At 68.1% G+C, this 57,006-nt stretch carries 55 protein-coding genes (1 of these 55 only partly in view); 32 read left to right on the top strand and 23 right to left on the bottom strand.

The features are described 5' to 3' along the window. The 3 genes from C5E41_RS18100 to C5E41_RS33935 form a co-directional block, all read right to left on the bottom strand. A protein-coding gene (locus C5E41_RS18100; protein ID WP_104376989.1) for a Fic family protein crosses the window boundary here: on the bottom strand, window positions 1-763 show its 5' portion. The gene continues 428 nt to the left of window position 1, outside the view; 763 of the gene's 1,191 nt are visible here — the first part of the coding sequence; its start codon is at window positions 761-763; its stop codon lies beyond the left edge, outside the window. Window positions 764-1,047: 284 nt separating this feature from the next. Continuing rightward, window positions 1,048-1,254 (bottom strand): DUF397 domain-containing protein, encoded by a 207-nt coding sequence (locus C5E41_RS18095; RefSeq protein ID WP_104376988.1) that lies wholly within the window; start codon window positions 1,252-1,254, stop codon window positions 1,048-1,050. Then, entirely contained in the window at window positions 1,251-2,141 is an 891-nt protein-coding gene (locus tag C5E41_RS33935) for a helix-turn-helix domain-containing protein (RefSeq protein ID WP_030518219.1), read from the bottom strand. Before C5E41_RS33935 ends, C5E41_RS18095 begins: the two co-directional genes overlap by 4 nt. Before the next feature lie 726 nt (window positions 2,142-2,867). Here C5E41_RS33935 and C5E41_RS18085 point away from each other — a divergent pair. After that, window positions 2,868-4,604 (top strand): pyruvate dehydrogenase, encoded by a 1,737-nt coding sequence (locus tag C5E41_RS18085; protein WP_104376987.1) that lies wholly within the window; start codon window positions 2,868-2,870, stop codon window positions 4,602-4,604. A 60-nt stretch (window positions 4,605-4,664) separates the two neighbouring features. Here C5E41_RS18085 and C5E41_RS18080 read toward each other — a convergent pair whose 3' ends face one another. Then, window positions 4,665-6,197, bottom strand: coding sequence for an acyl-CoA synthetase (locus C5E41_RS18080; RefSeq protein WP_104376986.1), 1,533 nt, complete (start codon window positions 6,195-6,197; stop codon window positions 4,665-4,667). Between the two features lie 272 nt (window positions 6,198-6,469). Here C5E41_RS18080 and C5E41_RS18075 point away from each other — a divergent pair, with 272 nt between their 5' ends. Continuing rightward, window positions 6,470-6,874, top strand: coding sequence for a hypothetical protein (locus C5E41_RS18075; protein WP_104376985.1), 405 nt, complete (start codon window positions 6,470-6,472; stop codon window positions 6,872-6,874). Between the two features lie 300 nt (window positions 6,875-7,174). Then, entirely contained in the window at window positions 7,175-8,170 is a 996-nt protein-coding gene (locus tag C5E41_RS33345; protein WP_104379835.1) for a hypothetical protein, read from the top strand. A 196-nt stretch (window positions 8,171-8,366) separates the two neighbouring features. Here C5E41_RS33345 and C5E41_RS18070 read toward each other — a convergent pair whose 3' ends face one another. Beyond that, window positions 8,367-9,119, bottom strand: a complete 753-nt coding sequence (locus C5E41_RS18070) for a GNAT family N-acetyltransferase (protein WP_104376984.1) — start codon at window positions 9,117-9,119, stop codon at window positions 8,367-8,369. 441 nt (window positions 9,120-9,560) lie between these two features. Between C5E41_RS18070 and fdxA the strand changes: the two genes are divergently transcribed. The 3 genes from fdxA (at window position 9,561) to C5E41_RS18055 (ending at window position 11,033) form a co-directional block, all read left to right on the top strand. Then, window positions 9,561-9,911: a ferredoxin gene (gene fdxA, locus C5E41_RS18065; protein ID WP_104376983.1), complete on the top strand. Its 351-nt coding sequence runs from the start codon at window positions 9,561-9,563 to the stop codon at window positions 9,909-9,911. Beyond that, window positions 9,908-10,588 carry a helix-turn-helix transcriptional regulator gene (locus C5E41_RS18060; protein ID WP_104376982.1) on the top strand — a complete coding sequence of 227 codons (681 nt, stop codon included), beginning with the start codon at window positions 9,908-9,910 and terminating at the stop codon, window positions 10,586-10,588. The genes fdxA and C5E41_RS18060 overlap by 4 nt, the downstream gene beginning before the upstream one ends. A gap of 139 nt (window positions 10,589-10,727) precedes the next feature. Then, window positions 10,728-11,033, top strand: a complete 306-nt coding sequence (locus C5E41_RS18055) for a hypothetical protein (protein WP_104376981.1) — start codon at window positions 10,728-10,730, stop codon at window positions 11,031-11,033. A 113-nt stretch (window positions 11,034-11,146) separates the two neighbouring features. Here C5E41_RS18055 and C5E41_RS18050 read toward each other — a convergent pair whose 3' ends face one another. The 3 genes from C5E41_RS18050 to C5E41_RS18040 form a co-directional block, all read right to left on the bottom strand. Continuing rightward, on the bottom strand, window positions 11,147-11,512 hold the full coding sequence (locus C5E41_RS18050) for a flavodoxin domain-containing protein (protein ID WP_104376980.1): 366 nt from the start codon (window positions 11,510-11,512) through the stop codon (window positions 11,147-11,149). A gap of 170 nt (window positions 11,513-11,682) precedes the next feature. Continuing rightward, window positions 11,683-14,031, bottom strand: coding sequence for an ABC transporter permease (locus C5E41_RS18045; protein WP_104376979.1), 2,349 nt, complete (start codon window positions 14,029-14,031; stop codon window positions 11,683-11,685). Beyond that, window positions 14,025-14,792 (bottom strand): ABC transporter ATP-binding protein, encoded by a 768-nt coding sequence (locus tag C5E41_RS18040; protein WP_104376978.1) that lies wholly within the window; start codon window positions 14,790-14,792, stop codon window positions 14,025-14,027. Before C5E41_RS18040 ends, C5E41_RS18045 begins: the two co-directional genes overlap by 7 nt. Before the next feature lie 151 nt (window positions 14,793-14,943). Here C5E41_RS18040 and argC point away from each other — a divergent pair, with 151 nt between their 5' ends. From argC to C5E41_RS18010, 6 genes are read left to right on the top strand one after another with little or no spacing between them, the layout of a single operon-like run. Beyond that, window positions 14,944-16,041: an N-acetyl-gamma-glutamyl-phosphate reductase gene (gene argC / locus C5E41_RS18035; RefSeq protein WP_104377063.1), complete on the top strand. Its 1,098-nt coding sequence runs from the start codon at window positions 14,944-14,946 to the stop codon at window positions 16,039-16,041. Further along, window positions 16,038-17,255, top strand: a complete 1,218-nt coding sequence (gene argJ, locus C5E41_RS18030) for a bifunctional glutamate N-acetyltransferase/amino-acid acetyltransferase ArgJ (protein WP_104376977.1) — start codon at window positions 16,038-16,040, stop codon at window positions 17,253-17,255. The genes argC and argJ overlap by 4 nt, the downstream gene beginning before the upstream one ends. Further along, entirely contained in the window at window positions 17,252-18,187 is a 936-nt protein-coding gene (gene argB, locus C5E41_RS18025; protein ID WP_104376976.1) for an acetylglutamate kinase, read from the top strand. The genes argJ and argB overlap by 4 nt, the downstream gene beginning before the upstream one ends. Beyond that, the gene (locus tag C5E41_RS18020) at window positions 18,184-19,461 is read left to right on the top strand and encodes an acetylornithine transaminase (RefSeq protein WP_258081049.1); all 1,278 of its coding nucleotides are present in this window, start codon (window positions 18,184-18,186) and stop codon (window positions 19,459-19,461) included. The genes argB and C5E41_RS18020 overlap by 4 nt, the downstream gene beginning before the upstream one ends. 2 nt (window positions 19,462-19,463) lie before the next feature. Next, window positions 19,464-20,402, top strand: a complete 939-nt coding sequence (argF, locus tag C5E41_RS18015) for an ornithine carbamoyltransferase (RefSeq protein ID WP_104376975.1) — start codon at window positions 19,464-19,466, stop codon at window positions 20,400-20,402. Window positions 20,403-20,461: 59 nt separating this feature from the next. Then, entirely contained in the window at window positions 20,462-20,935 is a 474-nt protein-coding gene (locus tag C5E41_RS18010) for an arginine repressor (protein WP_030518235.1), read from the top strand. Window positions 20,936-21,195: 260 nt separating this feature from the next. Here the strand turns inward: C5E41_RS18010 and C5E41_RS18005 are convergent, their stop codons facing one another. Beyond that, on the bottom strand, window positions 21,196-21,747 hold the full coding sequence (locus C5E41_RS18005; protein ID WP_308706129.1) for a TetR family transcriptional regulator C-terminal domain-containing protein: 552 nt from the start codon (window positions 21,745-21,747) through the stop codon (window positions 21,196-21,198). A 173-nt stretch (window positions 21,748-21,920) separates the two neighbouring features. Between C5E41_RS18005 and C5E41_RS18000 the strand changes: the two genes are divergently transcribed. Next, complete coding sequence (locus C5E41_RS18000; RefSeq protein WP_104376973.1) at window positions 21,921-22,475, top strand: TIGR03086 family metal-binding protein; 555 nt, start codon at window positions 21,921-21,923, stop codon at window positions 22,473-22,475. A 10-nt stretch (window positions 22,476-22,485) separates the two neighbouring features. On the opposite strand, the gene C5E41_RS17995 is transcribed toward C5E41_RS18000, so the two are convergent. Next, on the bottom strand, window positions 22,486-23,292 hold the full coding sequence (locus C5E41_RS17995) for an SAM-dependent methyltransferase (RefSeq protein WP_104376972.1): 807 nt from the start codon (window positions 23,290-23,292) through the stop codon (window positions 22,486-22,488). A gap of 176 nt (window positions 23,293-23,468) precedes the next feature. After that, window positions 23,469-24,287 carry an NAD(P)H-binding protein gene (locus tag C5E41_RS17990; protein ID WP_258081057.1) on the bottom strand — a complete coding sequence of 273 codons (819 nt, stop codon included), beginning with the start codon at window positions 24,285-24,287 and terminating at the stop codon, window positions 23,469-23,471. A gap of 20 nt (window positions 24,288-24,307) precedes the next feature. Between C5E41_RS17990 and C5E41_RS33930 the strand changes: the two genes are divergently transcribed. Together C5E41_RS33930 and C5E41_RS17985 are read left to right on the top strand one after the other, a co-directional pair. Further along, window positions 24,308-24,622 carry a hypothetical protein gene (locus C5E41_RS33930; RefSeq protein WP_181063302.1) on the top strand — a complete coding sequence of 105 codons (315 nt, stop codon included), beginning with the start codon at window positions 24,308-24,310 and terminating at the stop codon, window positions 24,620-24,622. A gap of 47 nt (window positions 24,623-24,669) precedes the next feature. Next, window positions 24,670-25,467, top strand: a complete 798-nt coding sequence (locus C5E41_RS17985) for a maleylpyruvate isomerase family mycothiol-dependent enzyme (RefSeq protein WP_104376971.1) — start codon at window positions 24,670-24,672, stop codon at window positions 25,465-25,467. 37 nt (window positions 25,468-25,504) lie between these two features. Here C5E41_RS17985 and C5E41_RS33925 read toward each other — a convergent pair whose 3' ends face one another. After that, the gene (locus C5E41_RS33925) at window positions 25,505-25,669 is read right to left on the bottom strand and encodes a hypothetical protein (RefSeq protein ID WP_181063291.1); all 165 of its coding nucleotides are present in this window, start codon (window positions 25,667-25,669) and stop codon (window positions 25,505-25,507) included. 318 nt (window positions 25,670-25,987) lie between these two features. Between C5E41_RS33925 and C5E41_RS17980 the strand changes: the two genes are divergently transcribed. The 4 genes from C5E41_RS17980 (at window position 25,988) to C5E41_RS17965 (ending at window position 30,185) form a co-directional block, all read left to right on the top strand. Then, the gene (locus tag C5E41_RS17980; RefSeq protein ID WP_030518242.1) at window positions 25,988-27,190 is read left to right on the top strand and encodes an argininosuccinate synthase; all 1,203 of its coding nucleotides are present in this window, start codon (window positions 25,988-25,990) and stop codon (window positions 27,188-27,190) included. A 150-nt stretch (window positions 27,191-27,340) separates the two neighbouring features. Continuing rightward, the gene (locus C5E41_RS17975) at window positions 27,341-28,324 is read left to right on the top strand and encodes an SAM-dependent methyltransferase (RefSeq protein WP_439956375.1); all 984 of its coding nucleotides are present in this window, start codon (window positions 27,341-27,343) and stop codon (window positions 28,322-28,324) included. Then, window positions 28,321-29,736: an argininosuccinate lyase gene (argH, locus tag C5E41_RS17970; protein ID WP_104376969.1), complete on the top strand. Its 1,416-nt coding sequence runs from the start codon at window positions 28,321-28,323 to the stop codon at window positions 29,734-29,736. The genes C5E41_RS17975 and argH overlap by 4 nt, the downstream gene beginning before the upstream one ends. Before the next feature lie 125 nt (window positions 29,737-29,861). Further along, window positions 29,862-30,185, top strand: coding sequence for a DMT family transporter (locus C5E41_RS17965; protein WP_104376968.1), 324 nt, complete (start codon window positions 29,862-29,864; stop codon window positions 30,183-30,185). 8 nt (window positions 30,186-30,193) lie between these two features. Here C5E41_RS17965 and ilvA read toward each other — a convergent pair whose 3' ends face one another. Then, window positions 30,194-31,423 (bottom strand): threonine ammonia-lyase, encoded by a 1,230-nt coding sequence (ilvA, locus tag C5E41_RS17960; RefSeq protein WP_104376967.1) that lies wholly within the window; start codon window positions 31,421-31,423, stop codon window positions 30,194-30,196. 144 nt (window positions 31,424-31,567) lie between these two features. Between ilvA and C5E41_RS17955 the strand changes: the two genes are divergently transcribed. Together C5E41_RS17955 and C5E41_RS17950 are read left to right on the top strand one after the other, a co-directional pair. Continuing rightward, window positions 31,568-32,050, top strand: coding sequence for an RrF2 family transcriptional regulator (locus tag C5E41_RS17955; protein ID WP_104376966.1), 483 nt, complete (start codon window positions 31,568-31,570; stop codon window positions 32,048-32,050). A gap of 216 nt (window positions 32,051-32,266) precedes the next feature. After that, window positions 32,267-33,502, top strand: a complete 1,236-nt coding sequence (locus C5E41_RS17950) for a globin domain-containing protein (RefSeq protein ID WP_104376965.1) — start codon at window positions 32,267-32,269, stop codon at window positions 33,500-33,502. Between the two features lie 6 nt (window positions 33,503-33,508). Here C5E41_RS17950 and idi read toward each other — a convergent pair whose 3' ends face one another. Next, on the bottom strand, window positions 33,509-34,072 hold the full coding sequence (gene idi / locus C5E41_RS17945; protein WP_258081048.1) for an isopentenyl-diphosphate Delta-isomerase: 564 nt from the start codon (window positions 34,070-34,072) through the stop codon (window positions 33,509-33,511). 445 nt (window positions 34,073-34,517) lie between these two features. Between idi and C5E41_RS17940 the strand changes: the two genes are divergently transcribed. Next, a complete protein-coding gene (locus C5E41_RS17940) occupies window positions 34,518-37,469 on the top strand; it encodes an AMP-binding protein (protein WP_104376964.1) in 2,952 nt (983 codons plus the stop codon). 99 nt (window positions 37,470-37,568) lie between these two features. Here C5E41_RS17940 and rffA read toward each other — a convergent pair whose 3' ends face one another. Both rffA and C5E41_RS17930 read right to left on the bottom strand, forming a co-directional pair. Further along, window positions 37,569-38,705, bottom strand: coding sequence for a dTDP-4-amino-4,6-dideoxygalactose transaminase (rffA, locus tag C5E41_RS17935; protein ID WP_104376963.1), 1,137 nt, complete (start codon window positions 38,703-38,705; stop codon window positions 37,569-37,571). Further along, the gene (locus C5E41_RS17930; RefSeq protein ID WP_104377059.1) at window positions 38,695-39,717 is read right to left on the bottom strand and encodes a glycosyltransferase; all 1,023 of its coding nucleotides are present in this window, start codon (window positions 39,715-39,717) and stop codon (window positions 38,695-38,697) included. Before C5E41_RS17930 ends, rffA begins: the two co-directional genes overlap by 11 nt. A 396-nt stretch (window positions 39,718-40,113) precedes the next feature. On the opposite strand from C5E41_RS17930, the gene C5E41_RS17925 reads away from it, so the two are divergent. Genes C5E41_RS17925 through C5E41_RS17915 form a run of 3 tightly spaced genes read left to right on the top strand, consistent with a single transcriptional unit; the run spans window position 40,114 to window position 43,053 of the window. Next, window positions 40,114-42,333, top strand: a complete 2,220-nt coding sequence (locus C5E41_RS17925; protein WP_104377058.1) for a hypothetical protein — start codon at window positions 40,114-40,116, stop codon at window positions 42,331-42,333. Then, window positions 42,330-42,821, top strand: coding sequence for a GtrA family protein (locus C5E41_RS17920; RefSeq protein ID WP_308706035.1), 492 nt, complete (start codon window positions 42,330-42,332; stop codon window positions 42,819-42,821). Before C5E41_RS17925 ends, C5E41_RS17920 begins: the two co-directional genes overlap by 4 nt. 10 nt (window positions 42,822-42,831) lie before the next feature. Beyond that, window positions 42,832-43,053, top strand: coding sequence for a Trm112 family protein (locus tag C5E41_RS17915; RefSeq protein ID WP_104377056.1), 222 nt, complete (start codon window positions 42,832-42,834; stop codon window positions 43,051-43,053). Window positions 43,054-43,084: 31 nt separating this feature from the next. Here the strand turns inward: C5E41_RS17915 and C5E41_RS17910 are convergent, their stop codons facing one another. From C5E41_RS17910 to C5E41_RS17895, 4 genes are all read right to left on the bottom strand, one after another. Then, entirely contained in the window at window positions 43,085-43,708 is a 624-nt protein-coding gene (locus C5E41_RS17910) for a TetR/AcrR family transcriptional regulator (RefSeq protein WP_104376962.1), read from the bottom strand. A 145-nt stretch (window positions 43,709-43,853) separates the two neighbouring features. After that, the gene (locus C5E41_RS17905; RefSeq protein ID WP_104376961.1) at window positions 43,854-44,639 is read right to left on the bottom strand and encodes an ABC transporter permease; all 786 of its coding nucleotides are present in this window, start codon (window positions 44,637-44,639) and stop codon (window positions 43,854-43,856) included. Continuing rightward, window positions 44,636-45,367: an ABC transporter ATP-binding protein gene (locus C5E41_RS17900; protein WP_104376960.1), complete on the bottom strand. Its 732-nt coding sequence runs from the start codon at window positions 45,365-45,367 to the stop codon at window positions 44,636-44,638. The genes C5E41_RS17905 and C5E41_RS17900 overlap by 4 nt, the downstream gene beginning before the upstream one ends. A 222-nt stretch (window positions 45,368-45,589) precedes the next feature. Continuing rightward, a complete protein-coding gene (locus C5E41_RS17895) occupies window positions 45,590-46,318 on the bottom strand; it encodes a DsbA family oxidoreductase (RefSeq protein ID WP_104377055.1) in 729 nt (242 codons plus the stop codon). Between the two features lie 167 nt (window positions 46,319-46,485). On the opposite strand from C5E41_RS17895, the gene C5E41_RS17890 reads away from it, so the two are divergent. The 4 genes from C5E41_RS17890 to C5E41_RS17875 all read left to right on the top strand — a co-directional run bounded on the left by C5E41_RS17890 (window position 46,486) and on the right by C5E41_RS17875 (window position 49,829). Then, window positions 46,486-47,766: an NAD(P)/FAD-dependent oxidoreductase gene (locus C5E41_RS17890; protein ID WP_104376959.1), complete on the top strand. Its 1,281-nt coding sequence runs from the start codon at window positions 46,486-46,488 to the stop codon at window positions 47,764-47,766. Window positions 47,767-47,819: 53 nt separating this feature from the next. Beyond that, window positions 47,820-48,743: an RNA polymerase sigma factor SigJ gene (gene sigJ, locus C5E41_RS17885; RefSeq protein WP_104376958.1), complete on the top strand. Its 924-nt coding sequence runs from the start codon at window positions 47,820-47,822 to the stop codon at window positions 48,741-48,743. A gap of 109 nt (window positions 48,744-48,852) precedes the next feature. Continuing rightward, window positions 48,853-49,140, top strand: coding sequence for a DUF3761 domain-containing protein (locus C5E41_RS17880; RefSeq protein ID WP_258081047.1), 288 nt, complete (start codon window positions 48,853-48,855; stop codon window positions 49,138-49,140). Between the two features lie 65 nt (window positions 49,141-49,205). Then, window positions 49,206-49,829 carry a DNA-3-methyladenine glycosylase gene (locus C5E41_RS17875; RefSeq protein ID WP_104376956.1) on the top strand — a complete coding sequence of 208 codons (624 nt, stop codon included), beginning with the start codon at window positions 49,206-49,208 and terminating at the stop codon, window positions 49,827-49,829. Between the two features lie 4 nt (window positions 49,830-49,833). Here the strand turns inward: C5E41_RS17875 and C5E41_RS17870 are convergent, their stop codons facing one another. Beyond that, window positions 49,834-51,531 carry a 2-isopropylmalate synthase gene (locus C5E41_RS17870; protein ID WP_104376955.1) on the bottom strand — a complete coding sequence of 566 codons (1,698 nt, stop codon included), beginning with the start codon at window positions 51,529-51,531 and terminating at the stop codon, window positions 49,834-49,836. A gap of 215 nt (window positions 51,532-51,746) precedes the next feature. Here C5E41_RS17870 and C5E41_RS17865 point away from each other — a divergent pair, with 215 nt between their 5' ends. Beyond that, window positions 51,747-52,415, top strand: a complete 669-nt coding sequence (locus tag C5E41_RS17865; protein ID WP_104376954.1) for a FadR/GntR family transcriptional regulator — start codon at window positions 51,747-51,749, stop codon at window positions 52,413-52,415. A gap of 81 nt (window positions 52,416-52,496) precedes the next feature. After that, a complete protein-coding gene (locus C5E41_RS17860; RefSeq protein ID WP_063016125.1) occupies window positions 52,497-52,895 on the top strand; it encodes a DoxX family protein in 399 nt (132 codons plus the stop codon). A gap of 73 nt (window positions 52,896-52,968) precedes the next feature. Here C5E41_RS17860 and C5E41_RS17855 read toward each other — a convergent pair whose 3' ends face one another. Further along, a complete protein-coding gene (locus tag C5E41_RS17855) occupies window positions 52,969-53,937 on the bottom strand; it encodes an AraC family transcriptional regulator (protein ID WP_104377054.1) in 969 nt (322 codons plus the stop codon). Between the two features lie 102 nt (window positions 53,938-54,039). Continuing rightward, window positions 54,040-55,005, bottom strand: coding sequence for an NAD(P)H-binding protein (locus C5E41_RS17850; RefSeq protein WP_104376953.1), 966 nt, complete (start codon window positions 55,003-55,005; stop codon window positions 54,040-54,042). 225 nt (window positions 55,006-55,230) lie between these two features. Between C5E41_RS17850 and tyrS the strand changes: the two genes are divergently transcribed. Further along, window positions 55,231-56,514, top strand: coding sequence for a tyrosine--tRNA ligase (tyrS, locus tag C5E41_RS17845; RefSeq protein WP_104376952.1), 1,284 nt, complete (start codon window positions 55,231-55,233; stop codon window positions 56,512-56,514). The last annotated feature ends 492 nt before the right edge of the window (window positions 56,515-57,006 follow it).

Raw genomic sequence — 57,006 nt, 5'->3', positions numbered from 1 at the left:
TGACCGACGCCAACGGAACAGTCACGCGGTGGGTGAGCCGGCGACGCCGGAAAATCGCGCTGATCAACGCCCTTCCGATATGTCCGTTGCCGTCGGTGAACGGGTGAATCGACTCGAATTGGGCATGGGCGATCGCTGCCTGCGCAACGATCGGTACGTCGGTTCGATTGGCGAAGCGCAGCAGATCGGCCATCAAAACCGGAACCAGGTCCGGCGGCGGTGGCACATACAGTGCGTCGAGGGGGGTGTAATCGCTGCCGCCGATCCAGTTCTGGACGTCGCGCAACTGCCCCGAATCGCGGGCGGTGTAGTAATCCGGCGACATCAGCATGCGATGGGCGTCGAGCAGCATCTCGAGTGTGATGTCCTCGTGTGCCGCTCGATCGACCATGGCCGCCAGGGCCCGAACCGCCGCCAGTTGCGACAGGGCCTCGTCGCTTGCCTTGGCTCCCGCGACGGCCTTGCCGAATGCTCGCCAGCCCGCGTCGATGTGCTCGATCTTCGACGACGCTACCGATTCGCTACGCAGCAGAAAGCCTGCCAGGGGTGCGAGGTAGGCCCCGAATCCGGCTTCCAGCCGCGTCACCGCGATGACGGCGTCCTCCTGTGCGCGAGCGACCGAGCCGACAGCGTCGAAGTCGAGTTCGGCGATGCTCGGGGGAATGGAGACCTCGATGCGGTCGAGTAGGCGATCGGCGCGAGAACCCTGCCGTATACGCGCCTGCCAGTCCCGCTTCTCCTTGCGGTGAGACGGCCAAGTCATATCGGGCTCCTCGAAGCGGGAAAGTATAGTAAGCGCAGCGTTACTATACTTTATAGTGGTTAACCTATAGTAACTACCCTCTTGCTGTACTTTAGGCGCTCGACTTCTCCTCGGGGCGGTCGACAGCAGCGCTTGGCGCGTCGGATGGGCCGTGCGGTGGGGCCGTTTGTACCCCCTGGCTTCGTGCAAAAAACGACGAGCGTCCGGTCCAAAGATTCGTGAAGATGACGACACGACAAGGGCGTCCGAGCTCATTGGCCCGAACGCCCTTGTGGCACAGAAGGTTAGGTGAGGTCGAAGCCGCCGCACTCGAGGCGGGCGGTGAACGCATCCCATTCGGCGGGGGCGAAGACGAGGGCGGGGCCGGTGGGGTTCTTGGAGTCGCGGACGCCGACCATGCCTTCGGAAAGGTGGGCTACCTCGACGCATTCCTTGCCTGACGAACTGCGGCTGGACTTGAACCACTGGGCGCCGGATAGATCAATACTCACGCGAACTCCTCAGCTAGTGCCAGGATCATGTTCCTGCTGTCGTGTTCGTCCAACGCTACCTGCTGAATCGCGCTCAACGCAGCGCGATAGCGAGTGACTTCCTCGGGCCGCTCCAAGTACAGATCGCCCGCATACGCTTCGATGTACACCACCGGCGGTTCCGACAATTTCGACTGCGGCAGGTCGGGGAATTCGAGGAGAATGAACGACCCGGCCAGCGGTCCGGTGTGGCGGCGAGCGTTGAACGGGACGATCCGTATGGAGACGTTCGGCCTTTCGCACATCTTCGCTAGGTGAACCAGCTGCTCTGCCAACACGTTTCGGCCACCGACTTGGTCACGCACAGCGGCTTCGGACAGTAGAACATCCAGCATGAAAGTGGGGTCTTCGAGGCGCTTTTGCCGGTGAGCAGTCACTTCCAGACGCCCTTCGACTGCTTCGGGGGCCAGTTCGGGAATCTCCGACCAGGCCAGTGCGCGCCGATATGCAGCTGTCTGCAACAACCCGGGCACGATCTCGGTTTTCCATGCCGTCAGACGACTGGTGGCCTCTTCCAGGGCGAGGTAGTGGTCGAACCCGCTGGGGATCTTGGCGTCCGCATATGCCCGCCACCACCCGCCTCCGCGCTCCCGCGATGCCCGCACCTCCGACACCAATCCCAGCAGTGTCCGGCGCTCCTCGTCCGACGCCTCGTAGAAGTCGCACAGCGCATTCACCTGCAGCCCAGTGGTTCTCGTCGACAACCCCTCCTCGATGCGGCCGATGGACTGGGGTGAGGTTTCGGCGGCGCGGGCGGCGGCGGCCTGTTTCAGTCCTTTGGCCTCGCGGAGGCGGCGCAGTTCGCGCCCCAGGGCGCGGCGGGCGAGGGTGCTGCCGGTGACGGACATATCTTTAGCCTCCCTAATGGTCGAGCCTGTTTCTGGAAGCCACCCTGTGGTGGCGTTCGAAGTTCTGTCCCCGTAGTGAATGTCCGGGATCCGTGAGAAACATTCGGGCACTTGCCTATTCCGGATGCGGGACGTTTCGAGTGTACTGGCATCAGCCCGGTAGCCGGGAAGAACCAACCGCCGAATTCCGATCGTTCTCGGAATCGGCGGTCTTCGGCCCCGGCTATCGGGCATGCCATTGATGAAACCCGCAGGAGCGCACCGATGCACGGACGTCCGATCACCGATCACATCGAGATCACGGCGGTGGTTGCTCGAAGTCGCGTGCGCGTTATCGGTCGTATCCGCAGGCCGGTGGCACAGTTTGTTGTGCGACCGAAATATGCTGTCCGACAACCACTTTTCATCCTCAAGACAGTGCCGGACGATGGCTCGGCCGGCCGGCCGACCGGCATGCGCTGCGAATATGCAGAGTGCAATTTCGCCGACGCTGGCGAACCTGGCTGTGAATCGCCTACGGGATCGAATCAAGGGGCGAGTCTCGGTGCTCTTTCCGAAATCGGCTCTGCTGCGGCAAGCGGTCCGCGTGCGGTACGACGCCATTTCCGCTCCTCGCCGCCCGGTAGTATTCGTGGCGATCGCGAATCTGTTCATCCGGCAAGGGAGCTTCGGCTCCGGGGCGAAGGCGAATACGCCGGCGCCGATCACAGCGGTGGAGGAGAGCGCATGGCGAAAACGACTGTGGCCGACCAATTCGTGCACGTTCTCGCGCAGGCCGGAGTGCGGCGGATCTACGGCGTGGTGGGGGACAGCCTCAATCCGATCGTCGACGCGGTGCGCCGCACCCCGCAGATCGAATGGGTGCATGTGCGCAACGAGGAAGCCGCCGCCTTCGCCGCGGCGGCGGAGGCGCAATTGACCGGCCGCCTGGCCGTCTGCGCGGGAAGTTGCGGCCCGGGCAACACCCACCTCATCCAGGGCCTCTACGACGCGCACCGCACCGGGGCGCCGGTACTGGCGCTGGCCTCTCACATCCCCTCCGATCAGATCGGCACGCAGTTCTTCCAGGAAACGCATCCGGAACGCCTCTTCGTCGAATGCAGCGGATACTGCGAAATGATCAGCCGGGCCGAACAGATGCCGCGCATGCTGCGGATCGCGATCCAGCATGCGCTGGCGCGCCACGAGGTGTCGGTGGTGGTGCTCCCGGGCGATGTCGCCCAGTTGGACACCGCGCATCCGACCGGCGAAACGAGCCTCGTCTCCGAACTCGGTCGCGTCATGCCCGCCGCCGAACAGGTACGGGCGCTCGCCGACGCCCTGAACGCGGCACGAACCGTCACCCTGTTCTGCGGTGCGGGCGTCCGCGACGCGCACGACGAGGTACTGCGGCTCGCCGAAATGCTGCACGCCCCCATCGGGCACAGCCTGCGCGGTAAGGAATGGATTCAATTCGACAATCCCTACGACGTGGGGATGAGCGGCCTGCTCGGCTACGGCGCCTGCTACACGGCGATGCACGAGGCCGATCTGGTCCTGCTGCTGGGCACCGACTTCCCCTACGACGAATTCCTGCCGGGAACCAATACCGTGCAGATCGACCACGATGCCTCCCACCTCGGCCGGCGCACGCTACTACAACTGGCCGTGCACGGCGATGTCCGTGAAACCCTGCGCGCGGTCCATCCCCTACTGACGCAGAAATCCGACCGGGAATTCCTGGACCGCATGCTCGCCGAGCACTACCGGCTGCTCGAGCAGGTCGTCGACGCCTACACTCGAAATGTCGCCGACCACAAGCCGATTCACCCCGAATACGCCGCCGACATTCTCGACGAACTCGCCTCCGACGATGCGATCTTCACCGTCGACACCGGCATGTGCAATGTGTGGGCGGCCCGCTATCTGACCCCGAACGGCCGCCGCCGGGTGATCGGGTCGTTCCTGCACGGCACCATGGCCAATGCCCTGCCGCACGCCATCGGCGCGCAATTCGCCTATCCGGACCGGCAGGTCATCTCGATGTCTGGCGACGGCGGATTGGGCATGCTGATGGGTGAACTGCTCACCGTGGCGCTGCATCGGCTGCCGGTGAAGATCATCGTCTTCAACAATTCGTCGCTGGGTATGGTCCGGCTGGAAATGCTGGTGGACGGCATGCCGAATTTCGAAACCGACCATGCCCCGGTCGATTTCGCCGCCGTGGCCCGCGCCGCCGGCATACACGCGGCGCGGATCACCGATCCGTTCGCGATCCGGAATGCCATCGCCGAAGCGCTGGAACATCCGGGTCCCGCACTGGTCGACCTCGTCACCGACCCCAACGCCCTGTCTCTCCCGCCGCACATCACCGCCGCGCAGGTGCGCGGCTTCGCGCTTGCGGCCAGCAAGATCGTGCTCACCGGCGGCGTGGGCCGCATGATCGATATGGCCCGATCCAACCTGCGCAACGTGCCGCGCTGAAACGGCGAGTTCCCCAGCGGAATTCGCGGAAGCGGGCAGGACGTACCCGTCCGGCAACGGTCACACGTACTGCTCGCGCAGCTTGCCCTTGACCAGTTTTCCCGTCGGCGTACGAGGCAATTCGTCGGCGAAGTCGACGCTGCGCGGCACCTTGTAGTGGGCGATGCGCTCGCGCAGGAAGTCGCGGAGTCGTTGTGCCAGTTCGGGTCCGGGTTCGGCGCCGGGTGCGGGCTGGACGACCGCCTTCACCGATTCGCCCATCTCCTCGTCGGGTATGCCGATCACCGCCACATCGAGCACGTCGGGATGCAGGGCCAAGGCGTCCTCGATTTCCTGCGGGTAGATGTTCACCCCGCCGGAAATGATCATGAATGCCTTGCGGTCGGTCAGGAACAGGAAGCCGTCGGCGTCGACATAGCCGATATCGCCGGTGGTGGTCCAGGTCGGATGGTCGGGGTGGATCGCCTTCGCCGTCTTCTCCGGATCGTTGTGGTAGCCGAACGGGAGTTCCTCGCGTTCGAAATAGATGGTGCCGATCTCGCCGACGGGCAACTCATGGCCGTCGTCGTCGCAGATGCGAACCTCACCCAGGCCCGCCGGCCCGACCGAGCCGGGTTTGCGCAACCACTGCTCGCTGTCGATGAAGGTGGCGCCGTTGCTTTCGGTGGAGGCGTAGTACTCGTGCAGCACCGGCCCCCACCAGTCGATCATCGCTTGCTTCACCTGCACCGGACACGGCGCGGCGGCGTGGACGGCGACTCGCGTACTCGAGACGTCGTAGCGGGCACGCACGCTCTCGTCCAGTTTCAGCATGCGCACGAACATCGTCGGCACCCACTGGCTGTGGGTGACGCGATAACGCTCGATCGCGGCGAGGGCTTGTTCGGCGTCGAACCGCTCCATCACCACCACGGTTCCGCCGAAGGCATGAACCACGCCGCCGAACCGCAAGGGCGCGGCGTGATACAGCGGGGCCGGCGACAGGTACACGGTGTCGGTGTCGAATCCGTAGAGCGGGCCGAAGATGGCGGTGTAGGTGTCACCCAGCGGATCGCCGACCTGAAGGTCCGACAGCGGATGCTTGATCCCCTTCGGTCGTCCCGTAGTGCCCGACGAATACAGCATGTCCGCGCCGCGCGGCTGATCCGGCAGCGGTTCGGGAGACTGTGCGGCCACAGCCTTTTCATAGGATTGGTATCCCGGCACGTCACCGCCGAAGGCGATCCGGAGTCCGACCTCGGGCGTCTGCTCGGCCACCCGCTGAGCCACATCCGCCAGCTCCGCCGACACGATGAGCGCCCGCGCGCCGCAATCGTTGACGATGTAGCTGATCTCGGCTGCGGACAGATGCCGGTTGACGGCCGTGATGTAAAGGCCGGATCGTAATGCCGCCCAGTAGACCTCGTACACCTCGAGCGTATTACCGGACAGCAGCGCGATGTGATCGCCCTTGCGCAAGCCCGCGTCGTACAGGTGGCGGGCGAGGCGAACCGAGTTGTCCTCGAGTTCGCGGTAGGTCAGCGTCTCACCGCTCTCGGCCAGCACGACCGCCGGTTTGTCAGGGAAACGATCGACATGCGCACCCGGGTACATCCTGCTCCTCCGCAACACCGCCGACGGCTCTGACGCGACCGCCGGTCGAGAGGGGCCTGCCTCGCCGCCGCGACACCGGCCCGCCGAGACACCGTCCCGACGTGCGCGACGATAGCGGAAAGTGAACCACGATTCGTGGGTTATCGCCAAACTTGTGAACCGCTCGAGAGCGCACGAAGGCTCGCATGCCCGGCGCCCACCTTTTTCGGGGCATAACAGGTTTGCCGACGTGTCGATATTCCGTACGAGAGTTCGTCGAACGGGAGGTTCCTATGAAGGTCGGGCGTATCGGCGTGTTGGCGGCCGGGGTGGCGACGGCGGCCACGACCGCGGTGGGTTTCGGCGTTGCGGCGCAGGCCGAACCGACCGGTGCCGATGTGGAGGTCTACACCTACTGCGGCGGGGCGCTGCCGGGCTTCCCACCGCCGTTGCAGGTGATCGTCCGCAATATCGGCACCGCGACCGCGGAGAATGTGGCGGTGACCTACTGGACGCCGTTCGGCCCGTCCGGATCCATCATCGAACCCAGTCTGGCGCCGAGAGAAATCGCCAACTACACGGTCGGCACCGCGCGCACGCTGGAACTGATCACCGCCACGGTGACGAGCACGACGCCGGATGCGAACCCCGGCAACAATTTCGTGGTCCAGCCGATGTTTTGCACGGGGTCGATGTAGCCCTGCCCATGCCGCGGTGACGGCGGTGTCGACCGTACGGCCACATGGCGCAGGCCGCGACCTGGTGGGCGGGCGGAGCTGCGGTAGCCGGGTACGGCTGGTGTGCGTCGTTCGGCAGCCGGGTCGGCGGTTCCGCGGCTGACCGACTGTCGCCCTGTCGCGCTATCGGCCTGTCGGCTGTCGCCCTGTCGGTTGTCGCCGCGTCGCTCCGATGCTCCGACGGTATGCCGGTGAACCCACGCGGACGTCGGCATTCGCTTAGCCTGAGCCACAAGCGATGTCGACAAGGAGCTCCGACCGATGGCGAACCCGTACCAGCCCGGATATCCCGCACCGCAACCACCGGGCTGGGGTATGCCACCGAATTATCCTCAGGCTCAGCCGTTCTCGCCGCCCAAGCCGCCGACGAATCGCGCTGTCGCCGACGTCGTCGCGGGAATCGCTTTGGCGCTGGCGGCGATTCTCGCTGCCGCGCAATCCGTATGGGGACTCGTCGTCTCCGGCGGTGGCTATTCGGTCTTCGAGTACGGCTTGGGCGGCGCCCTGATCCCCTTTTGGGTGTGCTCACTCGTCGCGTTGGTCGGCGGCATCCTGTTGTCCATCGCCGGTTCGAGATCCGTTCGAATTCGTGCCATTGCCGCGCTGGGCGGTGGCGCGTTGTTCGTCACGGTCGCCCAGAACATTGTGGTTCTCTGCTTGGACTCCTACGTTCGGTTGGCAGACAGAGGTAATTGGCTGGCGATACCCGCCGCCATCGCGATCCTCGTGGCGGTGGGAAGCCTGATCGCGGCAAAGCCGGCCTCCTCGGCGACACCCGTTTCTCCGTCGGCGATCCCCGGTTACCCCGGCGCCACGTTTTACCCGGGGCCGGCGGTCTACCCCGGAGCCCCCGCCGTTCAGCCCGGCTATTCGGCGCCCGCGGTCCCTGAGTCTCCGTCACCCATCCCCGCGCCTCATGGCTGGCCGTCGTATCCGGGCGCCGCTGTTCCCGCCTATCCGGGTGCGCCCACACCGGCTTACCCGGGGGCGCCGGGCTACCCGCCCGCTCCGTCGGGCGCGCTGGGAGATCCGAACGCCGCCGCCGGTCAGCACCCGGTCGCCGGTCCGTACGCTGCTGGCGCGCCGTCAGCCCAAGTCCGTCAACCTGTCGCGCCGGCCCCGGATGCGGCCCGTCCGCAACCGGGTTACCGATCCTCACCGGAGCAGCCCAGTGGCCCGGAATCATCCTCGGCTCCCACCGTCCATGCGGGTCCGGGTGGCGCGCCGCCTTCGGAACCGCAGCTGCCCCCACAGTGAAGCGGGGCTGTGGATTCGGGGAGATGGGCTGACCAATATGCGCACTGATCGGCTGAACCCGATAGTGGGCACGGGGCAGACCGAATTCCGCTGCAGCAAAGCGACGCCGCACGTCGACGATCTGCGAGCTCGACCGTGAATGTGGCGTTGCGCAGGCATTCCACCACGTGCCACTGAACTTCGATCGCTCCCTTCTTCATCGCCACATCAACTCCAACGTGCTGTTCGACCGTTCGGCGCCGATGCCTTCGAACAGGGCAGTGGCCGCCGCGTTGGATTCATCTATTTCGGCTGTGGCCCATGCCTTTCCGGTACGGTTCAGCGAGCTCAGCGCCCGGCCCAGCAGGGCACGGGCGATGCCGCGCCGGTGCACGTGGGCGCGGACCGCGATCAATCCGATCCGCGGTAGCCGAGTCGGCTGCGCCACCCGGCACAACCCGACATAATGGCCGGCCTGGGCCGCCGCTACGTAGTTCGCGGGATCGATCGGCGGGGCGATCACCTCGGCAGGCATGGTCTGCCACCCGGCGGCGGCCTCGATCTCCGCGCGGACGGTGCGATCCAGTTCGCGCAGCGAATCGATCTCGGCCGCACCGAAATTCACGATCTCGATCCCCGGTGGAGAGGTCGAGTCGAGCCCGGTGACCACCGGATCGGTGGGCACCCGGTACTCCCATTCGCGTCGCCGTGGCGTGGAACCGGCTCGCCGCCATCGCGACATCAGCTCGAGGTCGGTCTCGTCGACCACCGTGTACAGCGGCTTCGGCAGAGCGCTCAGCATGGCGGTGGCGAGGCGATCGAAGGCGTCGTCCTGCCAGGAGTCGATGCTGAGAAACAGTCGCCCATCGGGCCGCGGCGATGCCTCACCGCGACCGACCAGCAGGTCGCCGATCAGCGCATGCCACCGCCGGTCCGCGATGCGCGTCACCATGAGTTCGGAAGAACGCATTGTCGTCCCCTTTCGGGATTGCTCGGACGAGCGCTCCCGATGACGACGTGCGTCAATCGTCCGATCGTGAGAACGGGGAGCGCCCAAAGAATGCCGTGAAAATGGGACTCACCCCCTCGCGTGATCAGGTCGGACCGCAGAAGGTTAGCAACTCCGAGGTCCGGCGCCCACCCATTTTCCGAACACCGCGCCCGAGGTCCGGAACGCGCTTCCCGGCTCGTACGGACGAACCAGCTCGTCAGACGTGCCGCGCCGCCGGACTTGCGATCTACGCGTGAGCCGAGCGGCGCACCTTCGGGCACGCTGGTCTCGATCGCATCGGCGGTCAGGGGGTGGGCGGCCCCGATCCTGCACGGCGTCGTCGCTGTCGGCGAGTCTGTCGAGAAGATGGCCGACGCCGCCGTACTTAATTTGTACAAGCTGGAGATGTATAAAAGGAGGATGGCCTATGTGATCGGTGAGCCCTGTGTGGACGTCATGGACCGGGCGTGTGTGGAGGAGTGTCCGGTCGACTGCATCTACGAGGGGGGACGTTCCTTGTATATCCATCCCGACGAGTGTGTGGACTGCGGGGCGTGTGAGCCGGTGTGTCCGGTGGAGGCGATATATTTCGAGGACGATCTGCCCGCCGAACTCGAGGTCTACCGCGACGACAACGCCGCCTTCTTCACCGACACCCTGCCGGGTCGTGATCGGTCGCTCGGATTCCCCGGCGGCGCAGCGAAACTCGGTCCGGTCGGGGTCGACACTCCGCTGGTGGCCCGGCTGCCGAAACGGAGTGTTCAGCCATGACGCATCCGACGGCTGCCGCCGCCGCGCCGACCGGAGGGAGTGGCGGGCGTCGCGGCGAGGTGCTCGCGGTTCTGCGCGGCTCGCGCGATGCGTTGAGCATCATCGATATCGCCACGCACCTGCGGTTGCACCCGAATACGGTGCGTTTCCATCTCGAGGCCCTGGTCGAGAACGGGCAGGCCGAACGGGTCGAACTCCCGCGCACCGGACCCGGCCGCCCGCCGCAGATGTTTCGCGCTCGTGCGGTGATGAATCCGGCGGGGCCGCGCAACTACCGGCTGCTCGCCGACATCCTCACCGCCCAGTTGGCCGGCGATCCGGACCCGGCGGCTCGTGCGACCGAGGCCGGACGCGCCTGGGGCCGTCGCGTCGCCGAAGGCATGGATGCCACGGCGCGGACTGCCGAACACGCCGTGGGCGAACTGATACGGGTGCTCGACGAGGTCGGATTCGACCCGGAATCCCGCGCCGCTGCACCGATCCGATTGCGTCACTGTCCCTTCCTGGACCTGGCTGAACGCCGCCCGTCGGTGGTGTGCCGCATCCATCTGGGCCTCATGCAGGGTGTGCTGGAGGGGCGTGCGGCGCCCATCGAGGTCGACCGGCTCGAGCCGTTCGCCGCGCCCGATCTCTGCTTGGTCCACCTCACCGCCGGTGCGGCCGACGGTGATCTGTGACCCAGGTCCTATTTTTACAATAACGCATTGTATAAACTAACCCCGCGAGGCTCACGCGCCGAGCCGCACCGGGAGTGGCATTCATCATCGGGCGACGAACTCGCACCCCATCCGTATCGGAGAAGCCAAGGAGAGTGCGATGACTGCCCCGCCCCTGCTTCCGTCCACCATCGATCGCCCGAGGGAGGCCGCGCAGCATGCGGTCAGTGTGATCCGGCGGGTGCGCGACGCGGTGTCTGCGCTCCCCGCCCCGACGCTGCCGCGGGACACGGTTGTTGCGAGCACTGTCGGCGATCTGGCTTCCGTCCACGTCATCGACCGGCGCACTATCGCCGTGATTGCTCGTAAAGATCGCCACATCCAGCCGATCACCGCGATGATCACGTACCTACCCGGCCTTGCTGTGGCCGTCATCGGCAGCGCGATCATCGTCACCGTCGTCTGATCGGCAGCGCCGGCTCGCGGATGTCGAATGCTCATGTAGCACAGCACATTCAGCGGTCCACTGGAATCGTGCGCCGACGGGATCCGTGCGGCTCGGGCTGGGCCCGATTCCTGCTACCGGCCGAAGTCCGGCATTCGGTGACGACGGGGTGTGAGGCGTTTGAAAAACGCTCCCACCGGGCCGCGGAGGGCCGGCCCCATACCGACGCTGAACAGCCAGTTCGGGCGTTGTTTCAACGTCTTCGCATAGCGCTCGATGCAGTCCGCGAACCCGGGTAGGAAGCCTCCGTTGTGGATCGCGCTGCCCAGCACGACCGCCTCGAAGCCGCCGGGGTCCGGTGCCCGATCCACCGGCTCCACTCGGACGTGCAATCCCGCGTCCCGCATCCGGCGCGCCATGAACTCGCCGATCTGGGCGGTCGAACCCGCCGCGGACGCGTAGACGATGAGTACCGTGTGCTCGCTCTGATCGGAGGCCATAGGCCCACTCTCCCGTCGAGGTCGATCGTCCGGGCAGGGTCCTCGGTCCCATCGGCGCAGCGACCTTCGTCGCCGGGTTCCGCGGCAACCGATGCGATCGGGCGCGGGACAGCCCGATGACTCCGGTGATGGTCGGGACGGTGTGCTACGCGGGCCCGAGTGCCCCCTTGTCAGAGTGAGCGCTCGCGGACGATGCGGGCGATGTCCATGTCGCGGACGCGGCGCAGTGCGGGAAGTTGGACGGCGATCGCGGCGGCCAGAATGGCGATCGCGACAAGTATCGGTGTCGGCGGACTCATCGCCAATTCGAGACGGGCGCCCTGATTTTCGTAGGTGGCCAGCAGCCTACGGGCGAGCAGGATGCCACATCCGATGCCGAGCGGAATGCCGACCACGACGAGGACGAGATTCTCGGCGGCGATCAGGCGCGACAGCATTCCGGTACCCATGCCCGCCGCCCGCAGGGCGCCGAGTTCTCCCAGCCGCTCACCGATGTTGGCCGACATCGCGTTGAAAAGCAGCGCCGCGGCCATGGCGGCGGCGAAAATCAGCATGATTCCCACCAGCGTGTCGTACATCGCGAATGCCTGCCGCATGGCCGAGGCCACGGTGGCCGTGGAAAGGTATGCGACCGCACCGGGGATCGCGGTGAGCCGATCGGAGACGGCACGCTGATCGGTCACGCCGGGCCGCAGCTTCACCAGCACGCCGGTATCCGGTACGGGACCTATAGCCTGCCGCAGGTAGTCGGCCGAAACGTAGACAACCGGGGACAGCGGCTCGTCGACGAATCCGGCGATCGGTGCCGATATGTGTTGCCCGGTGGCGGTATCGGCGACATCGATCGCGTCCCCGACTGAGACGCCCAGGGTGTCATGCAGCCCCGAGCCGAGCAGTAACCCCTTGCCGGACAACTGGTTCGAACCGGACTTTGCGATGAACCGGTGCATCTGCGTCGTGGGCGGCAAGCTGATCACGAGGGTGTCGTAGTGACGATCTCCGGCCGAGAGTGCCACGTCGTAGCGGCCCATCGGCTCGGCCGCGGCGACGTCGGGGTCCTGCCGGACGCGGTTCAGCACCGAATCGGTGGTGCCGGGGGCGGTCGCGATCTCGGCGTCCTGCAGCATGATGCGGCCGTACTGCCGGTCGATGAGTGTCGCGACGGTGTCGCGCAATCCGGCGAACACCATCACCAGGCTTACCGAGACGGCCACACCGACTATGGTCAACACCGTGCGGCGACGGTTCCGCAATACGGCCCGCAGCATCATCCGCCAGCGTGCCGGCGCGCGTTCGAGCGGTGGAACGAGGCGTTCGAGGACGCTGCGTCCGCCGCGCCGGGACGGCGGCGCGACTCGCATGGCTTCGGCGGGCGACATTCGCGCTGCGGCTCGCGCGGGCGCCCATGCGGCAACGGTCGCGGCGGTCAGGGTCGCGGCGGAAGCGATGATCAGGATGCCCGGATGCAATGCGGTCACATGCAAGGGCAATCCGAGAGCCTGGGTATAGCGGGTGGTGATCCAGCCGCCGAGCAGATAGCCCCCGGCCAGACCGGGAACGATGCCGAGCACCGCGCACGCCACGCCGTATCCGAGGTAATGCCGGCGCAGTAGCGCGGGGGAGAAGCCGTTGGCGGCAAGGGTTCCGATGACCGCCCGCTGCGCTGCCACCACGCGGGACAGCAGCACGTAGGTCCCGAGCACCGCTGCGGCCAGGAACAACCACGGCAACAGATTCGCGAAGGTCCCGAATGCGGCGACGTCGTCCTGCAGGGCTCGATACGACGGCTGCTCATCGCGCGGGACAAGCTGCAGTCCATGTGCTCGCGTGTAGTGCCCGGCTGCCCTGACCAGATCACCCGCCGCAGCACGATCGGTCGCGTACAACGCGACCTGTTCCACCGGATCGGGCAGATTCCGGACCAGATCGCGGTCGGGAAGGAACACGACGCCGAAGTGCTCGGGGGTGGTCATGATCTCCTGCGTGGAGCGGGCGGGCCAGAAGTACTCCGTCGACAACGCCGAACCGGCGACCGGAATCGCTTGCCAGCCGCCGGGATTCAGAAGTTCGACGCTGTCGCCGGGGTGCATGTCGTAGTGATCGGCGAGGTGCTGTTCGACCACGAGCCGGCCCGCCGACGGCAACCTTCCCGACCGCATCGAGAGCCGGGAAACCTCGGGCTGCGACCCGTCCGGGACACCGATCGCGCGGCCGAGGAAGGTCCGTCCCCCGATGCGAATGCCGACCTCGCTCTGATGCCTGACCTCGGCCACCGGCGCGCCCGGTAGCGCCTCGAATGCCGGAACGGATTGTCCGGCGCCCGGGCCGGAGACGACCGCGTCGGGCAGTCGTTGCGCACTGTAGGCCCGGGAGAACGATTGATCGAGATTGCGGTAGGCGCTCGAGGCCGCGACGAACGCCGCGACGCCGATCGCCAGCACCGTGGCGACCGCCAGGAATTGCCAGCGCTGCCGCCATAGATCCCGGCGCAGTTTGCGCAGTAGCGCCCGGCCTACCACTGCAACTCCGACGCCTCAACCGGATGGTCCACCCACTCGGAACGGCTGATCTCACCCGACTGTAGCCACACCACGCGGTCGGCCATCCGGGCGATCTCGGAGTTGTGCGTCACGATCAGGACGGTGTGATGGCCCTCCCGCGCGAGACCGCGCAATACGGCCAGCACCTGTCGGCCGGTGATGAGGTCGAGACTGCCGGTGGGTTCATCGCACAGCAGCAGGGGCGGTTCCTTCACGATCGCCCGGGCGATGGCCACGCGCTGCTGCTGTCCGCCCGACAGCTGTCCCGGAAATCGGTCGGCGACATCTGCGAGACCGACGAGGTTCAGCGCGGCGCGACTGCGGGCGGCGGCATCCGGCCCCGTCAGCTCCGCCAGGATCTCCACGTTCTCCAGCGCGGTCAGGGTCGGGACCAGATTGAAGAATTGGAAGACGAACCCGACGCGGTCCCGACGGAACGCGGTGCGCTGCTTGTTGTTCAGCGCGCCGATATCCATGCCCGCCACTTCGATGACACCACCCGAGGGCTCCTCGATCCCGCCCACCAGGTTCAGCAGCGTGGTTTTACCCGACCCCGACGGACCCAGCAGGACCACGAACTGCCCCGGCCGGATCTCCAGATCCACGTCGCGCAGCGCGACCACCTGTCCCGCACCGGAACCGTAGGTCTTACCGACCCCTGTCATTCGTAGCGCGGGCGCACCCGATGCCGCGGCGGCCTCGGCCGCGAGCAACGGATCCGCGTGGGTGCGGCGATTCATGATCTCAGCGTCGCGACCGGCTGTGACGGCGGGAAGGGCCGGTTGTCACATATCGTTGCCGAACTGGGTCTTCACCGACCGGAGCGATCCTGTGCCCACGGATCCGCGACCCGCCCGTGAATGAGCTTGCATGATCGTGCATAATCATCACATGGCGGATACCTCGAGTGGGCCTGTGGTGCGGGTCGCGGTAGCTGGTGCGAGCGGATATGCGGGCGGTGAGGTCCTGCGTGTGCTGCTGGGACATCCGGAGTATCGAGCCGGGCGCCTCGAGATCGGGGCGCTGACCGCGGGATCCAATGCCGGTACCACGCTGGCGCAGCTGCAGCCGCATCTGCTGCCGCTGGCCGATCGGGTGCTCGCGGCGACGACGGCGGAGGTGCTGGCCGGGCACGACGTGGTGTTTCTCGCGCTGCCGCACGGGCAGTCCGCGGCCATCGCCGAGCAGTTGCCGGAATCCACGGTGATCATCGATTGCGGGGCCGATTTCCGGCTCATCGACCCGCAGGACTGGGAGACCTATTACGGATCCCCGCATGCCGGAACCTGGCCCTACGGTCTGCCGGAGCTGCCCGGCGCCCGGGAACAGCTGCGCGGGGCCACCCGGATCGCGGTGCCGGGCTGCTATCCGACGGTGTCGAGTCTGGCGCTGGCGCCGGCGGTCGGGGCGGGCATCGTCGAACCGGATGTGACCGTGGTCGCGGTCAGCGGCACCTCGGGTGCGGGCCGCAAACTCGACGTGGGACTGCTCGGTTCGGAGGTGATGGGCTCGGTCCGCGCCTACAACATCGCCGGCGCGCACCGCCACACCCCGGAGATCGCGCAGAACCTGAAGGCCGCGGCCGCGGCCACCGGTGCCGACATCGGCGATGTCACAGTCTCGTTCACGCCGGTGCTGGCTCCGATGCCGCGCGGCATCCTGGCCACCTGTACCGCTCGGCTGCGCCCCGATGCCGCGGGCGCGGTGGCCGACCTGGCCGCCGCCCGCGCGGTCTACGACAAGGCCTACGGCGACGAACCGTTCGTTCACCTGCTGCCCGAAGGCGTGCTGCCGCAGACCGGTTCGGTAGTCGGCTCCAACGCCATCACCCTGCAGGTGGCCGTCGACACCGCCGCCCGCACGCTGGTGGTGATCGGCGCGATCGACAATCTGACCAAGGGCACCGCGGGCGCCGCGGTGCAATCGATGAATCTCGCTCTCGGTCTCGACGAGACCGCCGGACTTTCCACCGTAGGAGTGGCACCGTGACCGACACCGATATCGCCGGCGGCAGACTGGTCCGCACCCAGGGTGTGACCGCACCGCTCGGATACCGGGCCGCCGGTATCGCAGCCGGTATCAAGGCCAACGGAAAGCTCGATCTGGCATTGGTTTTCAACGAGGGGCCCGACTACGCCGCGGCGGGCGTGTTCACCCGCAACAAGGTGAAGGCCGCGCCGGTGCTGTGGTCGCAGCAGGTGCTCACCAGCGGGCGCCTGCGCGCGGTGATCCTCAATTCCGGCGGCGCCAACGCCTGCACCGGCCCGGGCGGATTCCAGGACACTCACGCCACCGCCGAGGAACTGGCGAAAGCGTTGAGCAACTGGGGAACCGAGACCGGTGCGGGTGAGATCGCGGTCTGCTCAACGGGTTTGATCGGTGACCGGCTGCCGATGGACAAACTGCTGCCCGGCGTGACCGAGATCGTGCACGAGATGGCGGGCGGGCTGTCCGGTGGCGCCGATGCCGCGCACGCCATCATGACCACCGACACCGTGCCCAAGCAGGCCGCGTTCCACCACGCCGACAAATGGAATGTCGGCGCGATGGCCAAGGGCGCGGGCATGCTCGCCCCGTCGCTGGCGACCATGCTCGTGGTGGTCACCACCGACGCCGCCGCCACGCCGCAACAGCTGGATACCGCCCTGCGCAACGCGACTCGGCTCACCTTCGACCGCCTCGACGTCGACGGCTCCTGCTCGACCAACGACACCGTACTGCTGCTGGCCAACGGCGCCAGCGGCGTCACGCCGAGCCAGGACGAGCTCGACGCCGCGGTGCTGGCGGTGTGCGACGATCTCGCCGCGCAGCTGATGGCCGATGCCGAAGGCGTCACCAAGCGGGTCGAGATCACCGTCACCGGGGCGGTGAGCGAGGACGAGGCCTTGATCGCCGCTCGCGCGGTCGCCCGCGACTCGCTGGTCAAGACCGCGTTCTTCGGTTCCGATCCGAACTGGGGCCGGGTGCTGGCCGCGGTGGGCATCGCTCCCATCGAACTGGATCCGGATCGAGTCACCGTGTCGTTCAACGGAAATCCGGTGTGTGTCAACGGAACCGGCGCTCCCGGTGCGCGTGAGGTGGATCTGTCCGGACCCGACATCGCCGTGCTGGTGGAACTCGGTCTCGGCGACGGCACCGCCACCGTGCGCACCACCGACCTCTCGCACGGATACGTCGAAGAGAATTCGGCCTACAGCTCATGACCACGGAAGCGACGCCGGAGGTTCCGGTGACCACCCAGGACCTGTCCGCGCTGGACAAAGCGCATGTGCTGGCGGGCGCACTGCCGTGGTTGCAGAAGTTCCGCGACAAGATCGTGGTCGTCAAATACGGCGGCAACGCCATGATCGACGACACCCTCAAACACGCCTTCGCCGCCGATATGGCGTTCCTGCGCACCGTCGGCGTGCACCCGGTCGTGGTGCACGGTGGTGGCCCGCAGATCAGCGCCATGCTGAAAAAGCTTGGGCTGCAGGGCGAATTCCGCGGCGGCTTCCGCGTCACCACGCCCGAGGTGATGGATGTGGTGCGGATGGTGCTGTTCGGTCAGGTCGGCCGGGAACTGGTCGGGCTGATCAACGCGCACGGCCCGTACGCGGTCGGCATCTCCGGTGAGGACGCGCGGCTGTTCACCGCCACCCGCCGCACCGTCACCGTCGACGGCGAGCCGACCGATATCGGCCTGGTCGGCGACGTCACCGCCGTCAATCCGGACGCGGTGCTGGATCTCGTTCGCGCCGGGCGCATTCCGGTGGTCTCGACCATCGCGCCCGATGCCGACGGCGTGGTGCACAACATCAACGCCGATACCGCCGCCGCCGCGCTGGCCCAGGGCATCGGCGCGGAGAAGCTGGTGGTGCTCACCGATGTCGAAGGCCTGTACACGAATTGGCCCGACCGCTCGTCGCTGACCACCCATATCGATACCGACGCCTTGGCCGCCCTGCTGCCCAGCCTGGACGCCGGCATGGTGCCGAAGATGGAGGCCTGCCTGCGCGCCGTGCGGGCCGGTGTCCCGACCGCACACGTGATCGACGGCCGGGTGCCGCATGCGGTACTGCTGGAACTGTTCACCGGGGAAGGCATCGGAACGATGGTGACCCCACCCGAGACGGCAGGAACGACAACGTCATGAGCGACAACGTCATGAGCACAGAGCAATTGCAGCAGCGGTGGTCGTCCGCGCTGATGAACAACTACGGCACCCCGAAGGTGGCGCTGGTGCGCGGCTCGGGCGCGGTCGTATACGACGCCGAGGGCAAACGCTACGTCGACTTCCTGGGCGGTATCGCGGTCAACAGCCTGGGCCACGCCCATCCGGCGATTCTGGAGGCCGTCGCCCAGCAGCTCGCCACCCTCGGCCACGTCTCGAATCTGTATGTCAGCGAGCCGGTGCTCGAACTGGCCGAGCGACTGCTCGCGCACTTCGGTGACGGCACCGGCCCGATCGGTCAGGGCTCGGAGGAGGCAGCCGGCGTAACCACGGAGGGCCCCCGCTCGGGCCGCATCGGCACAGCCCGGGCGTTCTTCTGCAATTCGGGCACCGAGGCCAACGAGGCGGCGTTCAAGATCGCACGCCTCACCGGACGGCACACGATCGTCGCCTGCGAGGAGGCATTCCACGGCCGCACCATGGGAGCGCTGGCGCTCACCGGACAGCCGTCGAAGCGGGCGCCGTTCGAACCGATGCCGCCCGGTGTCGTGCACGTGCCTTACGGTGACGCCGCCGCGCTGGCCGCCGCGGTGGATTCCGATACCGCCGCGGTCTTCCTCGAGCCGATCATGGGGGAGAGCGGCGTGATCGTGCCGCCGCCGGACTATCTGGCCGAGGCCCGCCGGATCACCTCCGAGCGCGGCGCGCTGTTGATCCTCGACGAGGTGCAGACCGGAATCTGCCGCACCGGACCGTTTTTCGCGCACCAGGCCGCGGGCATCGTGCCCGATGTGATGACGCTGGCCAAGGGGCTCGGTGGCGGTCTGCCCATCGGCGCGGTGCTGGCGCAGGGTCCGGCGGCGGAACTGCTCACCCCCGGACTGCACGGCACCACCTTCGGCGGTAATCCGGTCAGCGCCGCGGCGGCGCTGGCGGTGCTGCGGACCATCGACGAGCAGGGGCTGGCCGCGCATGTGGAATCGGTCGGTAAGACGCTGATCGACGGTATCGAGGAACTCGGACATCCGCTGATCGATCATGTTCGCGGGGCCGGGCTGCTCATCGGAATCCAACTCACCCAGGATGTTTCGGCGAAGGTCGAGGAAGCCGCACGCGCCGCCGGCTATCTGATCAACCCGCCGAAGCCGAATGTGATCCGGTTGGCCCCGCCGCTGATCCTGACCGAGGCACAGGCCCAGGGATTCCTCGTCGACCTGCCCGGCATCCTCGACGCGGCTTTCCAGGAGAGTGAGTGACCATGGTGCGGCATTTCCTGCGTGACGACGACGTCACGCCCGCCGAACAGGCCGAAATCCTCGCGCTGGCAGCGGAATTGAAGGCGGCGCCGATCTCTCGTCGGCCGCTGGAGGGGCCGCGCGGGGTGGGCGTGATCTTCGAGAAGAACTCCACCCGCACCCGGTTCTCCTTCGAGATGGGCATCGCGCAACTCGGCGGGCACGCGGTCGTGGTCGACGGCCGCGACACCCAGCTGGGTCGCGAGGAAACGCTCGCCGACACCGGACGGGTGCTCTCGCGCTACGTCGACGCCGTCGTCTGGCGGACCTTCGAGCAACACCGGCTCGACGAGATGGCCTCGGCGGCAACGGTTCCCGTGGTGAACGCGCTGTCCAACGAATTCCATCCGTGCCAGGTGCTGGCCGATCTGCTGACGTTGCGGGAACGCAAGGGCGAACTCGCCGGCCGCAAACTCACCTACTTCGGCGATGGTGCGAACAATATGGCGCATTCGCTGCTGCTGGGCGGCGTCACGGCCGGGCTGGATGTGACCATCGCCGCGCCCGAGGGTTTCCAGCCCTACGACTGGGTGCTCGAGGCCGCCCGCAAACGTGCCGCCGAAACCGGTGCCACGATCACGCTCACCGAGGATCCGGTCGCGGCGGCCACCGGTGCCGACGCCCTGGTCACCGATACCTGGACCTCGATGGGCCAGGAGAACGACGGCCTGGACCGGGTCGGCCCGTTCCGCCCGTTCCAGCTGAACGCCGCGCTGCTCGCGCACGCCGCCGCGGATGTGGTTGTGCTGCATTGCCTTCCGGCGCATCGGGGCGAGGAGATCACCGATGAGGTGCTCGACGGCCCGCACAGTGTGGTGTGGGACGAGGCCGAGAACCGGTTGCACGCGCAGAAGGCGCTGCTGGTGTGGTTGCTGGAGCGACGATCGGGCGGTGCGGCGTGAGCACGGCGAGAGCGAACGGGTCCGGCGCTGGATCGGAGGGTCCGCGCACCGGCCCGGCCATCGCACGCACTCGCGCCGGCCGCCAGCAGCGCATCGTGGAACTGTTGTCCGCCAACGCGGTTCGCAGTCAGACCGAGTTGGCGGCCCTGCTCGCCGACGAGGGCATCGAAACCACCCAGGCCACTCTGTCGCGTGATCTGGACGAACTCGGCGCGGTGAAACTGCGCGCGGCCGACGGTGGCGCCGGCATCTATGTCGTCCCCGAGGACGGCAGCCCCGTGCGCGGCGTCACCGGCGGCACGTCCCGGCTCTCCAAACTGCTCGGCGACCTGCTGGTCTCCACCGATCACAGCGGCAATCTCGCGGTGCTGCGCACGCCGCCGGGTGCGGCGCACTTCCTGGCGAGCGCACTCGACCGCGCCGCGTTGCCCGAGGTGGTCGGCACCATCGCCGGTGACGACACCATCGCGGTCATCGCCCGCGAACCCATGACGGGTGCGGAACTGGCCGCGAAGATCGAACACCTGGCGTAGACGGCCGATTCCGCGCCGTCTCCTCATGCCGACGCGAAGGGATCAGGACGGTGGAGGACTCGCCCGGCGGTCGTAAACGGGTCCGGGCGAGGGTGATCGCCACGGGTTTCAGTCCTCGCTGCTGCCGCGCTCGTCCTGCAAGCAACCGGCATGCCCGGTGGTCGGGCACGTGGTCATCGTATTCGAGTGACCCCGCCGCCGGCGACTCATTCGAGCGGAGTCCGCGCCCGCTCCGGTGTCCCGCGAGGGGGCTGTGCGGGTTACGGCGTGGGCCGACGTCCCGCCCGGCCCGGAGATCGACGCGTCGGCTCGGGCAGCCCGAGGGCGGCTCGAAGCGCCGCCCTCCCGCGATCGGCGGCGCGGGGATCATTCAGCAGTTGAATTTCCTGGTTGACCGCCATCGTAATTCCGATGACGGTGGTGACCAGTTCGTCCACCGGACGGTGGGGTCCGTCCGAGTCTGCTTGATGGGCGATGATTTCGGATTCCAGCGCTGCGCGGGCGCCGTCCACGTACCCGCGGAGGCGATCGCGGAGCATTCCCGGTCGGCCGTCGAGTTCGGTCGAGGCCGCGGTGACGAAACAGCCTCCGGGAAAAGGGCATTCGGCCAGATAGGCCATCCAGTTGTCGATCAGCCGTCCCAGCCGTTCGGTCCCCGGCGGCAATCCTTCCAGCGGTGCGATCACTGCCTCTCGGAAGATCTTTCCGGCTTGTTCCAAGGCCGCGAGTTGCAGCTGTTCACGGGAGCCGAAAGGGCCGACGACGCCGGCCTTGCTCATCTCCAGGTTCTCGGCGATCGATCCGATTGTCACACCCTCCAGGCCCACTAGCGACGCCTGCTCGACAGCTACGGAGACGATCCGGTCCCGCGTGCGGGATGCGTCGACGGCGGAACGGCGAGGTGACATCAGCCCAGCATAGCGTACGATCGTTCGCTATAGTCATTTGGCGAACGAGCGTTCGCTAAACTGTGAAAGGTGTTGTGATGAGCGAACTTCTGCGGCTGGACGCGATGGCTCTGGCCCTGATCGGACATGATGTGGTCACACTCGAGGATGCGGATCTCACGGCGCCGACGCCGTGCGCGGGATGGGACGTCGCCGACCTGATCACGCATATGAACGAGCGGCACGAGGCGGTCAACGCCTCGGTGCTCGGCACGTCGGCCGAATTCGCGGACGATCCGCGCGCGGCGTTCGCGCACATCACCGCCCGGTGGATCGCGGCGATCGAGCGCTCCGGTGAGGTCGTGGTGCTGCCCCGGTCCGGTCCGCTCGCCACCGAACGAGTGCTGGGCGTCCATCTGGTGGACATGCTCACTCATCGCTGGGACCTCGCGCGGGCACTGCGTCGCCCCTGTCCCGTTCCGCGGCGATTGGCGGCCGCGGCACTGCCCATCGCGCGCTCGATCACCGCGCCGGGCAGCCCGCTCAACGGCCCGGGCGGCGCCTATCGGTCCCGTCTGGCCGAGGACGAATCGCGCCCGGCGCTGGACAACATCGTCGCCCTCCTGGGACGCGATCCGGACTGGCGCGGCTGAGCCGTGGAACCTACGGTTTCCGGGCGACCGCGCCCCAGCAGTTGACCTGTGCGTCGAGCCAGGACGGCGGTTCGATGCCGGGACGCCAGCGGTTGACCGCGACCACGCCCGGATCCAGCAGTTCGAGACCGTCGAAGAAGGCGGCGAATTCGTCGCGGGTACGAGCCTGCGCGTACACGGCACTGCGCCGATACATTTCGAGCGCCCGGTCCATACCTTCCGGGTCCAGATCGGCGGTGATGTGTGACGCGATGACGAACGAGCCGGGCGCGAGGCTGTCGAGCAGGGTCTTCAGTAGGCCGGCCGGATTCTGTTCGGCGGACAGGAAATGCAGCACGGCGACCAGGCTCAACGCCACCGGACTGGCCAGATCGAGGGTCTCGCGCAGTTCCGGTGCGGCCAGGATCGCCTCGGGATCGGTGAGGTCGGCCTCGATGTAGGCGGTGCGGCCCTCGGGCGATCCCGCGAGCAGGGCGCGCGCGTGGGCCAGCACCACCGGGTCGTTGTCGACGTACACCACGCGGGCCTCCGGTGCCCGCTCCTGCGCCACTTGATGCAGATTGGGTTCGGTCGGAATACCCGTACCGATGTCGAGGAACTGTTTCACCCCGGCGTTCGCCAGCACATCGACCGCGCGGTGCATGAATTGCCGATTGTGCCGGGCTGCGATCCGCACCGTCGGAAAGCTCTCCATAACCTTCTCGAGGGCGCGGCGGTCGACTTCGTAGTTGTCCTTGCCGCCCAATGCGTAGTCGTAGATGCGGGCACTGCTGGGCACCTCGGCATCGGGGGTCGCACTGCTGTCGGATGCGGTCATCACATTCCTGTCGGCACGGGGTCGTCTCGCTCGGATGATATGCGAAACCAAGCGCTCGTGCACGGATTCCCGGCCGACCGGAAGGTGTTGTCGATCAATGGGATTGGTCGTTCCGTACGGGTCGATTCGCCGATTACGCGGGCGACATTCCGGAGCGGAAGCCCGAATCGGACGAATCAGCCGGCGACCGCCGGAGCGAGCACCTCCTCGCACCACTGCCGGAAACCGGTGGGGGAGTAGACCTCCGGTGTGCGCGGCGTGTCGTAGAGGCCGTCGTCGACCGCGGCCGACATATCCGCCAGGCCCTGCGCCCAGGCCGCGCTCATCCCGTGTGCCGTCAGCGACGCCGTGTATTCGGCCGCCGAGACCTGCTGGTAGCCGATCGGGCGGCCGAGTACCTCGGACATGATGCCCGCCATATCGTTGTGCGACAGATCTTCCGGACCACGGATCTCCACGCTCTCCTGTCCGGTCCAGGAATCGTCGAGCAGCAGCCGGGCCGCGACGGCCGCGATATCCCGCGTGGCACAGGCGGGCAACCGGAGATCGCCGGAGACGGTGCCGAAGAAGGTGCCGAGGTTCCGGATCGGATCGACCTGCCGCAGCATATTGTCCATGAATCCGGGCGGGCACAGCGACCGGTAATGCACCCCGCTGCTCTCGATCAGCGCGTCCATGGCGAAGATCGCCGAAATCTGGCCCGCCTTACGGCCGTTGGCGCGGCCCAGGCTGGACACGGCGACGATCCGGCCGATGCTGTCGAGCGCCTCGCACAGCGGCGTGACGAATTCCAGGACGTGCCCGGGCACGCTGGGCGCCGACGGATTGGGCGGAACCAGCCAGAACACGGTGTCGGCCCCCTTCGCCGCGGCGGCGACGACTTCGCGGTCGGTGGTCGATCCCTGCACCACTTCGACCCGCTCGCGAATATGCGGGGCCAGGCGTGCCGGGTCGCGGGCGATCACCCGGATCGGCTGCTCGCTGTCGGCGACCAGATCGAGTGTGGATTCAATCGGTGCGAACCTGCCGGCTGGTGATCGCCGAGGCGGAGCGGGTGCCGGCTGCCGCCGCCGACTTCTACGACGCCATCTTCGCGACCACGCGGCGCAATCTCGCCGCGTTCGTCGGGCCGAATTGGAACCTGCCGGACTCCGAGACGCTCGCCGTCGTGGACGAAATCCTCTCTCTCGCAATCTATCCGCGCTTCGCCGCGGTCCTGTTCGGAATCGAGCAGGCGCCGGGCGAGTGGCCCGAACGGCCACCGGCGCCCACCGATCCGGACTACGAGCGGATTCGCCGGATCGTCACCGGCACACTCGGGACCGCCTGAGGCGTCGAGCCTGCGAACCTGTCGGTGCCCGTACCTAGGGTGTGCGCATGGCGCTGACCTTCGAGCAGTACTGCGATGAGATCGTGGCCCAGACCGACTTGCTGCGAGCCGCGCTCGCACACGCCGACACCTCGGTTTCCGTTCCGACCTGCCCCGGCTGGACCGTCGGTCAGCTCGGCCGCCACCTCGGCGGCGCACAGCGGTGGGCGCGGGCGGCGGTCGCCGACCGGGTGCGGGAACCGTTGCCGGAGGACGATTTCGCGTTCCGGGATCTTTCCGGATATCTGGACGAGGACCCCGAGCAATTACGCGGCTGGCTCGCCGAGGGGGCCGCGGCTCTGTCCGCCGAACTTCGCAGGGCCGGGCCCGGCCTCGAGCTGTGGACACCGGTGCCGGTCGTGCCGACCACCGACTTCTACGCCCGCCGGTTCACCCACGAAACGCTGATCCATCGCGCGGACGCCACGCTCGCTCTGGGCGCGGAGTATCACGCCGCGCCGGATGTGGCCGCGGACGCGATCGACGAGTGGTTGGAACTGGCCTCGCTGCCGGTCATGTTCGAGTACAAACCGGAATCCCGGGAACTGCTCGGCCCCGGCCGCACCCTGCACTTCCACGCCACCGACACTTCCGAGGATCTGCATGCCGAATGGATCGTCGATCTCACCGGCGAGGCCATCGGCTGGCGGCGTGCCCACGAACGCGCCGCGGTCGCGATCCGCGGTCCGCTCACCGAACTCTTGCTGGTGATCTACCGGCGCCGTCCGGTGGAGGGCGCCGATCTCGAGATTCTGGGCGACCGGGAACTGTTCGACTTCTGGCTCGAACGGGTCAGCTTCGGATGAGTGCCGGACCCGGAAACGCGAGCGCGGCTGCGGCGGTTCAGGCCAGCGGGTACTGTCCCGGCGGATAGGTCCCGCCGGATCCGCCCGGCGTGCCCGCGCCGCCCGCGCCGATCAGGTCGGAGATGAGGTTGATCACCGATTGTCCGATCGCCAGCACATCGGAGCCGATCGTGCCGAAATAACCCGCAAACGTGGAGAGCATGGGTCCGCCTTTCCCGGGCACGTGGTGCCGTTCGCTATCAGGGTGCCACATCGGAGATACCCGATTGCGGCAATTTCTTTGACCTCCAGGGGTTTCGGGGTGAAAAGCCGCAGTTGATCCGACCCGGGCCGCGTGCCGGGCGGGGCGCCCGTGCGATCGGGCGATGAGGTCCCCACCCCCGGTTATGAATGGGATTGCATCATCATGCATAATCATTTGCAGTTGATGTGAGCCGTCCGAGGGCGGGTAGCGGCGGCACATCGCGCCGGTGACATCGCGCACCCCTACGCATACGCACGAACCTGAGGAGCATCAGATATGGCCGATCGCGTCGTACTCGCCTATTCCGGCGGGTTGGACACCTCCGTTGCCATCAGCTGGATCGGCAAGGAGACCGGGGCCGAGGTGGTCGCCGTCGCGATCGATCTGGGCCAGGGCGGCGAGGATATGAACGTGGTGCGCCAGCGCGCACTGGACTGCGGCGCGGTCGAGGCCATCGTGGTCGACGCCCGTGACGAATTCGCCGACGAGTACTGCCTGCCGACCGTGCAGGCCAACGCCCTCTACATGGGCCGCTACCCGCTGGTGTCCGCGATCAGCCGCCCGCTGATCGTCAAGCACCTGGTCGAGGCGGCCGAGTATCACGGCGCGACCACCGTCGCCCACGGCTGCACCGGTAAGGGCAACGACCAGGTTCGCTTCGAGGTCGGCATCGGCGCGCTCGCGCCCGACCTGAACGTCATCGCCCCCGTGCGCGACTACGCGTGGACCCGCGAGAAGGCCATCGCCTTCGCCGAGGAGAACGCGCTGCCGATCACCGTGAGCAAGAAGTCCCCGTTCTCGATCGACCAGAACCTGTGGGGCCGCGCGGTGGAGACCGGCTTCCTCGAGGATCTGTGGAACGCGCCGACCAAGGACGTCTACGACTACACCGTCGACCCGACCGTCAACTTCGAGGCGCCCGACGAACTGATCGTCACCTTCGACAAGGGCGTGCCGATCGCCATCGACGGTCGCCCGGTGAGCGTGCTCGAGGCCATCACCGAACTGAACAAGCGGGCGGGCCGCCAGGGCGTCGGCCGGCTGGACATGGTCGAGGACCGCCTGGTCGGCATCAAGAGCCGCGAGATCTACGAGGCGCCGGGCGCCATCGCGCTGATCACCGCCCACCAGGAGCTCGAGGCCGTCACCGTCGAGCGTGAACTCGGCCGCTACAAGCGCCAGGTGGAGCAGCGCTGGGGCGAGCTGGTCTACGACGGCCTGTGGTTCTCCCCGCTCAAGCGCGCCCTGGACGCCTTCGTGCGCGACACCCAGCAGCACGTTTCCGGTGAGGTGCGGATGGTGCTGCACGGCGGCAATGTCGTCGTCAACGGCCGCCGCAGCGAGGAATCGCTCTACGACTTCAACCTGGCCACCTACGACGAGGGCGACAGCTTCGACCAGTCGCTGGCCAAGGGCTTCGTCCAGATCCACGGCCTGTCCTCCAAGGTCGCCGCCCGCCGGGATCTGTCCAAGAAGTAGGCATCACCGCGGGCTCGGTCGAGCGTTCGGCCGGGCCGCGGTATCCGGCACTGCGCGCGGTGCGGAGTAGCCTGCCACCGGGTGAAGCCGCACGACCGCAGGGTGCGCATCGTGTAGGAGGCGACGCAGCCCGAACGGGAGGAGATGTCCGTGCGCAGTGACGACGACAGCTGGGATATCACCGAAAGCGTCGGTGCGACCGCGATCGGCGTGGCCGCGATGCGGGCGGCCGAAACCCGGCGCCCGGATGCGCTGTTCCGCGATCCCTACGCCGAGCGTTTGGTCGAGGCCGCCGGTTCGGGCTGGAGCCGCATCATGCGCGCGCAGGTCGGGGCGGCATCGTGCGGCAGCGAGGGCACGGGCAACGCGATGAGCGAGGGCGACACCCGTTCCGGTGTGGACGGCCTGGGCAGCGGAACCGCCGCGGGCGGCACTGGCCACAGCCCACTTGCCGCGATGCTCATCGCTCGCACGGTCTACTTCGACCAGTACTTCGCTGCCGCCTCCGCCGCTGGTATCCGGCAGGTCGTGATCCTCGCGAGCGGGCTCGATGCCCGCGCCTACCGGCTCGAATGGCCTTCCGGCACCGTCGTTTTCGAAATCGATCAGCCGAAGGTGCTGTCGTTCAAGGATTCCGTGCTCGCCGATGTGCAGCCCTCCGCCGAGCGCCGTGCGATCGCGGTCGATCTGCGGCAGGATTGGCCGAAGGCACTGCGGGACAACGGTTTCGATTCGACCGAGCCGACGGCCTGGCTGGCGGAGGGGCTGCTGCGCTACCTGCCCGGCGAGGTGCAGGACCGGTTGTTCGACGATCTCGCGGCTCTCAGCGCGCCGGGTAGCCGGATCGGGCTCAACATCGGCCGCGGCCCGCGCAAGGACTCGCCCGCACTGCGCGAACGCCGCGCGCGACTGCTCGCCGAGGCCGGGATCACGCTGAACCTCGAAGACCTCATATATCCCTGGGAGGGGCGCACCGACCCGCGCGAATGGTTCCTCGCGCACGGCTGGGCCGTCACGACCGGGGATCCGGTCGCCCTCCTGTCCGACCGCGGCCGCGAGCAGTCCGAGGCGGCTCGCGCCGAACTGAACCGACATATTCTGATGACCGCCACACGAGGAGACGAGAACCGATGAGCCAAGCCACCAACGAGGGCGCGCTGTGGGGTGGTCGTTTCGCCTCCGGCCCCGCCGCGGCCATGGCGGCGCTGAGCAAATCGACCCATTTCGACTGGACGCTGGCGCCCTACGACATTCGCGCGTCCAAGGCCCACGCTCGTGTGCTGCACAAAGCTGGACTGCTGTCGGAGGCCGATCTGGCGGGCATGCTGGACGGGCTCGACCGGCTCGCGGCCGATGTCGCCGCCGGCGCCTTCACTCCGGCCGAATCCGATGAGGATGTGCACGGTGCGCTCGAACGCGGTCTGATCGATCGGGTCGGCGCCGAACTCGGCGGCCGGCTGCGCGCGGGGCGTTCTCGCAACGATCAGGTCGCCACACTGTTCCGCATGTGGTTGCGTGATGCGGTGCGCCGCATCGCTTTCGGCGTGCTCGAGGTCGTCGACGCCCTGGTCGAGCAGGCCGCCGCGCATCCGGATGCGGTGATGCCCGGCAAGACCCACCTGCAGGCGGCCCAGCCGGTGCTGCTGGCCCATCAACTGCTCGCCCACGCCCATCCGCTGCTGCGTGATGTCGACCGGCTGCGCGACTTCGACAAGCGCGCCGCGATCTCACCCTACGGTTCGGGCGCGCTCGCCGGATCGTCGCTGGGTCTCGACCCCGAGGCCATCGCCGCCGATCTGGATTTCGATGCCGCCGCGGCCAATTCGATCGATGCGACCTCCGCGCGCGACTTCGCCGCCGAGGCCGCCTTCGTCCTCGCGATGATCGCGGTCGATCTCTCACGCATGGCGGAGGAGATCATCATCTGGAGCACGCCGGAATTCGGCTACATCACACTCGCCGATGCCTGGTCCACCGGATCGTCGATCATGCCGCAGAAGAAGAACCCCGATGTCTCGGAGCTGACTCGCGGTAAGGCCGGGCGCCTGATCGGCAACCTCACCGGCCTGCTCGCCACTCTCAAGGCGCAACCGCTGGCGTACAACCGGGACCTGCAGGAAGACAAGGAACCACTGTTCGATTCGGTGGCACAGCTGGAACTTCTGCTGCCCGCCATCGCCGGTCTCGTCTCCACCCTGACCTTCCACACCGAGCGGATGGCCGAACTGGCGCCCGCCGGTTACACCCTGGCCACCGATATCGCGGAATGGCTGGTGCGCCAGGGCGTTCCGTTCCGTGTGGCGCACGAGGCGGCCGGTGCGTGCGTGCGCGCCGCCGAGGCCCGAGGCGTCGGCCTGGACGAGCTCACCGATGCCGAGTTCGCCGCCGTGGATCCGGCGTTGACGCCGCAGGTGCGCGAGGTGCTCACGGTGCGGGGGTCCATCGCCTCTCGCAACTCCCGCGGTGGTACCGCCGGGGTGCGGGTCGCCGAACAGCTGGGTGAGGTGCGCGCCACCGCCGCCGAAGCCCGTACCTGGCTGAGCTGATCCGGCGGCGGCCTATCGGTTGCCGCGCGCCGTGTATGGGTCGGCTCCGCCACCCGTGTGGCCGTCTACGCGGCTGAGCGGGTGCTTGCCCGCGCTTCGGTCACCGCGCCCGATATCGTGCGCGCATGATGTTCCTCTTTCTCGGGTTGGCCATCGTGACCGAGGTGTCGGCGACGGTGTCGCTGAAGCTGTCCGAGGGGTTCACCAAGGTGGTGCCCTCGATCATCGTGGTGGTCGGCTACGTGGCGGCGTTCCTCTTCCTGTCGCAGGCGTTGAAGCGGGGGATGTCGGTCGGCGTCGCCTACGGGGTGTGGTCGGCGATCGGTGTGGCGCTGGTCGCCACGATCGGCGTGCTGTTTCTCGACGAGCCGCTCTCGGCGGTGCAGATCGGCGGTATCGCGCTGCTGATCGCGGGAGTGCTGGCACTGGAGCTGGGCGGCGCACACTGAGGCGAGGATCAGTCCTGCACGCGCACAAGGTATTCCGCGTGCCGCATCGCGTCGAGGACGTCGTCGCGGTGGGCCGGGCCGCGTGTCTCGAGCGTCAGCAGCACTTCCACCTCGTCGATCTTCAGGCTCGCGCCGGTGCGAGCGTGCACCACGTCGAGTACGTTCGCCCCGGTTCCGGCCACCGTATCCAGTAGCCGGCTCAGGCTGCCCGGCCGATCCGAGATGGTGATCCGCACCGCGAGGTAGCGGCCGCCGGTGCTCAGCCCCTGCCCGATGATGCGGGTCAGCAGGATCGGATCGACATTGCCACCGGAGACGACCGCGCACACCGGCCCCCGCAGGCGCAGGTCGGCGGCGGGAAGACTCAGCAGGGCGGCCACCGCCGCCGCACCCGCGGGCTCCACGACGAGCTTCGCCCGCTCCAGGCACAGCAGCACCGCGGCCGAGAGCGCATCCTCGTCGACCGTGACGATCGCGGGGTGATGGGCGATGACGTGGGCGAACGGCACTTCGCCCGGCCGCCCGACCGCGATGCCGTCGGCGATGGTCGACATGCGTCGTAACGCGACGGGTTCGCCGTGGCGCAGCGAATCCGGCCAGGCCGCCGCCAACGCCGCCTGCACCCCGATCACCCGCACCTGCGGAGCCACCGGATGCAGCGCCGCGGCGATTCCGGCGAGCAGACCCCCGCCGCCGGTCGGGACCAGAACCGTCCCGACCTCGGGAAACTGTTCCAGCAGCTCCAGCGCGACCGTAGCCTGCCCGGCGACGATATCGGGATGGTCGAACGGGTGGATCAGGGTCGCTCCGCTGTTCTCGGCGAAATCCTGCGCGGCGAGCAGGGCTTCGTCCACCGTCTCGCCGACCTGATGGACGGTGGCTCCGTAGGCGCGGGTCGCGACCAGTTTCGGCAGCGGCGCGCCCACCGGCATGAAAACGGTGGCCGTCAGGCCGAGAGTCGTTGCGGCCCAAGCGACTCCCTGACCGTGATTGCCGGCGCTCGCGGCGACCACCCCGCGGGCGCGTTCCTCCGGGGCGAGATTGGCGATCCGGAAGTACGCGCCGCGCGGTTTGAAGGATCCGGTGCGCTGCAGATTCTCGCATTTGAGCCGCACATCGGCGCCGGTGCGTTCGGACAGCACCCGCGAGGCCACCAGGGGGGTGCGGCGGATGACGGGCGCCAGCATATCCCGCGCCGCGCTGATGCGATCGAATCCGATCAGCTCCATGGCGGCCATGGTGCCAGACGGTTGCCGCGCAGCCGCGCAGCCCGGCGCCGGGGCGTGACTGTGAGCCGGCCCGCAAAATCCGCATGCCACGAGGTAATTGAACCCACACCGGTGAATGCGCTTTTCACAGGCGGAATTGAGTAGCCTGGGTGAATGCAGTTGTCGCGATTCACCGATCTGGGGCTGCGGGCGATGATGCGGCTCGCGGTGAGCAGCGGCGCCGAGGAGCGGGTTACCGCGAAGCTGATCGCCCGCCAGGTCAACGCCTCCGAACACTACGTGGCCAAGGCCGTCACCAAACTCTCCGAGTTGGGGCTGGTGGCGTCGCAGCGCGGCCGCGCCGGTGGCATCTTCCTCACCGACGCCGGTCGCACCGCCACCGCCGGGCAGATCGTGCGCGGCCTCGAGGGGGCGGCCGAGGTGGTCGACTGTGTGGGCGACCACCCCTGCCCGATGGCCGGGGCGTGCCGCCTGCGCCGGATTCTGGCGGAGGCGCAGGAGTCGTTCTATCGCGAACTCGACCGATACACGCTCAGTGATCTGGTTGATCAGCGGACGCAGCAATTACTGCATCTGTCGGCGTCGCCGAAATTGCCGTTCGGTGGATTCACGGCAGATATCTCCGCTGTGTCCTGACGTCTGCTCTCTTCGTAATGCTCTGTGCGCCAACATATTCGGTCGCACAGCGCATTTTGCTATATCCGGATGAAAATGTGGCCCGGACAACATAATCCGCAACCCGGTCAGTAATTGAACACACGACCGAGAAATTGGATTCCAGGCACCCGAAATGGTTACCGTGGAATTTGCCCGGTGATTCACCGGAATTGTTGCTCGAAGAGGAGTTTCACCATGACGACCGCGTCGACATCGGCCTTGGACACCATCGCCGAACTGGAACCACATCACGCCGAGATCGTGCGGGCGACCCTGCCGGTGATCGGGGCGCGGATCGACGACATCACCGCCGAGTTCTACCGCCGCCTCTTCGCCGCGCATCCCGATCTACTGCGCAACATGTTCAATCGCGGCAATCAGGCCCAGGGGGAGCAGCAGCGTGCGCTGGCCGCCTCGATCGCCACGTTCGCCACCCACCTCGTCGATCCGAACCTCCCGCACCCGCGGCAACTGCTGGCCCGCATCGGCCACAAGCACGCCTCGCTCGGCGTCGTGCCCGAACAGTATCCGGTCGTGCGCGAACATCTGTTCGCGGCGATCGTGCACGTCCTGGGTGAGGCCGTAACTCCCGAGGTGGCGGCGGCCTGGGACCGCGTCTACTGGCTGATGGCCGACACGCTGATGGGATTCGAGAACGAGTTGTACTCGGGCGCCGGTGTCGAACCGGGCGCGGTCTTCCGCGAGGTGCGGGTGGTGCAGCGCATCGAGGATCCCGCCGATACCGTCACGTTCGTGGTGGAGTCCGCCGACGCGGCCGCACCGCTTCCGGATTTCGTTCCCGGGCAATATGTTTCGGTCGGCGCCGACCTGCCCGACGGTGCCCGCCAGTTGCGCCAGTACAGCCTCGTCAACGCGCCTGGCGCGGGCCGGCTGGCCTTCGCGGTGCGCCGTGTCACCGCCGTCGGTGACCGGCCCGAGGGTGAGGTGTCGTCGTGGCTGCATACCGACGTCGAGGTGGGCGACCGGCTGCAGATCACGCTGCCGTTCGGTGATCTGACCATCGACACCGCCGCGCAGACGCCGCTGGTGCTCGTCTCGGCCGGAATCGGCGTCACCCCGATGGTCGGCATCCTGGAATATCTCGCCGCCACCGGTTCGGCGCGCCGTGTGCTGGCATTGCATGCCGACCGGGCCGAATCCACCCACCCGCTGCGCGGTACCCAGGCCGATCTGGTCGCCGGTTTACCGGACGCCGAGCTGCACGTCTGGTACGAGGAGTCCAGCGTCGGCGCGCATCCCGGTCTGCTCTCGCTGACCGGCATCGACCTGCCCGGCAACGCCGATATCTATCTCTGCGGCGGCACTGGCTTCCTGCAGGCCGCACGGGCCCAGCTGAAGGCGGCCGGTGTGGCGGACGAACAGGTTCACTTCGAACTGTTCGCCCCCAACGACTGGTTGCTGGATCTGTGAGCCGGCTCAGCGGCCGGCGCGTGCCGTGGCCAGCACCCCGGACAGCCACGGCGTGAAATCCGCTGGGGCGGAGGCGATATCGGCGTCGAGTCGATCGGGATCGACCCAGCGCAGCGCGGCCACCTCCGCCGGGTCGGGGTGGTCGGGCACGCCGGCGAACTCGCCGATCAGTACGTGATCCCATTCGTCCTCGACCCGCCCGGTCGCGGGATCGTCGGCCCGATAGCGGTAGACGCCGACCTCGCGCAGTTGCGCGCTCACCCGCAGTTCCTCACCCAGCCGGACCGCGGCGGCCTCGGCGAGGGCTTGGCCCGGCGCCGGATGTCCACAGCAAGTGTTGGACCAGCGCAGCGGGAACCGGGTCTTGATCGCGGCCCGCTGCTGGAGCAGCACCCGGCCGTCCGGCCCGAACAGCAGCACCGAGAACGCGCGGTGCAGCCGTCCGGGCGCGGTGTGGGCGTCGGACACCGGGCAAATTCCGGTCGCGCGGCCCTGCTCGTCGACCAGTTCGACGGGCAAGGACTCGCGGTCGACCGTGCTGTCGGTGGAAGTGGTGTGGGTGCCGGTCACCGTCCTACCTTATCGGCGGCTGTCACCAGGTAAAGGAACCTGCCCTCGCGATATGCCGACCGGCGACGCCGGTGCCGCCGCAGCCGGCCCGGGCCGCTGCCGGCCGGTCGCCGGGGGCCGACATCGCCGAGGAAGCTCGCGCGGCGATCGGCGCGGACGGTGGCCGGAACCACCGGCGCGGTGAATTCGCTTCCGCAGGAGAACCTTTGGGCCCCAGCGAGGCCAGGTCTCCTACCGGCCGGACGGCGGCCGAGGCGCAGTCGGCGGGGCGTGACCGCATGCGCGAAAACGTAGCCCGGTCTGCTCCACCCGCACCCCGTCCGTGTGCAACCTGTGATCGCGGATGGGACCGGTCACAACGGGCCCGCAGTAGGCTGTCGATGTGGCAGGCTCGACCCGCACGCAGGGGGCGTGAAGGTGTGAGCGCAGGGCGCAAGGGCTGGGAGTGGTTGTGAAATTCGATACGAGAACCCTCACGGGACCGGCGCGACGGTTGATGGCGACCGCGCAGAACGGTCTCGAGGTCATCCGTTTCGGCGGCCTCGCCCACGATGTGGAGTCCTCGCCCTTCGAAGTCACCGAACGTAAGCGGATGTACCGGCTGCGCCACTACTTCCCGGACGATCCGGCCGCCGACCGGCCCGTCGCGCTGCTGGTGCCGCCGCTGATGGTCAATGCCGACATCTACGACGTCAATGCCGAGGGTGGCGCTGTCGGTATCTTGCATCGCGCCGGAATCGATTGCTGGGTACTGGATTTCGGATCGCCGGCCACGGAGGAAGGTGGCTGGCAACGCGATCTGGCCGACCACGTCCTCGCCCTGTCGAGCGCGATCGACACGGTCAACGAACTGACCGGCCGCGGCGTGCACCTGATGGGTTACTCGCAGGGCGGCATGTTCGCCTACCAGGCCACCGCCTTCCGCTACGGCAAGGGCGTGCAGAGCATCGTCACCTTCGGCAGCCCGGTCGACATCGTCGCCGGGCTGCCGTTCGGTCTGCCCTACGGCCTGGTGTCGGAGGTGGCCGATTTCGTCGCCGACCACGTCCTGCCCCGGCTGCCCATCACCGATGCGATGGTCCGGGTCGGCTTCCAGCTGCTCGATCCGGTGAAGACGGCCAAGGCCCGCATCGATTTCCTGCGCCAGCTCCACGATCGAGAGGCGTTGCTGCCCAAGGAACGTCAGCGCCGCTTCCTCGCACACGACGGCTGGGTGGGCTATTCCGGACCGGCGGCGGCCGACCTGCTCAAGCAGTTCGTCGCGCACAATCGAATGATGTCCGGTGGCTTCGTCATTCGTGATCAGCCGATCTCGCTGGCCGAACTCAAATGCCCCATCCTCGCCTTCGTCGGCGAGGTCGACGATATCGGCCAGCCGGCCGCGGTGCGCGGCATCGTGCGCGCCGCGCCCAATGCCGAGGTCTACGAGGCCACGCTGGTGGCCGGGCATTTCGGCCTGGTGGCGGGCAGTACCGCCACCAACCAGACCTGGCCGCTGGTGCGCGACTGGGTGAACTGGCTGGGTGGGCATGGTGACCTGCCCGAACAGATCGCGCCGATGCACGAGCACGTCGCCGCCGACCGCCAGGCCACCGCGGCCACCCGGGTGGTGCACACCGCGGCCACGCTGGCCGAGGCCGGTGCCGGAATCGGCGCGGCGTTCGGCACGCTGGCCGGTAACGCGCTGCGCGGATCGAAGGAGCTGCCGGGGGAGGCCGCCCGTGCGCTGCCTCGGCTGACCCGGCTCGGCATGATCCAGCCGCACACCCGGATCTCGTTGGGCCGCCTGCTCGCCGAACAACAGCGCAACGCGCCGATGCGCGAGCTGTTCCTGTTCGACGACCGGGTGCACACCCACGCCGCGGTCGGCGCTCGCATCGACAACGTGGTGCGCGGGCTGATCTCGGCGGGCGTACGCCCCGGCACCCGCGTCGGGGTGCTGATGGAAACCCGGCCGAGCGCGCTGGCCTCGGTCGCGGCACTCTCGCGGATCGGGGCGGTGGCGGTGCTGTTGGCACCCGGCGGCGAGACCGCGCGGGCGGTCGAATCGACCGGGACCACGGTGGTCGTGGCCGATCCGGAGAACCTGCGGGCCGCGACCGCCGCCGGAACCCGGGTTCTGGTGCTCGGTGGCGGCAATGCCCGCACGCTCGACATTCCCGACGGCGCGGATGTCGTCGACCTGGAGCAGGTCGACCCGGCGGCGGTGGCCTTGCCGGGCTGGTTCCGGCCCGATCCCGGGTTGGCCCGCGAGCTGGCGTTCATCCTGGTCACCGGTACCGGCGACAAACTCGACTTGAAGTACATCACCAACCACCGGTGGGCGCTGTCGGCCTTCGGCACCGCGTCGGCGGCCGATCTGGACCGCCGCGACACGGTGTATTGCCTTGCGCCGCTGCATCATTCGTCGGGCCTGCTGGTGAGTCTGGGCGGTGCGGTGGCCGGTGGCAGCCGAATCGCGCTGGCCCGCTCGCTGGATCCGCCCAGCTTCGCCGCGGAGGTGCACCGCTACGGGGTCACCGTGGTCACCTACACCTGGACCATGCTGCGCGACATCCTCGACGTGGAAACCTTCCCGGCCGGCCATTCGCATCCGATCCGGCTGTTCATCGGCTCCGGCATGCCGGCCGGTCTGTGGCGGCGCACCACGGAGCGGTTCGCCCCCGCGCGGGTGCTGGAGTTCTACGCCTCGATCGAGGGTGACGTGGTGCTCGCCAATGTGGCCGGCGTGAAGATCGGCTGCAAGGGCCGCCCGGTGCCGGGCACGGCGAAGGTGGAACTGATCTCCTACGATCCGATCGCCGAGCAGATCGTCACCGACACACGGGGTTTCGCGCGCCGCGCCGCCGACAACGAGGTGGGCCTGCTGATCGGGCGGGCCGCCGACACTGTCGACATCTCCCGCGGCGGCCTGCGCGGGGTCTTCACCGCCGGTGATGCCTGGATGCCGACGGAGAATCTGTTCCGCCGCGACAGCGACGGCGACTACTGGCTGATGGACCGCCGCGACACCGTCATCGCGACCGCCCGCGGGCCGGTCTACACCCAGCCGATCGTGGATGCGCTCAACGACATCACGGCCGTCGATATGGAGGTCGCCTTCGGCCGCCGCACCCCGAGTGCCACGCTCGCGGTCGCCGTGGTGAGCGTGCGCGCGGGCCACCGCCTCGAACCCGCCGACGTCACCGAGGGCCTGCGTGCCCTCGACCCCGCCCAGCGCCCCGACATCGTGCGAGTCGTCGACGAAATTCCGCGCAGCTCGAGCTTCCGTCCCGCCACCCACGCGGTGCGATCGGCGCTTCGCCTCGAACCGGACGAGAACACCTGGTATTACAACCGGGAATCGGAAGGCTACGACGTGCTCACCGCCGAGGTCGCGGCCGCATTGCGGGGATAGCCGCCACGAGGCGGGGGCCGAACCAGGCGGGTACCGCGCCCGGTTCGGCCCGCCTCCTGCCGGCCTCCACCGTTCTCGCGGGTGTGGTCACCGCCGCGCTCACACTGTGAACGCGGTGACCGCCTCGATGACGCGCGCGATCTGCTGATCGCTCAGATCCGGCCACAGCGGCAGGCGCAGCAGGGTCGCCGAGAATTCATCCGTGCGCGGGCAGGGGACCGTGGTGCGGCCCAGTTTCTGACCGGCCGGGCTGGAATGCAGGGGCACATAGTGGAACGGGGCCGAAATGCCTTGTTCGCGAAGGTATCCGATCAACGCGTCGCGGGCGTCCTCGGTGGGGGTGCGCAGGTAGTACAGATGCGCGGTGTGCTCGCGATCGTCCGGCACCTGCATCAGCCGCACGTCGTTACCCGCGGCCCACTGGGGCAGTGCGGCGGCGTAGGCGTTCCACACCCGCATGCGCCCGGCCTGGATCCGGTCGAATTCGGCCAGTTGCGCATCGAGCACCGCGGCATTCAACTCACTGGGAAGATAACTCGATCCGATGTCCTGCCAGGAGTACTTGTCGACCGCCCCGCGCAGGAACCGGGCCCGGTCGGTGCCCTTCTCGCGGATGATCTCGGCGCGCCCCATCAGGATCTCATCGGTGAGCAAGATGGCCCCGCCCTCACCGCAGTGCACGTTCTTGGTGTCGTGGAAGCTGAGCGCGCCCACGGTGCCGATCGTGCCCAGCGGCCGTCCGCGCCACCGGCCGCCGAGGCCGTGCGCGGTGTCCTCGACGATGGCCAGGCCGTGCGCCTCGGAAATCTCGAGCAGCCGGTCCATATCGGCGCCGACTCCGCCGTAGTGGATGACCACGATCGCCTTGGTGCGTTCGGTGACCGCCGCGGCCACCGACTCCGGATCGAGGTTGCCGCGCTCATCGATATCGGCGAAGACGCAGGTGGCCCCGCGCATCGCGACCGCCGTGGCGGTGGAGGTGAAGGCGAAACTGGGCACGATCACCTCGTCGTCGGGCCCCAGTTCGAGCAGCAGTCCGGCCATCTCCAGCGCATGGGTGCACGAGGTGGTCAGCAGGGCGTGCGGGGCGCCGGTGATGGCGCGCAACTTCGCCGTCGCCGCCGAGGTGAACGGCCCGTCGCCGTGACTGTGGTCGGAGGCCAGGACGGCGGCCAGATTCGTCAGTTCGGCCTGCGCGCGGTAGGGACGGCTGAAGAGGATACGGTCAGTGCTCACCCGGATTGTGTCCCCCGATTGCTGCGGCCGTGGTCGGAACCCGCGCCTCGGCATGCGGACGCGGTGTCGGGGAATCTACCGTCAGATACAGCGGTTTGCCCACCAGAACGTGCAACGCCACACCCAGATACTCCGCGATCAGGCCGAGCGAGAACAGGATCGCGCCCGAGACCAGCAGCAGCACCACGATGATCGAAGCCCAGCCCGCGGGGTCGTGACCGTTGCCGAACAGGGCATTCCAGATCACCACCGCGGCCATCACCGCACCACCGGCGGCCAGGGTCACGCCCAGCAGGCTCACCAGGCGCAGGCCGCGGGTTCCGCTGCACAGCACCATCTTCCAGAACAGCGAGAACAGCCGGCGGTAGTTGTAACCGGACTCCTCGCGGCCCTCCGCGCGCAGGACCACCGGCGCTTGCGCGGTGTTGTCCACCACCCAGGTCAGCGCCACATCCAGATACACCCCGTTGGAGGCGACCTCGGCGAGCTGACGGCCGATATCGCTGCGGATCAGCCGGTAGCTTTCGAACCGGGTGGAATCGGGGAAGGCGAAGACCGTCGCCAGCACCACCTTGGCGCCGCGTGAGGTGAGGTTGCGCAGCACGCCGTGCGGGCGGGTGTTGGTCGGCTTCGAATAGACCAGATCCGCGCGCTGCGCGAGCGCGGTGTCGAGGAAGGCGCCGATGAATCCCGGATCGTGTTGTCCGTCCTCGTCCATCGTGACGATCCATTCACCGCGCGCGGCGGCCATGCCGGCGATGGTGGCCGCGTCCTGGCCGAAGTTGCGGCTCAGCCAGATCACGCGCACCTGCGGGTATTGGGCGGCGAGCTGCTGCAGCACGACGTCGGAGCGGTCGGGGCCGTGATCGTGCACCAGCACGATCTCCTCGACCGCGAAGCTGTTACCGTCCGGCGTGCGCGAGGACTCTGCCAATCCGTGCAGTTCGGCGACCAATCCGGCGATGGTCAGCTCGCCGCGATACACCGGAATCACCACCGAGACCGCATGCACTCGCTCGCCGCCGCCGGTGACCGGCGGGTGAACATCCGGTGTCGAAGCCTGCCCGGCGGCAGGGGGATATGCGGTTGCGGACGGAATCGGCATCAGCTGGTTCGACTTTCGATGACGGTGCGCACCGGAACTCCTCGCCTGTATCCAGAGCCCGAATCGGGGTGAACTCTAACACGCTGCTGGTCACCGGCTTCGGCTCCGCGAGGGGGCAGTGGTTCCAGGGGCGATGCTCGTGAGCGCGCGGGCGGGTAGGGTCTGTCAATCGTGGTGGAAAGTGCAGTGTCGACGACGGCGCTCGCGGAGCCCGGGAAGGATCGGCGCGATGTCGCCGTCGAGGATGGGCGGCCCGCCGCTCCCCGGCCCGAGTCGAGTGCCGTGGGGCATCCGCGGCGGATCGTGTTCCGATGGGGAGCGGTCACCGCAGTCGGGGTCATTGCCGGGTATGTCGCGGTGCTGCTCGCCAACGCGCGGCATTTCTACACCGATGACACCGAATCCCAGTACACCCCGCTGTGGGTGATGCTCGGCCGGCACCTGCGCGAGGGCCATCTGCCGCTGATGGTGCCCGAACAGTGGATGACCGGAAACTACACCATGGAAGAGGCGGGTCTGTTCAATCCGCCGCAACTGCTGATCGATCTGATCGCACCGTCGGTGGACAATCTCGCGCTGCTGGCGACGGTCGTCAAACTGATCTTCTCGATCATCGCCGCACTGGGCGTGTACCGGGTCTGCCTGGTCTACGGCAGTCGTGCGTCCTGGGCTGCCGTGGCGGGCATCGCCTTTCCGCTCTCGGGCTGGTTCCTGTTCTTCGACGAGTCCAGCTGGGTCACCTCGCTGACCGGCACCGCCTGGATGCTGCACGCCTGGGCCAGTGCCGTGCGCTACGCCCGCGGCCCGGCCGGCGATCGGTCGCGCTACGGCGGCACCCGCGGTTACGGGCCGATTCCGTTGTTCGTCTACTTGTATCTGGCGATTTCGGTCGAATACGTCTTTCCGGCCGTCGAGGCGGCGCTGATGCTGGTGGCCGTGGCGGTGGGAGAGCTTGTCGTCCAACGCGCCTGGCGCCCGGTGCTTCGGGTCGCGGTCGTCGCGGCGGCGGCCGGTATGGCCGGTTTGATGACGTATCTGCCGAGCATGCTGTCCGCGACGGTGAGCTGGCGAGGCAATTCACAGATCAACAACGATCGTTTCCTGACGGTGCCATGGTCGGAATCGCTGAATGCCAGCCTGCCGTCGTCGATGCCGGCATTCACCTCCTGGTGGGGGTATGTGCAGCCGCTGCCGGTCACCTATATCGCGTGGTTCCTGATTCCGGCGCTGGCATTCGTCGATTGGAATCGCGCGCGCCGGGTGTGGCGGGAACTGATCTCGGTGGCGCTGTTCGCGATCATGTTCCTGATGTGGACGGCCGGACCCGGGACGGTCGGCCCGCTGCGCTGGCCGGCGCGGGTGCTGCCGATGGTGGCGGTCGGCTTGCTGATCCTGGTCTGCGTGCTGCTGGGCCGGTTCGGCACGGTCCGGGACTGGCGCCCGCGCGCGGTGGCGGCGGCGGTGCTGATCGGATTGCTCTGGGTGCGAACGTTTTCCGCCGATCCGCACCACATCTGGTGGCATGTGCTCTCCGCGCTCGCGGTCGCGGCACTGGGCGCCGGCGTGGTGTGGTTGTGGGCGCGGCGCGGAAGCGGGGCGGCCGCGCTGGCGACCGTCGTCGCCATGCTCCCGATCGCCTATCTGCAGGTGAGTCTGGTCCAGCCGACGCCGATGGGCTGGAATCTGCCCGTGCACCGCTCCGAGGCGGAGGCGGCGTTTCCGGCATTCGACGGTGTCACGATTCAGCTCGGCGACCGCGGACTGCTGCAGCCGGCGGACAAGAGTCTGCAGGGCGCCTACGGATCGCTCGTGTTCGGCAACTTCGCCAAGGACGTGCATCGCAACTACGTCAACGGCTACACACCCAACGGGCACTACTGGTTCGGCGAAATGCTGTGCATGCGCTGGGATTCCAGCGTCTGTCCGGACGCGTTCCGGCGGCTGTTCACCCCCGAGCCGATCACCGGGCGCACCCCGGTGGACCTGATGAAACTCGACCGGGTGGTCCTCCAGCGGGCGATGTTCCCCGACCTCGGGAATCAGCCCGCACCGGCCGGCTGGAAGTGGGTCGGCTATCCGGGCCACGAACGCTATATCTGGGTGCTCGAGCGGGAGCAGGGCCCGGTCTCGACCACGAACGGCCGCATCTCCGACGCGCACGACGTGCAGGCGACCTCGCTGTCGGAATCGGACCGCACCAGCCGGGTACGCGTGAGTTCGCCCGACGGCGGGCGCGTGGTCCTCGCGCGGCTGAACTGGCCGGGTTATCGCGCCACTCTCGACGGCCACGAACTCCCGATCCACGAGATCGCGAAATCGATCGTCGCCGTGGATATTCCGGCCGGCACCCGGGATGCCACGCTGGAGGTCTCCTGGCAGCCGCCGGGGTGGCGCATCGGTGTCGCCGGCGCGGTCGGCGGCCTGGTGCTGCTGGCGGTGATGCAGTGGTGGTACTTGCGGTCGCGGCGCCCCGGCGAATCCGACGATCCGGTGAAACAGGAAGCAGCGGAAGTAGTGTCGTGAGCGGCGGTGCGGGCGGAGCGGCCGAGGCGCGGGTGGCGGGGGAGCCGGACACCCCGCCGCCCGGTCTGCTGCTGCGCTTGATTCGCCGCCAGGAGATCGCCTTCGCCGCGGTGGGTGCGGCCAACACGCTGCTGGGCATGGGGCTGACGGTGATGTGGCTGAAGGTGCTGCCCGGCGGCTGGCCGCCCGCGGCGGCGGTGGCACTGGCCTACGCGATCAGCATCGTGTTCGCCTTCTTCGCCCATCGCACCCTGGTCTTTCGAGTGCGTGGTCACCTGATCGCCGACTTCCTGCGATTCGTCGCGGTCAACTCGGGCGGGCTGATCTTGAACATGACGGGCGTGCAGTTGGCGGTCGGGGTGTTCGACCTGCCGGAGACCCCCGCCACGGTGGTCGTGATGGGCGCGGTGGCGGTGCTCAGCTTCTTCGGGCATCGGCACATCTCGTTCCGGCGAGCGGCCCGGCCCGCGGATTCGGCGGGCGGGTAGGTTGTCGGATATGGCGGAGCAAACCCTGGACCCGACGTTGTTGAGCCTGCTGGCCTGCCCGGAGGACAAGGGGCCGTTGTCGCTGGTGCACGACGCGGACGGCAACAGCGTGCTCTACAACCCGCGCCTGCGTCGCGCCTACCCGGTCGACAACGGCATTCCGGTGCTGCTGGTGGACGAGGCCCGTGCGGTCGGCGACGCCGAGCACGAGGCATTCACCGCGCAGGGCTGATTCCGGTCGGCGGTGAGTAGGCCGGCCCAGCCTAGCCGCCGACGACCGGCAGTTCACCCGTCAGGTAACGCTGGATGGTCGGCCCGACCGCCGCGGCCAGCTCGTCGAGCGGCATCGACGCCACGGGGTCGACCTGCAGAATCTTGCGCGCGACCAGCAGGCCGATCATCTGCGACGCGGCCAGCACCACTCGCGTGGTGCCGGTGCCCGGCGGCGAATCCACCTTCTCCCGAACATCTTTCAGCGCGACCTCCAGCAGGAAGCTGCGGGCGAGGGCGGCATCCCCGCCCGCGAGGACGCCGCGGAAGGCCGCGACCGCGTGCACCCCGACCGAGGAATCCCACGCGCCGACCACGGTCCGGACCACGGTCTCGCCGAGCCGGTCGAGTTCGGCGGCCCGGATCGGCGCACGGATCAGCTCCGGATCGATGGGCAGATTCAATGCGGCGGAGAACAATTGCTGTTTGGTGCCGAAGTAGTGATGCACCAGCGCGGGATCGACTCCGGCCGCGCCCGCGATCGAGCGGATCGACGCCTTGTCGAAGCCGACCTCGGCGAAACGGGTGCGTGCCGCATCCAGAATCGCCTCCCGGGTACCCGATTCGCCGGCCCGCCGCCCACTGCGTGGGCTCACCCGATCGGTCACGTCGCTCATGCTGTTCCCTTTGTGGCATGGGAGCGGCGCTGCGTGGTGATGCTGTGCTGCCGCCTCCGCGCCCGGCCGCTCATGCTGTTCGCTTTGTGGCATGAGCGGGGGCGCTGCGTGGTGATGCTGTGCTGCCGCCTCCGCGCCCGGCCGCTCATGCCGTGCGCCTGCGTAGGGTGGCGGCACCCAATGCCAGTGCGACAGCGGCGAATGCGGCGATGATGCCGAGATCGCGCCACATCGCGGCGGTCGCACCCGGATGCCGGGAGACCTCCTGCAACGCGTCGACCGCATAGCTCAGCGGCAGCACATCGCTGATGATCTCGAGCCAGCGCGGCAGCTGATCGCGCGGCACCAGCAGGCCGCAGAGGAAGAACTGCGGGCCCACCACCAGCGGCATGAACTGCACGGCCTGAAATTCGGTGCGCGCGAAGGCACTCGCCAACAGGCCGAGCGCGACGCCCAGCACCGCGTCGACGACGGCGATCACCAGCACGAGCCACACGCTGCCCGCGGCGTGCAATCCGAGCAACCAGAACGAGACCAGACATGCCAGGCCCGCCTGCGCCGCCGCGGCGAGGGAGAACGCCGTGCCATACCCACCCAGTAGATCCAGCTTCGACAGCGGTGTGGTCATCAGCCGCTCCAGCGTGCCCGAGGTTCGCTCGCGCTGCATGGCGATCGCCGTGATCAGGAACATCACGATGAAAGGCAGGATGCCCAGCATGCTGATGCCGACGCGGTCGAACAGCGACGGTTCTCCCGGCATCGTCGGCGTCTCGTGATAGACGAAATACAGCAGTGCCATGAGTAGCGTCGGCACCAGCAGCAGCATGGCCACGGTGCGCCGGTCCGCGCGCAACTGACGCAGGATGCGCGCCGAGGTCGCGGTGTAGCAGCGCAGCGGCGGGCGTGACGGCGGGGCGAATGTCGTTGTCATCGCGGCTGTCCCATCGTGATGAGGGCGAGAAATGCGTTCTCCAAACTGGTTTCGCCGGTATCGGCGCGCAATTGGTCGGGGGTGAGCTGGGCCAGGAGATGACCGTCGCGCATGAGCAGTAGCTGGTCGCTATGCTCGGCCTCGTCCATGACATGACTCGACACCACGAGTGTGCGGCCCTGACCGGCGAGTTCGTCGAACTTCTTCCACAACTCGGCCCGCAGCACCGGATCCAGTCCGACGGTCGGCTCGTCGAGGATCAGCAGTTCCGGATCGGCGACCAGCGCACACGCCAGCGACGCCCGGGTGCGTTGCCCGCCGGAGAGTTGATTGCCCCGATGCCGGATATGCGGGCCCAGGCCGACCTGTTCGATCGCCGCGTGCACCGCTTCCGAGTCGCGGCCGTAGAGCGCGGCGAAGTAGGAGACGTTGTCCAGCACGCTGAGATCGTCGTAGATACTCGGCGCCTGGGTGACGTAGCCGACGCGCGAACGCAGTCCACGAGTGCCGGCCTGCTCGCCGAGCACCCGCACACTGCCGGCCTCGATCAGCTGGGTGCCGACGATGCTGCGCATCAGAGTGGTCTTACCACAGCCGGAGGGCCCGAGCAGGCCGGTGATACTGCCCGCCGGAACGGTCAGCGAAATATCGTGCAGCACTTCCTGTCCCCCGCGACGCACCCGCAGGTGCTCGACGGTGATCGCCGGGGACGAATCAGGGTTCGCCACGGTCCACCTCCCACGTCACACGACCGGCGAGACTATTCACCGAGCGTTGAATTCATTGTGTGTTGAATTCTGCCCGCGGGCCGGTCGCGACGCAAGAGGGGTCAGTGGTGATCGTGCGGTGACGCTGCGGCCCTCCCCCCGGCTCGGCCACCACCGCCTCCGGCGGAATGGCGCAGCTCGTCGGTGAACCGCGGCCGCGGACTCGACGTGGGAGCGCAGTGTTCAGCCCCGGTCGTCGGCGACAGGCACGGCGCAGCCGTGCGGACCGCAGGTCTCGCCGTCGCCGAGCACCTGCAGCGCGGGGGCCTGATCTGCCCACGCCCGCTCCAATGCCTGCGTGAACACCTCCGGCGGCTGAGCACCCGATACCCCGTAGGTGCGATCGAAGACGAAAAACGGCACGCCGGTCGCGCCGAGTTCGGCGGCGGTCTGTTCATCGGCGCGCACCGCCTCGGCGTAGGCCTGCGGGTCGTCGAGGGTCGCGCGCACCTCGGCAGCGTCGAGCCCGGCTCGCGAGGCCAGCTCGATCAACCGTTCCCGGTCCCCGAACACCGGCTTCTCGTCGGCGAAATTGCCCTGGTACAGCGCGTCGAGCAGCTCCTCCTGCCGCCCGCGCTCCAGTGCGAAGTGCAGCAGCCGATGCATATCGAAGCTGTTGCCGAAGTCGCGGCCCTCGGTGCGATACGGCAGGCCGACAGCCTGGGCCTGGGTCGCGATGCCGCGTTCGCTGGCGGCGGCCTGGGCCTCGCTGATGCCGTATTTCTCGGCGATATGGGCGACCACCGGGCCGCTGTGCCCGGCCGGCAGCGTCGGATCCAGCTCGAAGGATCGATGCACGACCCGCACCTGGTCGCGGTGAGCGAAGCCGGCCAATGCCTGCTCGAAGCGCCGCTTGCCCAGGTAGCAGAACGGGCAGTTGATATCGGTCCAGATCTCGACCTGTACGGCCATGGTCACCTCGTTCGCGTCTTCGGGGAGTTCTGACATGTCAACCGGGCGGGTACCCGGCCTGTTCCCGATGATGTGATCGGCATCACGTCGGAGGGTGTCACGAAAGCCGCGGCCGAGTTGTCCCATCACCGAATCGCACAGCCGACCCGCCGCGAAAGGACAGGACCATGAGCGATACCCAGCGCAGCGATCGAAAGACCCAGCGCAGCGATCGAAAGACCCAGCGCAGCGATCTGAAGACCCAGCGGGAGCCGGCCGCCGGGCGTCCGCACGAGATCGTCGTCCTCGGCGCCGGTTACACCGGAATGCTGGCGGCGATCCGGCTCGCGCGCCGCACCGGCAAGCGGGGGGTGCACATCACGCTGGTCAATCCGTCGGACCGGTTCACCGAACGGCTGCGTATGCATCAGGTCGCGGCCGGCGCCGAACTCGCCGATCACCGGATTACGGACCTGCTGGCCGGAACCGGTGTGACCTTCCGCCGCGCCGCCGCCACCGCGATCGACCCGGTCGCCCATCGCGTGATCTGCGACGACGGCTTCGAACTCGGCTACGACACCATGGTCTATGCCCTCGGCAGCCGCGCCGACACCACCACCGTGCCGGGTGTGGCCGAGCACGCGTGGACGCTCGACGATCCGCGCACGGCGCATCGGATGTCGCAGCGCCTCGCCGAACTCGAGGTCGGCGGGGCAGGAGCGGTCGCGGTCTGCGGCGGTGGTCTCACCGGCGTCGAAGCCGCCACCGAGATCGCCGAATCCCATCCCGATCTCACCGTCACCCTGATCAGCACCGGTGAACCCGCCGCGATGATGGGTGAGCGTCCGCGCGCCTACGTCGAGCGTGCCCTGGATCGGCTGAATATCGTGCGCCGCAGTGGAACTCGCGTCACCAAGGTGCTGCCCGACGCGGTTCTCCTGGACAGCGGTGTGATGGTGCCCGCCGGGCTCACGCTGTGGACCGCCGGCGTGCGCGTGCCCGCTCTGGCCGCCGTGGCCGGTATCGCCACGGACGCGACCGGTGCCATTGTCACCGACGCCACATTGCGTTCGATATCGCATCCGGACATCTACGCCATCGGCGATGCCGCCGCCATCACCCAGCCGTGGGGCCGCATGCACGGCACCTGCCAGAGCGGTATGCCGACCGCGGCCTACGCCGCCGACGCCATCGCACGGCGGCTGCGCGGAAAGTCGGTGCGGCCGTTCCGGTTCGGATACTTCCATCAGCCGGTCAGCCTCGGCCGCCGCGATGCGGTCATCGGGTTCACGCACGCCGACGACAGCCCCCGGCGCGCGTATCTGAAGGGCCGCGCCGCGGTGCGCTACAAGGAGATCGTGAGCAGCAGCCCGGTCCCCACATTCCGGCTGAGCCGGCGTGCGAATGTCTCGGTCACCCTGTCGCGAGGGGGACGTGCGACGCGCGCGGCCGACCGGATCGCGGCGTGAGGGGATCTGCCCCGACATTGCGGGCGCTCGATCGATCGGGAGAGGATGAGCGCATGGACGGCGATGCCGAGGACGCCGGTGCGGTGATCGCGCGGCCCGCGGACCCACCGGCGGACCCCGGCGATGCGTTCGACACGCATCGCCGGCTGCTGTTCGCCACCGCGTATCAACTGCTCGGCAGTGTGGCCGACGCCGAGGACGTGCTGCAGGACGCCTGGCTGAAATGGCACGAGGCCGACCGGGAGCGGGTCCGCCACCCCAAGGCATACCTGGTGCGGACCGTGACCAACCTGTCGTTGAACCGGCTCACCAGCGCCCGCGCGGTGCGCGAAACCTATGTCGGCCCATGGCTGCCCGAACCGCTGCTCAGCGAGCCCGACGCCGCCGAGCGCGTCGAAATCGTCGAGACGGTGTCCACGGCCATGCTGGTGGTGCTGGAGACACTGGGACCGGTCGAGCGGGCGGTGTTCGTGCTGCGCGACGTCTTCGGATTCTCACCCGCCGAGATCGCCGGCTTTCTCGATCGCCCCGAGCCGACTGTCCGGCAGATCTCGCATCGCGCCCGCGATCACGTGCAGGCGCGCCGGCCCCGCTACGACACCGATCCCGTTGCGCGACAGGAGATCACCGAGCAGTTCCTGGCGGCCGCCAACGGCGGCGACGTCAACGCGCTGATGCAGCTGCTCGCCCCCGATGTCACCCTCTGGAACGACGGCGGCGGCAAGGTCACCGCGGCCCGCCGCCCGTTGCGCGGCCCCGACCACGTCGCCCGCTGGCTGCTCGGTGTGCTGGCCAAACCCATCCTGACCGGAATCCGGATGCGGGCCGCGGTGCTGAACGGCGAACTGAGCGTGGTCGGCGAGGTCGGTGGCTTCCCGGTCGGCGCGCTCACCTTCGACATCCTCGACGGTCGCGTGCAGAACCTGCGCTTCCAGGTGAACCCCGACAAACTCGCCGGCCTGCGCCCGCCGCAGTAGAGCCGTTACCGCCGATTCGACCGAAATGTCCTGTGTGGCTGCGGGGTGCGCTATTTTGTCATCCGTCGGGACTGTTCCGGCCGAAATTAGAACGGTAGGAGTTTCACAAGTGCACAGCGTCGCGAGCCGCACCCGTCGAACCACCCTGACCGGCTGGCTGCTTGCCGCCGGTGTCGGCTTTGCCGCCGTCTTCGCCCCCACGGCGACCGCGACCGCCGCCCCGGCCTTCATCTCCTGCCCCGCGGGCGACTACGAGAATGTCGACCACGCCTGCGTCCCGCGTCCCGGCTCGGATCCCGACGGCGCGACCGCGCAGTGCAGCGACGGCACCTACAGCTACAGCCGCCACCGCAGTGGAACCTGCTCCCATCACGGCGGTGTCGAGCGTTGGCTCTGACCGAGCGCGATCCACGGCGGCCGTGGCGTCGGTCACCACGGGTGCTCGAGTAAGAATGAGAACCCGTGTCTGCCGAGGAACTCGCCGTGGAACCGCTGGCCGCCGCCCGCCGCGTACTGGGCGCGACGATGCGGTCCGGCCCGGTCGCCGTGCGCGTCGTCGAGGTCGAGGCGTACGGCGGTGATCCGGCCGGACCGTGGCACGACCCGGCGGCCCACTCCGGCCGCGGGCGCACCCCGCGCAACGCCGTCATGTTCGGTCCACCCGGCATGCTCTACGTCTATTTCAGTTACGGCATGCACACCTGCGTAAACGTCACCAGCGGCCCCGACGGCATCGCCAGTGCCGTGCTGCTGCGGGCCGGTGAGGTGATCGAGGGCCACGAGGTCGCGCGCTCCCGGCGGCCCGCCGCCCGCGCCGAGGCCGATCTGGCGCGCGGGCCCGGCAACTTCGGCAGTGCCCTCGGAATTACGCTCACCGACTACGGCACCGCCCTGTTCGACCCGGCGGCGCCGATCAGATTGGAATTGGGCCCCGAGATCACCGACTCCGCAGCGATCGGGGTGGGCCCCCGCGTCGGCGTGAGCCTGGCCGCCGACCGCCCGTGGCGGCTGTGGTTGCGCGACTCCCCGGCGGTCTCGGCCTACCGCCGGAATCCGCGCGCCCCGGAGGTCGGGCGGTCGGCCTGAGCGGTCAGCTCGTCACTTCGGCGCCGATCCGCCCGCGCTGCGCCGCCGCGATCGTCGCCGCCAATTCGGCCGCCGCGAGCGTATCGGCGATGCCGAGCGTCCATCGAATCTCACCGCCGATCCGGAATTCGCCGTAGACCACGTATTCCGCACCCGCGCCGGCAGGCATCCGGTGGTGGGTCGACTGCAGCGATTCGATCGAGATGCCGTGTGCGGCAACAATGTCGGTGAGCTCGTTTGCCGCCTCGGCGGCCGCCGCGGTCGTCTCGACGGCGGCGCCGGCATCCGGTGCGGTGATCACGACATCGCCGGACTCGCTGTATCGCCAGTGGATCCGGCCTCCGGCGCAGTCGATACCGTCGCCGGTCGGGCCGTAGACCTGCTGCAGCAGATCCCACAACCACCGCGCACTCACCTCGGCGCCGGTGTCGTCGGTATGGCGTTGCACGTGCCGGGCGAAGTCGATCTGCAACCGTCGCGGCAGCTCGAGTCCGTATCCGGTCTGCAGCAGATACGCGATACCGCCCTTGCCGGACTGCGAATTCACCCGGATCACCGCCTCGTAGCCGCGTCCGACATCCGCCGGATCGATGGGCAGATACGGCACCTGCCACTCGATCTCGGATTCGGGCATCCTGGCCAGCGCGGCCCGCCGGCGCTGGTCGGCGAAGCCCTTCTTGATCGCATCCTGGTGTGTTCCGGAGAACGCGGTGTAGACCAGATCGCCGACGTAGGGGTGCCGCTCCGGGATCGGCATCCGCGTGCAGTACTCGACGGTGCGGCGAATCCCGTCGATATCGGAGAAGTCGATCATCGGGTTCACTCCCTGGGCGTGCAGATTCAAGGCGAGCGTCGCGATGTCGACATTTCCGGTGCGCTCACCGTTGCCGAAGACGCAGCCCTCCACGCGCTGGGCTCCGGCCAGCATCGCCAGTTCCGCGCAGGCGATACCGGTGCCGCGGTCGTTGTGCGGATGCACGGACAGGATCACACCGTCGCGGCGGCTCAGATGGCGGTCCATGTACTCGATCTGGTCGGCGTAGACATTGGGCGTGGCCACCTCTACCGTCGCCGGCAGATTCAGCACGACCGGCCGCTGCGGGCACGCGTCCCACAGCTGCGTCATCGCATCGCAGACCGCCAGCACGAAATCCGGTTCGGTGAGCATGAAAACCTCGGGGGAGAATTGGAATCGCAGATTCGGCCGGTCGCCGGCCAACCGCGCGATCTCGCGTCCGCCCGCGAGGATCATCTCCGCCACCTCGGCCCGGGACCGTCCGAGCACGATATCGCGCCACAGCGGCGCGGTCGCGGTGTACATATGGATCACCACGTCGTTGGTGATCCCTTCCACCGACTCCAAGGTCCGCGCGATGAGATCGGCCCGAGCCGGGGTGAAGACGACCAGGGTGACGTCGGCGGGCGCGAGCTCGGCGTCGCGGATCAGGCGAACGAAGTCGAAATCGGTCTGCGAGGCGCTCGGATAGCCGACCTCGATCTCCTTGTAGCCGATTGCGACCAGCATGTCGAAGAAGCGGCGCTTGCGCACCGGATCCATCGGTTCGGCCAGGGCCTGATTGCCGTCGCGCAGGTCGACCGGCACCCACAGCGGGGCGGATTCGAGGCGTTTCGAGGGCCAGCTGCGCTCGGTCAGCGGCACCGAAACTCGCTGATACACATCGTGATAGCGATGCGAGGACATGGCAGAGGGGCGCTGGCGATTCCAGCGGGAAGCGTGGTCGTGCACGGGATCGACTTTCTGCGTCGGAGGTATCGACCGGCGCAGCCCAGCAACCCGCGGGCAGGGTGCCGGTCGTTTCAGACCCCGCCGCGGCGGCCGAGGAGAAGCAGTCCCTGTCCCATGTCCGCTACCATAGCGAGAGACAACTCCTCAGACAAGTAGAGAGGTGAGGGCCGATGGAGACCGTGCGGAGGCAACCGCTGGCGGCCCAGGCCGCTCAACTCCTGCTCGACCGGATCCGCGCGGGCGAATGGCAGCTCGGACACAAACTGCCGGGCGAGACGACCCTCGCGGCCCAGCTGGGCGTGGGACGCTCCACGCTGCGCGAGGCGATCCGGGAACTGTCCGGTCAGGGTGTGCTCGAAAGCCGCCAAGGGGCGGGCGTTTTCGTCACGGCGCTGGAGGTGGCCGCGGACTGGGACGAGGTGCTGCGCCGCGCCGACATCGCCGCCGTCATCGAGGCCCGCATCGCCATCGAGGCCGAAGCCGCGGCTCTGGCGGCGCGGCGGCGCACCCCCGCCGACCTGCGGATTATGCGGAAGGCGCTGGCAGTACGCGCCGAATCCGACGATTCGGTCGAACAACTCGTCGACGCCGACACCGCCTTTCACCGCACCGTGATCGCGGCGGCGCACAACGAGGTGCTGTTGCAGTTGTTCGACGCCTTCGTTCCGCGCGTGCACCGCGCGATGACGGAGATGCTGCGGATGCGGCCGATGGCCGATCCCGCCGCGGACCATCACGCCCACGAGGTGCTGTTCGAGGCGATTCGCGATCGGTCGGCCGATACGGCGGCCACGGCCAGCCGAGTACACCTGAGCGCCCTGAAATCCGCTTTCTCCTGACCGATGAATTCCTCCGGAGCGGCCCGTCTTCTGTGGTGAGCGGGCTCGAACAGACCCCGAGCATCCGGAAGGACACGAATCATGACCGCCATCACCGCCTCCGCCCCGTCCGTCGCCACTCGTCCCGGCAAGATCCGCACGCGCGTGCTGTGGACCCTGCAGATCGTGCTGGGCCTGTTCTTCGTCATCGCCTCGGGACTGCCGAAGGTGGTCGGCCAGTCCGACGCCGTCCGCATCTTCCACGACATCGGCTGGGGCGACTGGTTCCGCTACTTCACCGGCCTGGTCGAGATTTCGGGCGGTATCGGCCTGCTGGTGCCGCGCCTGTCCTGGCTCGCGGCCGCCGGGCTGTCGATCACGATGGTCTGCGCCGCCGCTACCCAGGCCTTCGTCATGGACGCCCCGGCGGGCGCGATCTTCCCCCTGGTCCTGATGGCGGTCTTCGCCTGGATCGCCTACGAACGCCGCCCCGCACACTGAGCTCGCGACCGCCGATGGGCCCGCTCCGGGAAACACCCGGCGCGGGCCCATCGACATGCCGGCTGAAGGCTCGTCAGCCGCCTGCTCCGGCGTCGCGTTCCGGTTCCGCCGCAAGGGTTTCGGTGCGCCGATGCATACCCGGGCTGACCCCGTAACGCCGTTTGAACGCGGCACTCAGACTGAACGCCGTCCCGTAACCGACCTGCCGCGCGATCGACTCGATGGTGGCGTCGGTGCCGCGCAGCAGGTCCGCCGCTCGCGCCAGCCGCCATTCGGTGAGGTAGGCGATCGGCGGATCCCCGACGAGTTCGGTGAACCGGCGGGCGAGCGCCGCACGGGACGCACCGACCGTCGCCGCCAGCTCGGCGACCGTCCAATCGTGGGCGGGATTGTGTTCGAGCAGCCGCAACGCCTGGCCCACCACGGGATCGGCGTAGGCGCTGTACCATTGCGGCGCCTCCGCCCGGGCGAACCAGGTGCGCAGTGCGGCGATGGTCAGCAGATCCAGCAACCGGTCGAGCACGGATGCCTGCCCGGGGATGTCGCGGCCGGCTTCGTCGACCAACAGGCCGAGCAGACGTTCGTCGACCTCGTGACCGTCGAGGACGGCCCGCGGCGGCAGTGCGCGCAGCAGACGGTCGCTGACCGTACCGGCCACCTCGTAGGTTCCGGTCAGCAGCACAGTGGTTCCGGCCGCATTCGTGCCCCAGCTGCGAACCCCGAGATCCCATGTCTCACAGAGCAGTTCACCGTCCGGCGTGGTCGTGGTCTGCCCGGGGTGAACGATCGCCTGCGGCGGGGTCGACGGTTCGTCGGCCACCGTGTACGGATCCGGACCGCGCAGAATAGCGACCGCACCCTCCTCGAGCCGGATCGGGTCGTCGCCGTCCGGGACGAGATAGGCATATCCGCGGGTCACCACCACTACCGTGAGCGGCGCCCGATCCTGGATCCGCAGCGACCACGGCGGGTCCAGCAGCGAGCGCATCACGAACGCACCGCGAGCGCGCGGGCCGTCGAGCAGGTCGGCGAGGGCATCCATGCCACGACGATCGCGCATGGCGGCCAGTGCGGCAACCGGGTTCCCAGCAGCGGCGGGGCGACGGCACCCCGGGAAATCGCGCACGATCACCGGCATCGCCGATCACCCGCGCGGCGCACCGGCCGCCTCGCCACCGCCGGTCACCGGCCAGCTGCCCTCGGCCGCGGTCCGCCGGGCATAGTCGGCGAATGATCGCGGCGCCCGTCCCAGCGCCCGCTCGACACCGTCGGTGACGGCGGTGTTGCGGCCGTCGAGGACGGTGCCGAACAGATAGGTCAGCGAGTCGACCACCTCCCGAGGCAGTCCCATCTCCGACATCGCGGCGGCGTATTCGTCCAGGCTCACCGGTCGATACCCGATCGCGCGACCGGTGGCGGCGGCTATCGTGGCCACGGCCTCGGCGAAAGTGAGTGCCTGCGGCCCGGTCAGTTCGTAGATCTCACCGGTATGCCCGTCCTCGGTGAGTGCCGCGACGGCCACATCGGCGATGTCCTCGGCGTCGACGAACGGCTCGGCGACCGTGTCGGCGGGCAGTGTCACCTGTCCCGCCGCGATCTCCTCGGCGAGAAAATCCTCGCTGAAATTCTGCGCGAACCAGCTGCACCGCACGACGGTCGTGGCCAGGCCGCTACGCAAGGCCATCTCCTCACAACGCTGCGCTTCTGGCTCGCCCCGGCCGGACAGCAGAACCAGTCGCCGCACCCCGGCCCGCCGTGCCACCGCGGTCAGTGCGCTCACCGCCTCGTCGGCGCCCGGGGCCGCAAGATCCGGCTGGTAGGCGAGGTAGACGGATCGAGCGCCGTGCAGGGCGGCCGCCCAGGTCGTCCGGTCGTCCCAATCGAACGGGATCGCCGTCGAACGGGAGGCCGGCCGCACCTCGATGCCACGCTCGGCCAGACGCGCCACCACTCGCCGGCCGGTCTTCCCGACGCCACCCAAGACGACGACGGGGCCCACAACGGTGTGGCCGGGACCGGTCTTCGGGGTGGACGTGCGATCGGTACTCGTGTCGGCGGAAACCGTTGCGGTGCCGATGGTTTCGTTGTCACTCAGGATGTTCTGTGTCATGTATCGAGTACATCCGCATCGGGGGCCACCGGCCATGGTCGGGACGCTCGCACACATACGCACGCGTCCACGCTCCGCTCACGGACTTCCCAGCCGACGAGGCGCGAGCATCGGCCGGGCCTCCGGCGCATCGGCGCGGTTCCTTCGTGACCGACCGGGCCGCCCATCCCGGACATCGCCGACCCAGCGCAGCCGATCGGGCTCGGTGCGGAAAGATGGGACGGCGTGAGCGCCGACATCATCGACGAACTGACCTGGCGTGGGCTGATCGCACAGTCCACGGATCCGGACGCCCTGCGGGCCGAAACGGCGAAGGGCCCCATCACCCTGTATGCGGGTTTCGACCCCACTGCGGCGAGTCTGCATGCGGGTCATCTCGTTCCGCTGCTCACGCTCAAACGCTTCCAGCAGGCCGGACATCGCCCGATCGTGCTGGCCGGCGGCGCCACCGGTCTGATCGGTGACCCCCGCGACGTGGGGGAGCGGGTGATGAACTCGACCGATACCGTCGCCGAGTGGGCCGACCGGATCCGCGGCCAGCTGCAACGCTTCGTCGACTTCGACGATTCGCCGACCGGCGCGATCATCGCCGACAATATGGACTGGACGGGCAACCTCAGCGCCGTCGACTTCCTCCGCGATATCGGCAAGCACTTCTCGGTGAACGTGATGCTCGCGCGGGAGACGGTCAAGCGCCGCCTCGACAGCGACGGCATCTCCTACACGGAATTCAGCTACATGCTGTTGCAGGCCAACGACTTCGTACAGCTGCGCCGCGCCCACGGCTGCCGACTGCAGGTCGGCGGCTCCGATCAGTGGGGCAACATCATCGCCGGCGTCGAACTCAACCGCCGCCTCGACGGCGAACAGGTCCACGCCCTGACCACCCCGCTGGTCACTTCCGCCGACGGTAAGAAGTTCGGCAAGTCGACCGGCGGCGGCAGTCTCTGGCTCGATCCCGAGATGACCAGCCCGTACGCCTGGTACCAGTACTTCGTGAACACCGGCGACGCCGACGTGATCCGCTACCTGCGCTGGTTCACCTTCCTCGACCGGGAGGAGCTGGCCGAACTCGAGACCGCCACCGCCGAACGTCCGCATGCCCGGGAAGCGCAGCGCCGCCTGGCCTCCGAAATGACCACGCTCGTGCACGGCGAGGCGCACACCCGCGCGGTGCAGCTGGCCAGCCAGGCGTTGTTCGGGCGCGGCGATCTGCACGATCTGGACGAAGCGACGCTCGGTTCCGCGCTGGCCGAAGCCGCCGGTGAGGGCACGGTGGCGGAGGCCGGTCCCGAATCGACGATCGTGGATCTGCTGGTCGCTTCCGGGTTGTCCGACAGTCGCGGCGCAGCTCGCCGGGCGATCGCCGACGGTGGCGCCTCGGTGAACAACGTCCGCATCTCCGATCCGGAGTGGATGCCCGCCGACACCGACTACCTGCACGGACGCTGGTTGGTCCTGCGGCGCGGCAAGAAGAATTTCGCCGGCGCCCGCCGGGCTGGGAGCTGATCTGGCCATGACCTGAGTCACATCCGTGTGATTCGGGTCGGTCACCGGCCCGGAGCCGGGCCGGTGACCTGCGCAAATGCGAGACGACGTGGCGATTTGACGTTCTGTTCTCTGCCACGTAACTTATTCCAGGTCAGAGCGACACGGACACCGACCCGGAGCCGAGAGGCCCGGGACAACGAGGTCGGACGAGGAGCGCCTGGCGGCCAGTAGGACCCAGAGATCGTGATTTGACTTCGCGAGCTCCAGTGGTTAGGCTGGAAAAGTTGCCTCTCAGGAAGGTCGGTTAGTCGGCCGGACTGTTTGCGCGCCTGTTCTTTGAGAACTCAATAGTGTGTCGATGAATGTCAGTGCCAAATGTTTTGTTTTGGTTCCGTTCATCCTCTCCCCGTGAGGGTGACGGACATTTTTGTCAGCTATTTTCCGGCTGGCGTTTTAGTTGGGTTTTCGGACTCTGGTTCGAGATATTTCTGATTCACTCTTCGGGGTGTT

Origin of the sequence: Nocardia nova, from assembly GCF_002933465.1 — a bacterium.
GTDB lineage: Bacteria > Actinomycetota > Actinomycetes > Mycobacteriales > Mycobacteriaceae > Nocardia > Nocardia nova_B.
Note: the sequence above shows the minus strand (reverse complement) of the source record. Positions and strands in the feature narration are given on the sequence as shown.

Bases quoted from the DNA above. Each gene is read 5' to 3' on its own strand.
- C5E41_RS17955 (WP_104376966.1), top strand. From the start codon at position 31,568: ATGCAGTTGTCGCGATTCACCGATCTGGGGCTGCGGGCGATGATGCGG.
- C5E41_RS18055 (WP_104376981.1), top strand. From the start codon at position 10,728: ATGACTGCCCCGCCCCTGCTTCCGTCCACCATCGATCGCCCGAGGGAG.
- C5E41_RS17950 (WP_104376965.1), top strand. From the start codon at position 32,267: ATGACGACCGCGTCGACATCGGCCTTGGACACCATCGCCGAACTGGAA.
- C5E41_RS17870 (WP_104376955.1), bottom strand. From the start codon at position 51,531: ATGTCCTCGCATCGCTATCACGATGTGTATCAGCGAGTTTCGGTGCCG.
- C5E41_RS17905 (WP_104376961.1), bottom strand. From the start codon at position 44,639: ATGACAACGACATTCGCCCCGCCGTCACGCCCGCCGCTGCGCTGCTAC.
- C5E41_RS17895 (WP_104377055.1), bottom strand. From the start codon at position 46,318: ATGGCCGTACAGGTCGAGATCTGGACCGATATCAACTGCCCGTTCTGC.
- C5E41_RS17855 (WP_104377054.1), bottom strand. From the start codon at position 53,937: ATGGATGCCCTCGCCGACCTGCTCGACGGCCCGCGCGCTCGCGGTGCG.
- argH (WP_104376969.1), top strand. From the start codon at position 28,321: ATGAGCCAAGCCACCAACGAGGGCGCGCTGTGGGGTGGTCGTTTCGCC.
- argB (WP_104376976.1), top strand. From the start codon at position 17,252: ATGACCACGGAAGCGACGCCGGAGGTTCCGGTGACCACCCAGGACCTG.
- argF (WP_104376975.1), top strand. From the start codon at position 19,464: ATGGTGCGGCATTTCCTGCGTGACGACGACGTCACGCCCGCCGAACAG.
- C5E41_RS18000 (WP_104376973.1), top strand. From the start codon at position 21,921: ATGAGCGAACTTCTGCGGCTGGACGCGATGGCTCTGGCCCTGATCGGA.
- C5E41_RS17985 (WP_104376971.1), top strand. From the start codon at position 24,670: ATGGCGCTGACCTTCGAGCAGTACTGCGATGAGATCGTGGCCCAGACC.
- C5E41_RS18040 (WP_104376978.1), bottom strand. From the start codon at position 14,792: ATGAATCGCCGCACCCACGCGGATCCGTTGCTCGCGGCCGAGGCCGCC.
- C5E41_RS17865 (WP_104376954.1), top strand. From the start codon at position 51,747: ATGGAGACCGTGCGGAGGCAACCGCTGGCGGCCCAGGCCGCTCAACTC.
- sigJ (WP_104376958.1), top strand. From the start codon at position 47,820: ATGGACGGCGATGCCGAGGACGCCGGTGCGGTGATCGCGCGGCCCGCG.
- C5E41_RS17850 (WP_104376953.1), bottom strand. From the start codon at position 55,005: ATGACACAGAACATCCTGAGTGACAACGAAACCATCGGCACCGCAACG.
- C5E41_RS17980 (WP_030518242.1), top strand. From the start codon at position 25,988: ATGGCCGATCGCGTCGTACTCGCCTATTCCGGCGGGTTGGACACCTCC.
- C5E41_RS17995 (WP_104376972.1), bottom strand. From the start codon at position 23,292: ATGACCGCATCCGACAGCAGTGCGACCCCCGATGCCGAGGTGCCCAGC.
- C5E41_RS18080 (WP_104376986.1), bottom strand. From the start codon at position 6,197: ATGTACCCGGGTGCGCATGTCGATCGTTTCCCTGACAAACCGGCGGTC.
- C5E41_RS33345 (WP_104379835.1), top strand. From the start codon at position 7,175: ATGGCGAACCCGTACCAGCCCGGATATCCCGCACCGCAACCACCGGGC.
- C5E41_RS18060 (WP_104376982.1), top strand. From the start codon at position 9,908: ATGACGCATCCGACGGCTGCCGCCGCCGCGCCGACCGGAGGGAGTGGC.
- C5E41_RS17910 (WP_104376962.1), bottom strand. From the start codon at position 43,708: ATGAGCGACGTGACCGATCGGGTGAGCCCACGCAGTGGGCGGCGGGCC.
- fdxA (WP_104376983.1), top strand. From the start codon at position 9,561: ATGGCCTATGTGATCGGTGAGCCCTGTGTGGACGTCATGGACCGGGCG.
- C5E41_RS18020 (WP_258081049.1), top strand. From the start codon at position 18,184: ATGAGCGACAACGTCATGAGCACAGAGCAATTGCAGCAGCGGTGGTCG.
- argC (WP_104377063.1), top strand. From the start codon at position 14,944: ATGGCGGATACCTCGAGTGGGCCTGTGGTGCGGGTCGCGGTAGCTGGT.
- C5E41_RS33925 (WP_181063291.1), bottom strand. From the start codon at position 25,669: ATGCTCTCCACGTTTGCGGGTTATTTCGGCACGATCGGCTCCGATGTG.
- C5E41_RS17965 (WP_104376968.1), top strand. From the start codon at position 29,862: ATGATGTTCCTCTTTCTCGGGTTGGCCATCGTGACCGAGGTGTCGGCG.
- ilvA (WP_104376967.1), bottom strand. From the start codon at position 31,423: ATGGCCGCCATGGAGCTGATCGGATTCGATCGCATCAGCGCGGCGCGG.
- C5E41_RS17890 (WP_104376959.1), top strand. From the start codon at position 46,486: ATGAGCGATACCCAGCGCAGCGATCGAAAGACCCAGCGCAGCGATCGA.
- C5E41_RS18085 (WP_104376987.1), top strand. From the start codon at position 2,868: ATGGCGAAAACGACTGTGGCCGACCAATTCGTGCACGTTCTCGCGCAG.
- C5E41_RS18050 (WP_104376980.1), bottom strand. From the start codon at position 11,512: ATGGCCTCCGATCAGAGCGAGCACACGGTACTCATCGTCTACGCGTCC.
- C5E41_RS18075 (WP_104376985.1), top strand. From the start codon at position 6,470: ATGAAGGTCGGGCGTATCGGCGTGTTGGCGGCCGGGGTGGCGACGGCG.
- C5E41_RS18070 (WP_104376984.1), bottom strand. From the start codon at position 9,119: ATGCGTTCTTCCGAACTCATGGTGACGCGCATCGCGGACCGGCGGTGG.
- C5E41_RS33935 (WP_030518219.1), bottom strand. From the start codon at position 2,141: ATGTCCGTCACCGGCAGCACCCTCGCCCGCCGCGCCCTGGGGCGCGAA.
- C5E41_RS17915 (WP_104377056.1), top strand. From the start codon at position 42,832: ATGGCGGAGCAAACCCTGGACCCGACGTTGTTGAGCCTGCTGGCCTGC.
- C5E41_RS17860 (WP_063016125.1), top strand. From the start codon at position 52,497: ATGACCGCCATCACCGCCTCCGCCCCGTCCGTCGCCACTCGTCCCGGC.